Here is a 40,987-nt window from a genome sequence, read left to right on the forward strand (position 1 = left end):
GGGCGATCCCGAGGTCTTCGCCGAGGGCCCGGGAGGAGGGCAGTCTGGTGCCGGGTCCGAGTCTCCCGTCCTGGACGGCCTCGCGCAGGGCGTCCTCGAGGGCGGCCCGCAGCCCGGCTCCGGCGGCGCGCCGCTCGGTGAGGTCCAGGTGCAGGTCGCCGCCGAAGGAGGTCCAGGAGCCGGTCACGCTCCCATTCTCGCGCGGGGGAGCTGCCAGCCGGGTTCACCAGGTGGTGCCGGCGGGCTCTTCGATGGTGGTGTTGATGCGGTTGAAGAAGTTGGTCAGCGCGATCATCAGGATGATCGCGGAGAGCTGCTCCTCGGTGAAGTGGTCGGCGGCGGCGTCCCAGATCGCGTCCGGGACGGCCTTGCCGGAGCGGTCGGCGATGCGGGTGGCGGCTTCGGTGAGTTCGAGGGCGGCGCGTTCCTCGTCGGTGAAGAACGGTGCCTCGCGCCAGGCCGCGACGGCGTGCAGCCGCTCGTCGGTCTCGCCGTGCTTCTTCGCGCCGTTGACGCCCGAGAACACGCAGGCGCTGCAGCCGTTGATCTGGCTGGCGCGCAGGTGGACCAGTTCCAGGAGCTGCGGGGCGACGCCGCCCTGGTACGCGGCCTTGTAGATGGCCTGGATGCCCTTGGTCGCGTCCGGCAGGACCATGGCGGGGTTCTTCATGCGGGCGGTGGTCACGGTGATCTCCTCTTCGGTTAGCGTCCGTCACTGGACCGACGGATCCCGACGCGAGGATGTGACAGCGTGAGCGAGGAAATTTCTCCGGCCGAACTGGCCGTGCTGGCAGGGCGTTTCGAGGCGGAGCGCGCGCAACTGCGGGCGGTGGCCTACCGTATGCTCGGGTCGATCGCCGAAGCCGAGGACGCCGTCCAGGAGGCCTGGCTGAAGCTGAGCCGCAGCGACGTGGGCGAGGTGCGCAACCTCGGGGCCTGGCTCACCACGGTGGTCGGCCGGGTCTGCCTGGACCAGTTGCGCTCCCGCACGTCCCGCCGGGAGGACCCGCTGCCGGAGCAGGACGGGCAGGTGCGGTTGCCGGACCCGGTGGTGAGCGGGTTGGCGGCGTTGGACCCGGTGCACGAGATCCTGGTCGCCGACTCGGTCGGGATCGCGCTCATGGTGGTCCTGGAGACGCTGTCCCCGGCGGAGCGGGTGGCCTTCGTGCTGCACGACATGTTCGAGGTGCCCTTCGACGGGATCGCCGAGGTGCTCGGCCGTACCGCGGCCTCCACCCGGCAGCTGGCCAGTCGCGCCCGCCGTCGGGTGCAGGGCGCCACCCCGGCCGCGGACGCCGACAACGCCCGTAAGCGGGAGGTGGTGGAGGCCTTCCTGACGGCCTCCCGGGGCGGTGACTTCGATGCCCTGCTGACCGTGCTGGACCCGGACGTGGTGGCCCGTTCCGACGGCGGCACGCTGGTGCCGAGCGTGCTGCGCCGGGGTGCGGCGGACGTCGCGTCGCAGGCGATCGCCTTCGCCCGCTTCGCCGCCGACGGCGCTCTGGTCCTGGTCAACGGTTCGCCCGGGGTGGTGTCCTTCGCCGAGGGCCGTCCGCTGTCGGTGATGTCGTTCACCATCCACGACGGGCGCATCACCGAGATGAACATCCTCACCGACCCGACCCGCCTGGCCGCCCTGGGCCTCGTGGTCTGAGGCCCGGCCGGTGCTCGGGGCCCGTCCGGCACCCCGCCGGCCGGGCCCGGAGGGCCGCCCACCGCGGCGCGTCCCGCCCGGTCCGGCCGTTCCCCGTGGGTCGTCAGACGGACAGGTAGACCGCGCTGCCGACGCCGGCCAGGAAGCAGTAGACCGCGAACGGCGTCAGGCTGCGGGTCTCGAAGTACTTGGTGAGGAACCGCACCGAGACGTACCCGGCGACGAAGGCCGCGACGCTGCCCGCGGCGACCGGGCCGAGCACGGCGGAGTTCTCCGGCTTGAACAGCTCGGGGACCTTCAGCACCGAGGCGGCCAGGATGACCGGGGTGGCGAGCAGGAAGGAGAAACGGGCGGCGTCCTCGTGGTGCAGTCCGCGCAGGATGCCGGCGCTCATGGTGACGCCGGAGCGGCTGATGCCGGGGAACAGCGCGAGGATCTGCGCGGCGCCGATCCAGGCGCCCTGCCCGTAGCCCAGCCTGGTCAGCCGCTGGTCGGAGGCGACCGCCGGGTCCAGGCCCGGCTCGTCGACGGGGGCGGCGTGCCCGGTGGCCCGGCGGCGGCCGGTGCCGCCGCGCTTGAGCCGTTCGGCGCCGAGCAGCACGAGCCCGTTGAGGGCGAGGAAGACGGCGGCCGGGACGGGCTTGCCGAGCGCGTTGCGCAGGGCCTTCTCCAGCACGAGGCCGGCCACGCCGACCGGGATGGTGGAGAGGATGAGCAGCCAGGCGAGCTTCTCGTTGCGGCTCTCCACCCGGCGGTGGCGGATCGAGCTGAGGAGCCCGCCGACGATGCGGACCCAGTCGTTCCAGAAGTACACGACCAGCGCGAGCGCGGTGGCCAGGTGCAGGGCGACCAGGGCGGCGAGGTAGGACGAGCCCTCGGCGGTCATGTCGAGGTCGTGCTGGATCTTCCCGCCGATCAGGGCGGGCAGCAGGATGCTGTGGCCGAGGCTGGAGACCGGGAACAGTTCCGTCACACCCTGCAGCAGGCCGACGCCTATCGCTTCCGGGTAGGTCAGGGTGGACATCGCGCACCTTCGCTCGGGGGGTCGGCGGCCGGCCTGATCCGGTGGCCCTCGCGAAGCTACTACGGGCATGTAGACGCCCGGCAGTCCCGCCGCCAGAAGTTCACCGACCGTACGTCCGGGCGACATCGGCGCCGAGATGGTGGATCAACGCCCCTGCTACGACGGCCAGTACGGTGGGGGACGGGACGGCCCGGTGCGCCGCGTCGCCGAGCAGGACGACGGCGCTCACCGCGAGCGGCGTGCCCACCAGCGGCAGGGCGACGGTCAGGACGGCGGGCAGGCGGTGCATCGTGGCTCCTCGGGGTGCGGCTTCGGGCTCGGCGCACGCCACGATGCCGCCTCCCGCAACGTCAGGTTCAAGTCCCTGACGCCGTAGCCGCCGACGGCGGGCCTCAGGAGACCGCCACCCGCTGCCAGCCCGACCCGTCCGCCGCCACCGGGGCGGCCGCGAAGTCGTACCGCAGTCGGTCCGGCCCGAGCGCGAGCAGCGAGATCGACGAGGAGCCCCAGATCCGCCCGTCGCCGAAGTCCCGCCGCTGGATCAGCGCCGCGTCCTCGTCCCGCGCCAGCCCGTCGCCGGAGACGATCGGCAGCCACCCGCCCCAGGCCCGCGCGGCGGGCCCGTCGCCGGTCGGTTCGGGCCGGGGCGCGGCGGTGAAGCGGGCCCGGAAATGGGCGGCGCGGGCGGCCATCAGCGCGCTGATCCGCTCGGAGGCGGAGCGCTTGGCGGCCAGGCCCTCCAGCCCGTCGTTGAGCACCACGCTGAGGCCGGCGGGCAGTTCGCGCTCCGCCAGGCGGTTGCCGTCCCAGCCGGCGACGGTGGCGCCGTCCGGGCGGACCAGGACGAGGTGGAAGGGGTCGTACGGGGTGAGGTCGAGGTGGCCGATGCCGCCCTCCGTGACGGCGGTGAGCGGCAGTCGGCCCCGGGTCCGCCGGGAGTCGGCGGGGGCGAGCGGGCCGAAGCCGTTCAGCAGGCAGGCGGCGGTGCGCCGGGTGGGGTCGACGGCCAGCCAGGTGCCGCCGGCCGCGAGGTCCAGTCCGCCGAGCAGTTCGGGCCGGTCCGGCCAGTGGTGGTCCGGCGGCAGCCAGGCGCGCCCCAGGTACTCGTCCCGGACGGACAGCAGTAGCACCGGCGCCGCCGCACCCGGCTCGATGCTGACGAACGCCGTGCACACGACCCTGTCCCCTGACCTCGTCCTCCCAGCGATCCTCGCACGCCTGTTCGTGCACCGGAAGTGGCCCAAGGAACCCGGCACCCAATGCACCAGTGCAACGGGCCACCGACTGCCTAGGCTGGCAGCCATGACGACGACGAATGAGACCGTGACGGCGGACGGGACCCACGCCCACGTGCCCGGCCCGGACCAGCGCCTCTCGATGCCGGAGCACGCCCCCGCCTACTACCAGGCGATGGTGGCCGTGGACCGGGCCTCCCGGACGGGCCTCGACCCGGTGATCGTCGAGCTGGTCAAGCTGCTCGCCTCGATGATCAACGGCTGCGCCTTCTGCATCGACATGCACTCCACCGACGCCGTCAAGCAGGGCGAGCGGGAGCACCGTCTGCTCTCCCTCCCGGCCTGGCGCGAGACCCCCTGGTTCACCGCCCGCGAGCGCGCCGCCCTGGCCCTCACCGAGTCGGTCACCCTGCTGACCCAGGGCCACGTGCCGGACGCCGTGTGGGCGGAGGCCGCCGGGCAGTTCGAGGAGGCGGAGCTGGCCCAGCTGGTCGCGCTGATCGCCACCATCAACGCCTGGAACCGGATCGCCGTCAGCACCCGCATGAGCCCGGCCGCGAAGTGAGGAGCGGGGACATGACGACGCTGACCGCCCAGCAGGAGAAGGCCCGGCTGCTCCGGGAGCTGCACCGCCCGGGCGAGCCCCTGGTGCTGGCGAACGTGTGGGACGCGGCGAGCGCCCGCCTGGTGGCCGTCGCCGGGGCCCGCGCGGTGGCGACGGCCAGCGCGAGCGTCTGCTGGTCGCTCGGCAGTCCGGACGGCGGCGGCGCCGACCGCGAGCAGGTGCTGGCCAGGACCGCCCAGGTGGTCCGGTCGGTCGACCTGCCGGTCACCGCGGACCTGGAGAGCGGCTACGCGGACACCGCCGCCGGGGTCGGCGAGAGCGTCACCGCGCTGCTCGACACCGGCGCGGTCGGGGTGAACCTGGAGGACGGGGGTCGCCCCCTGGAGGAGGCCGCCGAGCGGATCGCGGCGGCCCGGGCGGCGGCCGACGCGGCCGGCGTCCCGCTCTTCGTCAACGGGCGCACCGACGTGTTCCTGCTGGGGATCGGCGCCCCGGAGAGCCGGCTGGACGAGGCGGTCCGCCGGCTGCGGGCGTACGTCGAGGCGGGCGCGGACGGCGTGTTCGTCCCCGGCGTGGCCGACCCGGAGACCATCGCCGCCCTGGTCGCGGCCGTCCCGGCGCCGCTGAACGTGCTGGCCGGCCCGGGCTCGCCGTCGGTCGCCGAGCTGGCGAAGCTCGGCGTGGCCCGGATCAGCCTCGGCCCGGGTCTGGCCAGGGCGGCGTACGCGGCGGTCCGCCGGGCCGCCGAGGAGGTGTACGCGAGTGGCACGTACACCGCCCTCGACGGCGGGCTGACCTACCCGGAGCTCAACGGGCTCTTCGCCGGCTGAGCACCTCGAACCGGGCGGCCGGCCGTTCGGGGGTCGGCCGGCCGCCCTCGGCTGACCGGGTGGTCAGCCGATCTGCCCGCTGAGCCCGGGGTGGCTCATCTGGTTGGTGCCGACGGCCTCCACCTCGTCGGCGGTGTGCCCGACCACCGGGAGCTTGCTCGCGGTCTTCAGGGCGAGGTCGGCGGGGGAGAGGCTCAGGCCGTCGGTCAGGCCGCCGGTGGCGTCCGGCGAGGAGGCGGTCTGGGTGGCGGCGGAGGCCGCCGGGGCGGCGATGGCGAGGCCCGCCATGGTGAGGGCGGCCAGAGTGGCGAGTTTCTTCATGCCCTGCCGAACGACCCGGCCGCCCTCAGGTCACCGGGCGGCGCCGACCGTCACCCACAGGGTGCGCACGCTGTTGCTGACGAACGACGCGATCGGCTCGTTCGTCCGGCCCTCCGCCAGGGCCAGCCCGGGGAAGCGCGTGAACAGGTGCCGCAGCGCCGTCTCGGCCTCCAGCCGGGCCAGCCCGGAGCCGAGGCAGAAGTGCGGGCCGTGGCCGAGCGACAGGTGCCGGGCGGGCCGGCGGGTGAGGTCGAAGCGGTCGGCGTCGGGGTGGTGCCCGGCGTCGCGCCCGGCCGCCGCGTACGAGGCCAGCAGTGCCTCGCCGCGCCGGATCACCACGTCGCCGACCTCGATGTCCTCGACCGCGTAGCGCAGCGGGAACTGCCCGACCGGCGAGTCGTAGCGCAGCGTCTCCTCGACCACCGCCGACCACGGCTGCGCGCCGTCCAGGACGAGCCGCAGCTGGTCCGGGTGGGCGAGCAGGGCGCGGACGGCGTTGGTGATCAGGTTGAGCGTGGTCTCGTGCCCGGCGACCAGCATCAGCAGCAGGGTGCCGACCAGTTCGGCCTCGCTGAGCCGCTGCTGGTCGAGGCTGTGGCCGGCTTCGCGGGCGGCGATCAGGTCGGTGGTCAGGTCGTCACCGGGCGCGGCCCGCTTGGCCGCCACCACCGAGGCCAGCAGCGCGTTCAGGTCCCGCTGCGCGGCGATGGCCGCGGCCGGGGTGGCCGAGCTGGAGACCAGGGTGTCGGACAGCGCGTGCAGCTCGTCCTGCTGCTCCAGCGCGAGGCCGAGCAGTTCGCCGATCACCTGCATCGGCAGCGGGTAGGCGAAGTGCGTGCGGAGGTCGAACTCGCCCTCCAGCTTCGCGACCTCGTCGAGCAGCGTGATGGCCCTGGCCTCGATGGCGGGCGCCAGGGCGGCTATCCGGCGCGGCGTGAAGGCCTGCGAGACCAGTCCGCGCAGCCGCCGGTGGTCGTCCCCGTCGGCGGTGACCATGCCGGGCACGACGATGAAGTTGGTCAGCGGCCAGCCCTCCGGGAGCCGCCCTTCCCGGAAGGTCGTCCACAGTCCGGCGTTCTTGCCGACGCGGGGGTCGGCCAGCAGCGACTGGAGGGTGTCGTGGTGGGTTATCGCCCAGACCACCACCCCGCCAGGGAGCTCCACCAGGACCGCGGGGCCGGCCGCGCGGAGTCGGGCGTTCTCCCCGTGCTGGTCGCTTCCGAAGGGGTCGAGTCTGATGGGCTCGGGGCGGGTTCCTGCGGAGTCGACGGCGGTGTCCATGCGGGCCTCTCGGGGGCTGGCGGGCGGGGCGGGGTGAAGGCGCTGTACAGCACCGGAAGGGCGGTCAGGGCCCGTGACCACGGGGACGGGCGCCAGGCCAGTTCGCCCGACGGGACAGCGAGTTGGAGGTCCGGCAGGCGGTGCAGCAGGGTCTCGACGGCGGTCTCGGTGATGATCCGGGCCGGGTGCTGGGCCGGGCAGACGTGCCGGCCCGCGCCCCACGCGAGGTGCGCCCGGTTGCCGCCGAGGGAGCCCTGGGTGGCGGCGGAGACGCCCTGGGCGGCCGGGTCGGCGTTGGCCGCGGCCAGGCCGAGGACCAGCATGTCGCCGGCGCTGATGTACTGGCCGCCGAGCACGGTGTCGCCGGTGGCCCAGCGGCCGGGGAAGTTCTGCGTCGGCGGGTCCCGCCAGAGCACCTCTTCCAGGGCGTCGGAGACGGTGAGCCGGCCGCCGGTGAGGGTGGCCCGGAAACGCCGGTCGGTGAGCAGCAGCCGCAGCGTGTTCCCGGTCCAGTTGATCGAGGTCTCGTTGCCCGCGACCATCAGCACCACCAGGTGGTGCACCGCCTCCTCGTCGGTCAGCCCGGCCGGGTGGGCGAGCAGCCAGGAGGTGAGGTCGGCGCTGGGCGAGGCCCGGCGGCGCCGGACCAGGTCGACCAGGATCGCCTGGAACTCGGCGCCGGCGCGCTGCGATTCGGCACTGCTGTCCACGAAGTGGCTGATCAGTTCGACCAGTCGGGGGCCGGCCTCGGCCGGCAGGCCGATCAGCTGGGTGAAGACCAGCAGTGGCAGCCGCCGGGCGTACTGGGTGATCAGGTCGGCGGTGCCGTCCGGCCCCCAGCTGTCGATCAGGCTGTTGGCGGCGGCCTCGGTGGTCCCGCGCAGCTGGTGGTGGTCGATCTGGGCGAGGGTGTCCGAGACGGCGGAGCGCAGCCGCTGGTGCTCGGCGCCGTCCAGGTTGAGCAGGGTGGGCCGCCAGGAGGTCATCGTCAGCAGCCGGGAGTTCGCGGGCAGCCGACCCTCGGCGGGCACCCGCCAGCGGCGCGAGTCCTTGGAGAACAGCGCCTCGTTGCGGGTGAGTTCGAGCAGTTCGGCGTAGCCGAGGACGAGCCAGGCCTCGACCCCGGGCTCCAGCTCGATCGGCGCGACCGGGCCGTGGCGTTCGCGCAGCCGGGCGTACAGGCCGTGCGGGTCCTCGGCGACGGCCGGTCCGTACAGCGGGGTCAGCGGCACGCCGACGGGCAGTCCGCTGCCGGGCGGGCGGCCGCCGCCGTGCGCGACGGGGCACCCGGAGGGCATGGGGGGTTCGGGGGCGCTCATCCCTGCAGCTCCAGGATCGAGCTGCGGTGCAGGTGGTCGACGAAGTCGATCAGCAGGTCGTAGGACTGCCGGCGGTCGCGCGCGTCGCAGAACAGGATCGGCACGTCCGGCAGCAGGTCCAGCGCCGTGCGCAGCTCCTCCTCCGGGTAGCTCGGCGTGTCCGGGAAGGTGTTGACCGCCACCGCGAACGGGATGCGCTGCTCCTCCAGCCGGCCGAGGACGTCGAAGCTCTCGTCCGGTCGGCGCAGGTCGACCATGGCGATGGCGCCGAGCGCGCCGCGCGACAGGTCGTCCCAGAGCGGCCAGAACCGCTGCTGTCCGGGCGTGCCGAACAGGTACAGCGCGAGCCGCGGGTTGAGCGTGATCCGGCCGAAGTCCAGCGCGACCGTGGTGGTCGTCTTGGTGTCGTGCCCGGTGAGGTCGTCGACGCCGCTGCTGGCGGCGGTCATGGTCTCCTCGGTGCGCAGTGGGGTGATCTCGCTCAGCGAGCCGACCAGGGTGGTCTTGCCGACCCCGAACGGGCCGGTGACCAGGATCTTGACCGCGCCCTGCACCGAGGACGGCAGGTACTGCGGCCCGTCGGCCGCACCGGCGGCCTCGGGGACGGCTTCAGCGGAGTTGGCGGAGGCCAACGAGCACCTCTTCCAGGAGGGTTGTGGGCAGGCGTTCGGCCTGCGGGACGGGCGGGAGCACCTGCACGGCGCCGAGGTCCCACAGGTCCCCGACCAGCACCTTGACGACGCCGAAGGGCAGCCCCAGGTGGGCCGCCACCTCGGCGATGGACAGCAGGCTGTGGCAGAGTCCGAGGATGCGCCTGTGCTCCCGGTTCAGGAGTGCGTGCTCGGGCAGTTGCGGCGGTTCGGGCCGCCCTAATGGTCCGGGCAAGGCGCTGACCAGGCTCTCCACGGCCAGCTCGGCCCGGGTGGAGCGGCTGCGCCCGCCGGTGATGACGTACGGCCGGACCGGCCCGCTCACCGGTGGCCCCCCGCCGCGTGGTCGACCCGCGGCGGGCTGGTGAGGTGGGTTCCGATCCGCTCGACCAGGACCTGCATCTGGTACGCGACGAGGCCGGCGTCCACCGCCTCGCTGGTCACCACGGCCAGGTGCGCCCCGGCCCCGGCGGCGACGATGAAGAGGTAGCCGCCGCCGTACTCGATGATGATCTGGCGGGTGGCGCTGCCCGGCCCGCCGAAGCCCGTCGCGACGCCGCGGGCCAGCGACTGCAGTCCGGAGCAGGCCGCGGCGAGCCGTTCGGCGTCCTCGCGCGCGATGCCCGTGCTGCGGCCGATCTCCAGGCCGTCGTTGGAGACGACGACGGCGTGCTGGACCTGCGGGACGGCGATGATGTCGGCGAGCAGCCAGCCGAGATCAGGGGTGGTGGTCATGGAACTCTCCGGAGCGCTGGGGAAGTCGGGGGGAAGCAGGACGGGAAGGGTCGGAGGGGGCCTGGGCCCGGGCGGCCGATCGGCCGCTGGCGGTCCCGGCCTGGAACATCGCCATGAACGCCTGCGCGTCCCGGGCGGAGCGGTACGGCGGGGCGGGCGGCGGCGGGGGAGCGGCGTGCTGGGCGGGGCGGTCGGCGCGGTCGCGCCGGTGGCTCCGGCGGGGCAGCGGCGGCGGGGTGTCGCCGAGCTGGGGGGCCCGACCGGGCGGCGGGGTCTCCACCAGGGGGTGACCGACGGGAGAGGCCGGTCGGGGGTCGGGGTCGAACGTCCGGTCGTCCGGCCCGAGGCCGGGGACGGTGGGCGGCAGCGGCTCGGTGAGCAGCGCGTTCGGCAGCAGGACGACCACGCGCACACCGCCGTACGGTGAGGGCGCCGAGCTGAGGGTGACCCGGAAGCCGTACTGCTCGGCGAGCCGGCCGACCGCGGCCAGGCCCAACTGCGGCACCTCGCCCAGTCGGGAGACTTCCAGGGTGCTGCCGCCGGCGAGCGCGGCGGCGGCCTTGGCGACGGCCTGCTCGGGCATGCCGACGCCGCCGTCGTCGATCTCGATGACGGCGCCGTTGTGCACCGGCATCAGCGTGACGAACACCTGGGTGCTGGGCGGGGAGTAGCGGGTGGCGTTGTCCAGCAGTTCGGCGATCGCGTGGATCAGCGCCTCGGCCGCGGCGCCGACCACCGCGGTCTCGATCCGGCTGCGGACCACCACCCGCTGGAACGGCAGGATGCGGGACTGGGCGCCGCGGACGACGTCCTCCAGGGTGACCGGTTCCGGCCAGTGCCGCCCGGCCCGGGCGCCGCACAGCACGGCCAGGGTCTGGGCCAGCCGGGCCTGTTGGGCGGCCGCGTGGTCGGCCTTGAGCAGGCCCTCCAGCAGCGCCGGGTCGTCGTGGGTGCGCTCCATCTCGTCCAGCAGTGCCTGCTGGTCGTGGGCCATCACCAGGATCCGGCGGGCGACGCTGAGGAAGGCCCGCTGGGTGGAGGCGGTGTGCTCCTGCTCCTGCTGCACGGCGGCCAGTTCGGTGTTCCGGCGGCTGTGTTCGAGGAGGAACTCCTTGCCGGCGATGTGCAGCGAGAGCTGGAGGCTGTCGGCACGGCGGCGCTGGGTGACGGACACGGCGCGGTACCGCGCGGCGGCCACGAGGGCGAGGACGGCGAGTACGCCGGTTGCCGTTACGGACCACTGAGTCATCGTCACGCGGCGAATTCTAGGGTGATGATCCTACGAAGGTGTGAACGGATCTCGCCAAGTGACCGGATCTCGTCAAAATCGCGCCAATCCGCCCTCAACCCGGACTCGTTCGCCCTCGATCGCCGCACCTCACGAGACCTCGGGACGGCGCCGCCAGGCCGACCGCGGTGCGGCGGCGTCACGCCGGATGGCCGATTCACGTCCCGTGATGTGTGGGACCTGTGTGCAGGGCGTTACGGAAGGGGCGTCGTCCGATGCAGGAGCAGCAGCGCCACGTCGTCCGGCCGGGACCGCCGCTCGGTCACGTTCAGGGTGAGCAGGTCGGCCAGCCGCTCCAGCGAGGCCGCCGGACCGATCCGCCCCGGCCCGGTCTGCCGGGCCCACAGCTCCAGCCCGCCGAGCATCCGCTGCACCGACTCGTCGTAGTCCTCCTCGCGGTCCTCGACCAGCCCGTCGGTGTACGCCAGCAGCGTCTCGCCGACCGCCAGCCGCTCCACCGCCAGCGGGTACGGCCGCTCCGGGGCCACGCCCAGCGGCGGCCCGCCCGGCAGGTCCAGCTCGACGGCCCGGGCGCCGGCGGTGATCCGCACCGGCGCCGGGTGGCCGGCCCGGGCCGCCGTCAGCTCGCCGTCGGCCGGGTCCAGGGTCAGGTAGAGGCAGGTCGCGAACAGTTCGGTGTCCAGCTCGGCCAGCAGCCGGCTGGTGCGGGTCAGGGTGGCGGCCGGGTCGTGCCCGTCCGTCGCGTATGCCCGCAGGCCGCTGCGCAGCTGGCCCATCACGGCGGTCGCCTCGGCGTTGTGCCCCTGGACGTCGCCGATCACCAGCCCGACCCGGCCGTCCGGCAGCCGCAGCAGGTCGTACCAGTCGCCGCCGATCTGCATGCCCTCGGTGCTCGGCAGGTAGCGGGCGGCGCTGGCGATCCCGGGCAGCCGGGGCAGGGTGCGCGGCAGCATCGCCCGCTGCAGCTCGGTGGCCCGGTGGTGGTGGGTGTCGTACAGCCGGGCCCGCTCCAGGGACTGCGCGAGGATGCCGGCGAAGGCCGAGTGCAGGGTGCGGTCCTCGCGGCTGAACACCCGCTCGGCGGCGAAGGTGATCAGGCAGGAGCCGACCTGCTGCCCGGAGGCGACCAGCGGCAGCACCGCCCAGGCCGCCGGGGTGAGCGGGTCGTGCCGGGCGCGGGCGGCGGAGGGCTCGCTGAACAGCGGGGCGGAGCGGGCCGGCGAACGCTGCATCACGGCCTCGGACAGGTCCGCCAGCCGGGTGAGCTCGGTGCGCCGCGGGCCCCCGTACACGGTGTGCGAGACGGGCAGCAGCCGGCCCTCGTCCACCAGGTCGAGGACGATGCCGGCGGCGCCGAGGGCCGGCCGGGCGATGTCGGTGACCGCCGCGGTGACGTCCCGGACGGTCACCGCCCGCGACAGCGCCCGGGTGAGCGCCAGCAGCAGCGCCGTCCGGGCGGTGGCGGGCGAGCTCCCCTCGTCGGTCGGCGGCCGCTCCCGGTGACCGACGTCCGCGAGCAGCCCGGCGATCCGCACCGGCCGCCCGTGCACGTCCGGCATCACCTCGCCGGACTCCTCCACCCGCGCCACCTTGCCGCCCTGGCGCTGCACCCGGTAGCCGATCCGGTAGTGCCCGCCGGCGGCCAGCGCCTCGGCCAGCGCGGCCTGCACGTCCGGCAGGTCCTCGGGGTGGACCAGGCGGTCCAGCTCGGGGGCGGCGCCGTCCGGGGAGACCGGCCGCCCGGCCACCCGGAACGCCGCGGCGTCCCAGTAGCTCTCCCCGGTGACCAGATCGCGCTCGAACGCGCCGTGCCCGGCGGCCCGGACGGCGAGCGACAACAGCGGATGGGCCGGCCCGGCGGGGCGGCCGTCCGCCCCCTCCGGCACCGGGCCGTCGGATAACCGGACGCCCTGCGGTGAGCGGGCGCCGAGCGGCGAACGGGCGCCCTGCGGGAGCCGGGCGTCCGCGGCGTGGTCGAGCAGGTGGTCGATCCGGTGCGCGCAGGCCTCCGCGATCGTCTCCAGGACGTCCAGGTCACGGCGCGGGACGGTGCCCCGGTGGGCCAGCGCGAGCGCCAGGACACCGACCGGCCGCTCGTCCACCACCATCGGCAGGGTGATCACGGTGACCATCCCTGTGCCCATGCCGGCGTTCCGGTTCGGGTAGTCGATGCCGGTGTGCTCCGGGCTGAGCAGGTAGGGGCGGCGCAGCCGCAGGGCCATCGCCGCGGGTAGCTCACCGGCCGGATCGACCACGCCGTAGCGCTCGTGCGCCCGCTCCGGCAGCCCGTGCGAGACGGTCAGCCGGAGCATCCCGGCGGCATCCAGCAGGTAGAGCGCGGAACCCTCGCCGGTGATCCAACTCGGGCCCTCGGCCAGGACGGTGCCGAGCAGTTCGGCGGCGCTGGTGCAGCCGAGCAGCAGGCGCACACAGCGCATCGCACTGCGCGTGGTCGAACCGCTGAGCGGGGTCCGGCGCTGGTCGGGAGTCCGGCTGTCGTCCTCGGAGGGGGGCACTGATTCTTAATACCCCATTTCCCCGGACGGTGGAGGGTGACCGAGCCGCCGCACCGGCCCCCGCCCACCACGGCCTGCGCACCTGGTCGGGCCGCTACGCCGGCCAGGTGCGCAGGCCGGTGGTGAGGGCGGTGATGAGGCGGTCCTGGGTGGTGGTGAGGTCCTCGGCGAGTTGGAAGGCGCCGGCGGTGGTGAGGGAGGCGAAGCCGTGGGCGAGGGAGCGGACGGTGCGGGCGGCGTGGATCGCCTCGGAGCCGTCGAGGCCGTACTCCCGCAGGACGGCGATGATCACGCCGACGAGCCGGGCGGCCGCCCGGGCCAGGTCGTCGTCGGGCTGCGGGGCCTGGGGGAGGGCGTTGTAGCGGTGGGGGCGTTCGGTGGCGTACGCGTGGTAGGCGCGCAGGACGGTGGCGACGGCGTCGTCCCCGCTGCGGCCGACGGCGGCGTCCGCGAGGCGGTCGGCCAACTCCTCGGTGACCCGGACGGCGATCAGCTGCCGCAGTTCGGCGAGGCCGCCGCTGACGTGCTTGTACAGCGAGGGGGTGGCGACCCCGGCCCGGGCGGCGACGGCGGCCAGGGTGAGGGCGTCGGCGCCCTGTTCGTCGATGAGGGCGAGGGCGTGGTCGACGACCTGGTCGGGGGTCAGTCCTACGCGGGGCATGGTTTCGGCTTCTCCGTACGGAAGTCGGGCGACGGGTCGGGCCGGACGGCCGCTCGGTCGGGCGGCCGGGCCGGCGGTCAGGCGAGTTCGGCGAGGAAGGGCAGCAGGGCGTCCGCGGTGGCCTGCGGGTTGTCGGCCATCGGATAGTGCCCGGACCCCTCGATCATCGCCTTCCGCGCGCCCAGTGCCGCGACCTGCCGGTCGGCGACGAGTTCCGGCTTCGGGAAGTCGGGGTCCTTGCTGCCCATGACCACCAGCGCCGGGCACCGCACGGCGGCCGTCCAGCCGGCCGGCGACGAGTCCCCGGTGACGTATCCGCGGGTGGCGGTCTTGCGGCCCGGGGTGCGCAGGGCGGCGACCAGTCCGTCCACGTAGCCGTCGAAGTCGGCGGGCTTGGCGCCGGGGAAGGCCATCCGGCGCAGGTAGAAGCCCCAGAAGGCGGGCCAGTGGACGAGGGCCGCGCTCATCAGGCGGAGGGCGCCGCGCATCAGGGCGCCGGGCTGCGGGTTCTCGACGAAGGCGTCGATCAGGACGATCCCGGCGATCCGCTCCGGGGCGTCCCCGGCGGCCTTGACGACCGTCGCGCCGGTGTAGGAGTTCCCGGCGAGGACGGCGCGTTCGATGCCGAGGTGGTCGAGCAGGGCGAGGACGTCGCCGGCGATGGCGGCGGGGCCGTAGTCGTCCCAGGCGATGGAGGATTCGCCGAAGCCGCGCAGGTCCATGGTGACGACGCGGTGGCCGGCGGCGACGAGCAGCGGGCGCAGGTGCCGGTACGCGGCCCGGCTGTCGAGCATTCCGGGGAGCAGGACGACGGGGGCGCCGTCGCCCTGTCGGGTGTCGTCGAAGGCGATCCGCCCGCCGGGGACGGTCAGGTACTGGGTGTCCGGGCTGATGGGGGCGTTCATGGTGGGCCTCCTCGGTCCTTCGCTGCGACATCGGCGCTGCTGCCGATAGCCATAAAGCTAAGGCTAATAGCCTTAGCCGTCAAGCCCCCGGCCGAAGAGAGTCTCGAAGGAACTGTCGAAGAGGGCGTTGAAGAGGGCGTCGACGGGAGAGGGGAAGGCCGGCTCGCCTCAGATCCCCTCGGGCTTGAACGGGTCGTGCTCGCTGAGCAGCTTCTCCAGTCGGGCCTGGTCGACCCGGCTGACGATCTCGTTCGACTCGTGCCGGTCCCGGATCACCTTCGCCAGGGTGAAGGAGGAGGTGACCGTGTAGAGGAGGCCGATCCCGAGGAATGCCCGAGTCCACCCGCCGACCGGCAGGTAGGCGATCCCGACGGCGAGGGCGGTGCCCGACAGGGCGAAGGAGAGGATGGCCTGGATGTAGTACGCGGCCGTCGTGCGGTTCTGCATCGGTGCGCTCATGGCGCCAGGATGCGGCCGCCCGGCCGGGCCGCACATGAGTAGGAGTACTCAGATGGGGTGCTCGTATGAGGGGTCGTTCGTTGACGTCCGATCACTCGCTCCACTGCCGTCCCGGACGGATGGCTTGGAATCAGAGCGTCCTAGGATTAACGTTTGATAACGCAGCGCGGTCGTCAACGCCGTTCCCAGACGGCACCGTGCGCCGTCGCCTAATCCCGCCGACCGGCCTCCGGGCAGGTCAGGGAGCCGGGGAACCATGTTCCTTGGGGTGAATCGGCGGGGCCCCGGCCCGGCCGTAGGAGACCTTCCTGCTCCGAACCCGTCAGCTAACCCGGTAGGCGCGAAGGAAGGAAAGGAGCGCGCCTCCGTGGCGTCGACGCACACCCCGGCACACCCGGCCGGCCCCGCAGCCGGTACCCAGCTCCTCGACCACCCCGGCGCGGACGGGCCCGAGGCCCTCGGCCCGGAGGCCGAGGCCAACCGGCACCGGATGCCGCGTCAGACCCGCGGCGCCTCCCCGCTGCTCGGCGTCACCGCCGTCGCCGCCACCCTCGGTGCCACCGGCTTCGCCTCGGCCACCCCGGCCGTCGCGCCCGCCATCGAGGCCCCCGACGAGACCCCGGTCGCGCTCGCCGCCGACCCCGGCCTCGCGCTCGCCGCCCGCATCCAGCAGCAGGCCGACAGCCAGCGCACCGCCGCCGAGGAGGGTGCCCGCGTGCAGGCCGCGCAGGAGGCCGAGGCCAAGGCCGCCGCCAAGGAGGCGGAGGCCAAGGCCGCCGCGACGGAGGCGGAGGCCAAGCGCGCCGCCGCCCTCACCCTCCCGGTGAAGGACTACCGGCTCTCCGCCCACTACGGCCAGAGCGCCCGCTACTGGGCCAACCTGCACACCGGCCTGGACTTCGCCGCCGACACCGGCACCCCGGTGTACGCGCTCGGCCAGGGCACCATCACCTCGGCCGGCTGGTCCGGCTCGTACGGCTACCGGATCGTCGAGACCCTGCCCGACGGCACCGAGATCTGGTACTGCCACCTCTCCTCGATCATCAAGGGCTCCGGCGGCGTCGCCTCCGGCCAGCAGATCGGCAAGGTCGGCGCGACCGGCAACGTCACCGGCCCGCACCTGCACCTGGAGGTGCGCCCCGGCGGCGGCGCCCCGGTCGACCCGGAGCCCTGGCTCCAGCAGCACGGCCTCAACCCGTAACGGACACCCGAAAGCCCCCGGTCGCACGCTCGGTTCGAGCGGCCGGGGGCTTTTCGCGGCGTCTCACTCCTCCGCGGGCAACTGCGCCACGTACGCGTCGATCTCCTCCTGGCCGGGCTCCGGCGCCAGCTCGGGGAACTCCGCCACCAGCAGCCGCGGCAGCCCCGGCACCGTCCACTCCCCGAACAGGTCGAGCGCCGCGTCGACCGCCGCCTCCTCGAACTGCCCGAAGTCACCGGCCAGCTCGTCCGGCATCGGCCGCCCGAGCGCGGTCAGCTCGGCCAGGTTGCGGTAGCTGCGCCGCATCAGGCCCTGCTCCAGCAGCCGCCGCGCGCCGTCCGTGGCCATGCCGACCGACAGCACCCGGCCCGGTCCCCAGCCCCGCTCGTCCGGCTCGTCCAGCCAGCCGGCCGGCACCAGCGACTCGTACGCGGCCAGCCGCTCCTCCTCCGGGAGCTCGCCGAAGCCGGTCAGCCAGTCCCGCACCGCCGCCTCGTCCGCGACGTCCACCCCGTACGCGTGCAGCAGCAGCGCGTACAGCCGGGGCCAGGTCACCAGGTCGGCGCGGCGCAGCAGCCCGGCCGCGACCTCGCCCTGCCACTCGGCCTCCGCGTGCAGCCGCTCCTGGCGCTTGGCGTTGAGCCGCCGGACCGCCCGCTGGTGGTCGATCAGCAACCGGACCGCGTCGCCGTACGCGAGCGGGTCCTCCTCGGGGGTGGGTTGGACGTACAGGTGGAGCCGCTCGTACAGCAGGTGCTCCACCGCGTCGGAGGTCAGTTCGGGCCAGCCGTCGTGCATCCTGCCCTCGCCCAGCTCCAGCAGCGCCAGCACCGCGCGCAGCGGCGCCTCGGCCACCGGCGTGCGGCCCTGCTCGGCCGCCCAGGCGAGCAGGTCGGCGGCCCTGGTGCGCGGGGCGAGTCGCAGGTCTTCGTCGTTCATAGTCCGAACGGTAGCCTCCGGGGGCCGGTAGGGTCGGCCGCCATGGTCCCCGTACGACTCACCGGCCCCCGGCTGGCCATCCGCGAGTACCACCACACCGACGGCGACGTGGACGCGCTGCACGCCCTGTTCGGCGACCCGGAGGTCACCCGCCACCTGCCGTTCGAGCCGTACGACCGCGAGACCTGCGCCGACCAGATCGAGCTCTACCTGGAGGAGGCGATGGCCGGCGAGCGGGACACCTACCGGCTCGCCGTCACCAGGCTCGCCGACGCCGAGGACCCGCAGGACGCGACCCCGATCGGACACGCCGCGCTCACCCTCGGGAAGCACCGCGCCGCCGACCTAGGCTGCGTCCTCGGCCGCGATTTCCGGGGCCGAGGCCACGCGGGCGAGATCACCGGCCTGCTCTGCGACTTCGCCTTCCACACCCTGGACCTGCACCGGCTGACGGCCTCGGCCGACGTGGGCAACACGGCCTCCGCCAAGGTGCTCACCCGACTCGGGTTCCGGCTGGAGGTGCGGGCCCGGCACGACCGGCTCGAGAACGGCGTCCGCTCCGACTCGCACCTCTTCGCGCTGCTCGTCGACGAGTGGCCGGGCCCGACCGGCTGAACCCCCACGGCGCACCCGTGTGGCCAGGGAGACCGGCGGGCCGGCGGACCGGGGGCCGGGGGCGGGGCCGGGGGCCGGGGGCCGGGGGGTTAACCCCACCCCCGATCCGCCAGGCCTCCGGATGCCGCCGCGACCTGCGGTTCGGCCAGACTGGACGACGTCAGCGAGCACGAACGACCGTCAGTACGAGGGGCCGGGGGCCGGAACATGAGCAGCAGCCGAAGCACACGGGACCACGAGTGGGACGTCCTGGACGGTCACGGCGACGACCCGCGCCCCGCCCGGGCCCACCGGACCGGACAGCCGCCCGCCTTCTGGACGGCGCCGTTCTCCGCGCACTACTACCGCGAGGTCGGCTACGTGCTCAGCGGCCTGCCGGTGGCGATCGCCGGCTTCGCCGTCGCGATCACCCTGTTCTGCCTCGGCCTCGGCACCTTCGTCACCGCCCTCGGCCTGCCCGTGCTGGCCGGCCTGACCATCGCCGCCCGGGGCTTCGGCCGACTGGAGCGGGCCCGGGCGCGGGGCATGCTGGCCCTGGACGTTCCCGGCCCGAAGCCGGTGCGCCCGGTCCGCCCGGGCAACTGGGGCGCGATCACCGCGCGGCTGGCGGACGGGGCGGGCTGGAAGGCCGCGCTGTACCAGGTGGTGATGTTCCCCTGGGCGATCTTCAGCTTCACCATGACCCTGGTGTTCCTGCTGCTCGGCTGGGCGATGGCGCTCTACCCGGTCTACCACTGGGTCTTCCCGACCTACACCGGCTGGCGCGGGTACCAGCTGTTCGACTACACCGACGGCCACCACGTCCGGCACGTCTACTACGTCGAGGGGATGTGGCAGATCGCCGGGTTCTCGCTGGTCGGGGTGGTGCTGGTCTTCCTCACCGCGCAGCTCGTCCGCGGCCTGACCAACGTCAACCGGGCCGCCGCCCAGGGCCTGCTCGGCCGCTGACCAGGCGCTGACCGTCCGGCCCCGACTCGGTCCCGGCCCCGTTCGCACTCCGGATGCGGACGGGGCCGCCGCGTGTTCGGATGACCGCGTGGCCGCCCCAGGCATTCCCCCCGAACCCCCGGACGTCCTGGTCACCTCCCGCCCGCTGGACGAGTACTGCGCCCTGTTCGACCTCACCCGGGCCCAGCTCGCCGCCCTCCCCGGGCCGCTGCTGGACTGCCCCGGCGGCGCGGCCGGCCTGGCCGCCGAGGCGCGCGCGCTGGGCTGCCGGGTGATCGCCGCCGACCCGGCGTACGCCCTGCCGCTGCCGGTGGTCGCGGACCGCGCCCGGGCCGCCCGGGCGGCGATGGCCGTCGCGATGGCCGCCCGCCCGCACCTCTACCCCGCGCCCCGCCCGCACCGGCCCGAGCGCTACCTGCGCAGCTGGGACCGCGCCCGCCGGCTGTTCGCCGCCGACTCCGCCGCGCACCCGCAGCGGTACGTGGCCGCCGCGCTGCCCCGGCTGCCCTTCGCGGACGGCACCTTCGCCCTCACCCTGAGCGGCTACCTGCTCTTCGCCTACCCCGAACTCTTCGGCCCCGAGCACCAGTTGGCCGCCCTGACCGAGCTGGTCCGGGTCACCTCCTTGGGCGGCGAGGTCCGCGTCCAGCCCCTGCACGACGGCCGGGGCCGCCGCTGCGGGCACCTCGACCCCCTGCGGTACGCGCTCGGCGAGCGCCGGATAGCCAGCGAGGTCCGCCGCTTCCCCCGGGCCGAGGACGGACGCACCCGCCGCGTCCTGGTCCTGCGGGCCGCCGACCGCCGCCCCCGGGCGGAGGCCGGGCAGCCCGTGGCCGCCGGGCTGTAGGGGCCGCTAAGAGGCGGGCGAGGCGGGCGAGGCGGGCGACGTCGGCGCATCCGGTGCGGTCGGTGCATCCGGTGCGGCCGGTGCATCGGGTGCAGCCGAGCCGGACGGCTGGGATGGCTGGGTCGGCTGGGTCGGCTGGGGTGCCTGGGCCTGCTGGGCCGGCACGAAGGCCGTCACCTGCAGCCGGGAGAGGATCTTCTCCGCCAGCCAGCTGCGGTCCGACCCGTACGGGATGCCCCGCGGATCGACCAGCTGCGCCGCCACCGCGTCCCGCAGCCGCTGCGCCTCGGCGGCCGGCAGCCGGGAGAGCAGTCCCCGGGCGGCCAGCAGCGCGTGGTACTGCTCGAAGCCCGAGCGCGGGTGCTCGATCGCGTCCAGCACGCTCGCCAGGTCCGCGAGCGACGGGTCGCCCTGCATCAGGGCGAGGGCCTGGATCCGCCGCCCCTCGGAGCCGTCCGTGAAGAGGTCCCGCACCTGGTCCGCGGTCAGCGCCGACCGCCGCGCGGTCGAGCGGACCTCGGCCACCACGCCCGCCGGCCCGGCCGGCGAACCCGAGGCGGGCGGCAGCTGCCCGGCCAGCGCGGCGGGGTGCTCCGCGCTGCCGCCCAGCAGCCCGAGCTGCTGCATCGCGCGGACCCGCAGGTCGTCCGCACCCACCTTGTCGCCGTGCCGGTCGCGGTCCTGCCCGGCGAGGAAGAGGTCCAGCGCCCGGTCGGCGTCGTTCAGCGCCCGCGGCAGCGCGAGCCTGGTCACCAGCCAGCCCGCGAGGAAGCCGAAGACCAGGAAGTAGAGCACCAGGGCCGCCGCGAACGGCACCGCGGCGTCGCCCCCGCCGAGCGTGGGCGCCAGCGCCGACCCGAGTTCGTGCAGCCGCTCGCCGAGCGACCCGAGCTGGGTCAGTCCGACGCCCAGCAGCACCTTGGTCAGCCAGTCCGAGACCTGCTCCAGATTGGTGTTCGGCGCGTACGAGCCGTGCGGCTCGCCCGAGTCGCCGCGCACCCGGGGCACACCGAACAGGAAGCCCAGGCCGCCGCCGAGCACCGTCGAGGCTCCGGCCACCACCAGGCCGCCGCCGAGCGCCTGCCAGGTCTGGTCCCGGCCGAGGGCGAACAGCAGCAGCCCGATCAGCCCCGTCCCGGCCAGTACTCCGGCGGCACCCCACTGCGCCGTCCGCAGCGCCGATCCGCCGCCAAGTCGTCGCGCCTTCGTCATCGCCTACCCCCTGTGTCCGTGCCGCTCCGCTCCGGAACCCCGCGCCGACTCTAGCGCCGCGGCCCACCCCGGAAACGTCCCGGGCACGCCCCGGCTACGACACGGGGGAGCACCGACTGCGACACGGGTGCCCCGGCTACACACGGGTGCCCCGGCTACGACACGGGAGCACCGACTGCGGCGCCAGGACTCCGCGGGCGGCCCGGGCGCCCCCGGAAACGCAGACGACCCGCGGGCTACTCCTCCGCGCCGGCCCGTGCACTGGCCAGGCGCCGAGGCACCGGGGATGTTCCGGTGAGCCCGCGGGCCGGGTGACTGCTATGGATTTCGCCTGCCGGAGGCCAGGGGCCTCACCCTGCGCAGGCAGGGGCGGCTCTAGCGAGCAGCCACCTCACACATCCTGACGGTACTCAATTCAGGATCACCTCCTTTCAGTGTGCTGCCACGATAGGCAGCCCACCGATCGGAGGGCAACGGATTTATTCGCGGCCTTGCGGCGGTGCGGTGGTGCCGGGAACGCGAAAGGCCCGGAGGACGAATCCTCCGGGCCTTCCGGCTACTGAGTAGCGGGGACAGGATTTGAACCTGCGACCTCTGGGTTATGAGCCCAGCGAGCTACCGAGCTGCTCCACCCCGCGTCGGTGAACACAACAATACGTGGAAGTCACCGAGATGGGAAATCGGTTCTTCAAGCGCCCCTCGGCGAGGGTTTCGACCGCCCGCGCCGGGGGCCCCGCGCCGGGTGCCGGGCCGAGCGGGCCCTCGCCCAGGCCGCGAAGCAGACCAGCGCGACGAAGCAGGGCACCATCAGCACCGCGTACACCACCAGGAAGCCGTCCGTACCGAGGTCGGCGGCGGCGTTCCAGGTGCCGTGCAGCAGTATCGCCAGCAGCAGCCCGGTCGGCGCGGCCAGCCGGGCGAGCCGGCGCCGCCCGGTGGTCAGCGCGACGGCCAGGCCGATCCCGGTCAGCGCGGTGAACAGCGGGTGGGCGAAGGGGGAGAGCAGGGCACGCAGGACGAAGGTCTGCACGGTGCTGTCGAAGTCGCGCAGGCTGGGCCGATCGCCGAGGCCGATGCTGTCCAGCCGCTGCCGCTGGTCGCTGGTGAAGGCCCGGCCTAGGTAGAGGGCGTTCTCGGTGAAGGCGAAGCCGCACGCGGTCATCCCGCCGAGCACCACTCCGGCGGCCAGGGTGCGCGGCCGGGAGCGGCGGTGCGGCCCGGCGCCGCCGGACGGCGGGGCCGGGCGGAGGTAGGGCAGCGGCCGCAGGTACGGGCGCAGCCGGCCGCGGGCGTGCGGGCCGACCTGGCGGCGCTGGTACGGGCGGGGGCGCCGGGGCGCGGGCAGCCGGCGCAGCAGCGGCGCGCAGGGGCGCCCGGTGCGGCGGCCCTGGCAGCGTTGCCGTCGGCCGAGCGGCAGCAGCAGCACCAGCAGGGCGGTGGCCTTGGCGGTCTCCTCGATCACCGGGGTGGCGATTCCGGCGCCGAGCAGTTCGCCGAGCGAACCCTGGTGCCGGGTCAGGTAGTCGGCCGTCCAGTTGTTGGCGAGGATGGCGACGGTGGTGGCGGCGCAGGCGCCCCAGCCGAGGCAGAACACGGTGTGCCGCAGCGGCACCCGGGCGGTGAGGTTGAGCCAGGCCAGGCCGCCCAGCACGAACGGCAGCGGCACCATCGCCAGGCCCAGGCCGACCAGCAGCCCGACGGTGCCGGTCTGCCGTTGGACCAGGTGCAGGATCAGCGCCCCGCAGCCGACCATGGTCAGGACGGCGGTCGCGGTGACCGAGGAGAGCGCCACCGAGCGGCTGCGGCCCGGCGGCCCCCCGGGCGTGCCGGGCGCGGCGGCTTGGGCGTTCGCGGCCCGCGGTAACGGGCCGCCCGGCCGGGGCAGCAGGCGGTGGACCCGGCGCCTCCGGGGCCCCGGGATGGTCCGGGTGTCGCCGGTGCGCGGGACCGTCTCCGGTGCGTCGGCGGCGACCTGAACCTCTGTCCGAACAGTCGTCCGAACGATCGGCCGGGACCCGCCGCCGGACGGGCCGCCCATGCGGCACAGGGTAGGCCACGGCAGCCGCCCGCCGGGAGGACTCGGGACGAACCGTCCGCCGGTGGCCCGCCCGTACGGTCGGCGGGTGGCCGCCGTTCGAACGGCGGCCGGTGCGTCAGCGGCGGCGGAACAGCAGGTCGTGGACCACGTGGCCCTTGGCGATCCCGGCCCGTTCGAACTTGGTGACGGGCCGCCAGTCCGGTCGCGGTGCGTAACCGGGGACGCTGCCGTCCGGGTGGTCCGCGGGCTCCAGCCAGCCGGTCCCGTCACCCTCGGGGTGCAGGTTCTCCAGCTCCGGCGAGGCGGACAGCACCGCCAGCATCTGCTCCGCGTACGGCTCCCAGTCGGTGGCGCAGTGCACCAGGGCGCCGGGGGCGAGCCGGGGCAGCACCAGGTCGAGGAAGGAGGGCTGGACCAGCCGGCGCTTGTGGTGCTTGGGCTTGGGCCACGGGTCGGCGAAGAAGACCCGCAGACCGGCCAGCGAGGCGTCCGGGAGCATGTCGCGCAGCAGGATCACCGCGTCCCCGGCGGCCGACCGGACGTTCTCCGAGCCGTCCCGCTCCAGCAGGCCGAACAGGTTGCCGTGGCCCGGGGTGTGCACGTCGGCGGCGAGGATGCCCATGCCCGGGTCGGCGGCGGCCATCGCGGCGGTGGTCTCGCCCATGCCGAAGCCGATCTCCAGCGTCACCGGCAGTTCGCCGAACAGCTCCCGCAGGTCGAGCGGGGCGCCGTCGATCGGGATGCCGAAGGTCTCCCAGCTCCGGTCCAGCGCGCTCGCCTGGGCGTTGGTCATCCGGCCCCGGCGCGGCTGGAAGCTGCGGATCCGGTGCTCCCGGTGCTGGGCCTCGGTGGCCTTGTGCGGGTACATCGGCGCGGGGTACGCGGCCGGCGCCGCGGACATCCGGGCGGACGGCGAGGGCTGGGGGATCGGGGCGGTGGCAGTCACAATCCCCCGAGTCTACGGGGCCGCCGGGGCTCCCCCGAAGGGCCTGTGACCGGGCTCATTCCGGGGCTTCTCCGCCGCTCGTCCGCCCGCTCGTCCGCCCGCTCGTCCGCCCGCGGACCCGCCCGCGGACCCGCCCGCGGACCCGCCCGCTCAGCCGCCCGCTTCCAGGGCGGCCAGGGCGCGGCGGGCCACCTCCCGGCCGATCGGCAGCGAGGCCGTCGCGGCGGGGGAGGGGGCGTTCAGCACGTGCACCGCGCGGCGCGGGGAGCGCGGGTCCTGCGGGTCGAAGCCGGCGAAGGCGAAGTCGTCCAGCAGCGAGCCGTCCCGGGCCACCGCCTGGGCCCGCACCCCGGCGGCGGCCGGCACCAGGTCCTCGGCGGAGACGGCGGGCAGCAGCCGCCGGACGGCCTCGGTGAACGCCCGCTTGGACAGCGAGCGGTGCAGCTCGCCCAGCTCGTACCGCCAGTGCCGGCGGGCGATCCGCCAGGTGCCGGGGAAGGCCAGCGTCCCGGCCAGGTCGCGCGGGCGGACGGTGCGCCAGTCGTACCCCTCGCGGGCCAGCGCGGGCACCGCGTTCGGGCCGACGTGGACGTCCCCGTGGATGCCCCGGGTGAGGTGCACGCCGAGGAAGGGGAAGGCCGGGTCGGGCACCGGGTAGACCAGGCCGCGCACCAAGTTCCGGCGCCGTTCGGTCAGTTCGTAGTACTCGCCGCGGAACGGCACGATCCGCACCCCGGTCTCGTCCCCGGCCAGCCGGGCGATCCGGTCGCTGTGCAGTCCGGCGCAGTTCACCAGCACCCGGCAGCGCAGCTCGCCGGTGGCGGTGCCCACCGTCACCAGGTCCCTGCGCCGCGCCACCGTCCGGACCTCGCTGGCGGGCCGCAGCTCGGCGCCGGCCTCCCGGGCCAGCCGGCCGTAGGCGGTGGCGACGGCCGGGAAGTCGCAGATGCCGGTGGTGCCGACGTGCAGCCCGGCGAGCCCGGCCACCTCCGGCTCGTACCGGGCGATCCCGGCCCGGTCCAGCTCGGTGACCGGGATGCCGTTCGCCCGCCCGCGCTCCGCCAGGGCCGCCAGCCGGGGCAGCTCGGCGGCGCCGGTGGCCACGATCAGCTTGCCGGTCACCTCGTACGGGATGCCGTGGTCGCGGCAGAACGCCACCAGCTCGGCGGCACCCGCCACGGCGTACCGGGCCTTGAACGAACCGGGTCGGTAGTAGACGCCGCTGTGGATCACCCCGCTGTTGCGCCCGGTCTGGTGCGCGGCGAAGCCGGCCTCCTTCTCCAGCACCGCGACCCGCAGCCCGGGCCGCGCCCGGGTCAGCGCGTACGCCGTGGCCAGCCCGACGATCCCGCCGCCCACCACCAGCACGTCGACCTCGTCCGCCACCACCGACTCCTCGCCTCGCCCGGCCGCCCCCGCCGCCGATGCTGCCACGGCGGCCCGGACCGGTCGAGGGCGCGACGGGCCCGCGCCGGAACGGCGAGCGGCCGGGAAGGAACCACCCCCGTGGGTCCCTTCCCGGCCGCTCGCCGCCACGCCGACCGTCTCCCCTCGGTCGGTGCGGCCCCCGGGGCCGGCCGCCGACCGTGCCGGCCGCCGCCCCCTGCTCCTCTTACTCCTCCCAGGGCCAGTGGGCGTTCGCCCCGGCTTCCAGGAGGGGGATGAGGCGGAAGGCCGCGTCGCTCAGGCCGCCGAAGGTGTGGCGGTGGGCGCCGCCGCTGGGGCCGTGGGCCGGGGCGTAGCCGGCCAGGTTCCAGGTGTAGACGGGGACGTGGGCGGGGACGGCGGCGAGCGGGTCGCCGCCCCAGTGGTGGGGGCCGGTCTGCTCGTCGGTGACGATCACCACCCGGTCGTGGCCGCGGTAGTGGGCGCGGACGGCGTCGGCGGTGTTGGTGCCGCCGAGACTGGAGAAACGATCCAGCACTCGCAGCACCGCCTCCCCCCGGCCGACCTCGATCACCCGGCTGGTGGTCCCGAACTCGACCAGGTCCGCCTCGGCGGCGCGGACCTTCAGCGCGGTGCCGAAGATCGCGGCCGAGTCGGCCCGGTTGAGCTCGGTCGGGCCGCCGGACCGGTCGAACATCGAACCGGAGCGGTCCACCAGGATCAGCGTCCGGCCGGGCAGCTCCGGCACGTTGGCCAGCGAGTGCCCGAGCGCCGTCTCCAGCGCGTGCCCCCAGCGCAGCGAGGGCGCGTGCCGGTACGCGGACAGGTAGCGGAACGGGAACTGGCGCGAGCGCCGTACCTCGCCCTTGTCGGAGATCCGCCGGGCCACCTCGGCCGCGACAGTGTCCGACACCCCGGCCCGGTCGAAGTTGCGCAGGTTCCGCACCAGCGCCATCGGGCCCATCGACGGGATGACCGCCTCCCAGACCGGCGCGTCCAGCGGCCCCCGCAGCCAGCCGGCCAGTGCCTCCCAGGTCAGCCCGGCGGCGGCCAGCCGCTCGGCGCCGTCCTCGGCGGTCACCGCGGCCCGGCGCTCCTCGACGGGCAGCGAGAGCAGCGCGCGGTTGGCGGTCAGCATCCGGTCGGACGCGGGCGGGACGGCCTCCTCCGGCCGGTGCCGGCGGTCCAGCGCGTACGCGAACAGCGCGCCCTGCCACGGCTTGTCCGGGTCCGGCGAAGGGTGCGTCAGCTCGATCACGTCGCCGAAGCGGTAGCCCTTGCCCGCGGTGTCGTACTTGAGCAGCGAGCGGGTGTCGTAGAGGTGCCGGACGGCGTCCGCGACGCCGCGCTTGAGCGGCTTGGGCAGCGCCCGGCCGTAGCGCGAGGTCCAGTACGCGAGCAGCTCGCCGGGCTCGTCGGCGCGCCGCAGCACCGCCGCGACGGCCTGTCGGGAGTGTCCGTGGGCGCCCGCGTCGAGCCGGGCGCGGGTGAACTCGGCGGCGCCGACCAGGGCGGCGGTGCGCATGTGGGCGCCGTAGCGCAGCCAGCGCAGCAGCCCGAGGGTCCACTCGGGCTCGGCGACGGCGAGTTCGCGCACCAGTGCGGTGTAGCGGTCGTCGCGGTCGCCGCCGCGCTCGTAGAAGGTGTCCTTGCCGACCATGTTGGCCACCGCGAGCAGGAACAGCTCGGACTTGCGGTTCCGGACGTGGCCGACGCCGCCGTTGTGGTTGCGGGTGAGCTGCCCGGTCGTGGCCACCGGTGAACTCGGACTCGCCTTGGTCTTGCGGATGTTGAACCTGGACATGCGACAGCCCCCCTCGGCCTGTTGGTGTCAGTGGGACGGAGGCATGCCGCATGAGGGGTGCCCGAGATCGTGCCGACCGTGGGACGGCCGACGTCGGCGGAGGTGTATGCCTTGTGCTCTACCACTTGAGCTAGCGGCCGCGCTCGCGCACGGCACACCCGGGACTCGAACCCGGAACCGCAAGATCCGAAGTAACCCCCGCCTGCGCACCGGGCACTCCGAAGCGCACTGCCTCCCGAGATCGGAGTGGCGGCGGTGTTTCGCGGGTTCGAACCGCTACGCCGGAAATCCGGCGCCTACCAGAAGTAACCGCTGCCGTCGCACCGGGAGGTGCGGAAAAACCTATTCACGTGTAGGTGTCCAGAGATCGAAGGCGGCTGAGGTGACGAAGCTGCTCTGGCCACTGAGCTACACCGGTCCGAAACCGGTGACGGGATTCGAACCCGCGACCTGCCCAATAAGGAGTTGGAAGTAACCTCTGCCTGCGCACCTGGACGAGAGAGACCATAGCCAGGCCCCTCTCGCCGGCGCACCTCAATTACCGTCAGGCCGTAACGGGCCCCGCCGGCTCTTCGCCCCTTCGCCCCGCCGCCCGCCGGCCCGACCGCTCACGCCGGAGCGACGATCACCGCCCGTGCCCGCTCCGCGAGCTCCCGCACCCGGCGCTCGCCGTGGAACGGCTCCAGGCGCCGCAGCATATCCACCACGTACTCCCGGCTGCGCTGCGAGGAGATCCGGCCGGCCACCTCGACGGCGCGTTCGCCGGCGGCGACCGCGGCGTCCAGGTTGCCCGCCTCCGCCTCGGCCATCGCCGAGACCACCAGCCGCAGGCCGTGCGAGCGGACGAAGCCCTCGGTGGGCGTGGCCAGCGCCTCGCGGGTGAACTGCCGGACCTTCGAGGGCACTCCGAGGTCGCGGAAGCACTCGGCGGCGTCGGCGGCGAGCCGGTCGTAGGCGTAGAAGTCGATCCACGCCGGATCCGGATCCCCGGCGCGTGCCCGTTCGAGTGCGCTCTCCGCCGCGCCGAGCGCCGTCGCGCACGCCGCCGCGTTGCGCGCCTTGGCCTGGGCCCGGGCCTCCACCAGGTGGAAGAAGCTCATGGTGCGGGCGGTGGCCAGGCCCCGGTTGCGCTCCAGGGCGGCCTGCGCCAGATCGACCGCCTCCTCGGCGAAGCCCCGGTAGCCCGCCTGCAGGCTCATCGAGGCCAGCACGTAGCCGCCGAGCGGCACGTCGGCGGCGGCCCGGGCGAGCCGCAGGGCCTGGATGTAGTACCGCTGGGCGGCCTCGTGCTGCCCCGTGTCGAAGGCCATCCACCCGGCCAGCCGGGTCAGTTCGGCCGTCGCGCCGAACAGCGCCCGGCCGACCGCGTCGCTGTACGAGGCCAGCAGCAGCGGCGCCGCCTCCACTCGCAGGCACTCCGGCACCATCGACGAACGCCAGTCCCCGCCACCGTACTTGGAGTCCCAGCGGCGTGCCTCCTGGGCGGCCTCGCGGAGCTTGGCGGCGTCCGAGTGGCCGACCCGGTAGGAGGACGTGTCACTGGGGGAGCGCGGCACCTCGCGGGCCACCGAGCCGTCGGCCGGGGTGATCAGCCAGCGGGAGACCGGCGTCGCGTAGGCCGCGACCGAGAAGGTGCCGGCCAGGCTGTCGCTCCACCGGCCGCCGCCGGGGCCCCGGCGCAGATCGAGGTCGACCCGCCACAGGTCGGTGGCGGAGCGGACGGCCTCGGCGACGTCGCGCGGGAAGGCCAGGCCGAGTTCGGGTGCCGGGTCGGTGTCGCCCAGGCCGATCTCCTCCAGCGGGACGGGCCGGCCGAGCTTGCCGCCGATCGCGGTGGCGATCAGGTGCGGGACGGGCCCCTGCGGGACCATGCCCTTGCTGACCCAGCGGGCCACCGAGGTCTTGTCGTACCGCAGGGTCAGCCCGCGCTGGGCACCGAGGTCGTTGACCCGACGGGCCAGTCCGGCGTTGCTGATCTGGGCGAGGGTCAGGAGCGTGCCGAGCCGTTCGTTCGGTCCACGTGGGCTGACGGTCATGGTGGCGGCGGCACCTCCTGCGGCCTTGTGCGCGGGGCCCGGGCGGCACCGGGCCGTGGCTGCTGTACCTAGAGTAGTCGGACGCGTTCCGACGGTTAAGAGGTCGCATTCCGGATGGCGGGATCGCGCACTCGGCGGTGTCGCACGGGAGTTGGTCCGGACCGCTCGGATCCGGCCGATCCCGCCGCGCGCCGGAGCGTCGTGCTCCGGTCCCGTGTTCACGTGCGCCCGGCCGTGCCCCCTGGCCCGACCGGCTGGTCGGCGATTCGCTGGTGGTCGTGGGTCGGCCCGCCGTCGAGGACCCGGCGGGCCGGGGATGCCGCCGCCTCAATCCCCGCGGGTGGCGGTGAAGTCCGGGAGGGCATGCGGATGCCCTCCCGGGCCGGGTGACGCCTTTCGGCCATCTCGCGATGCCCATGCCAAAGGCGGCCCGCGGGCGGTCCGGGCCACGGAGGGGGAGGCCCGGCCCGCCCGGCCCCACCTCGGCTCCACCCGGCGCCGACAGGCCGCTCCGCGCGGTTTTGCCGCGGTGCCGACAGCCGCTCCGCCCGTTCCCACCCGCCGTCGGCCGGTCGCCACCGAAGCGGAACCGGCAACACCGGCCCCGGCGACGCCGAGCGGTGGCACGATGTCCCCTGACGGCGCGTCGAGCTGCGGAGGCACGTCGGGACGCGCGCGGGCCGCCACGGCACACCCACCCGGCCGCCCGACGGCACCGCCCGCCCGGTGGCGAACGCGCCGCGCGGATGCAGGTCCTCGTCCGGTGGAGGCACGATGCGGTGGCTGACGGGCTGGTGCACGGGCACGCCCAGAGCGGGCACACCCCGGGCGGGCACACCCGCGCGCGAGACGCCCGGCACGGTCGCGCCGATCGCCGCACGCCCGCTGTGGACCGGAGCCGACCCGCTCTGGGCCGTCGGCGACTGGCGCCCCGAGGAGATCCGCCTGGTCACGCTCCGCCCCGGCGCCCCCGCCGTGGTCAGCACCGGCCCCACCGCCCCCGACCCGGTCGAGGACACCCCCGCCACCACCCGGCTCGCCGTCCTCGGCCACTGCGGCGCCACCGACGCCGAACTCGCCGCCGGCCTCGCGGGCGCCCGCGGCGGAGCCGTCCGCCACCTGACCGCCTGGCCCGGCAGCTACACCGTCGTCCTGCGCTCCGGCACCCGCTCCACCCTGCTGCTCACCGACCTCGCCGGCGCCCAGCCCGTCTTCCACACCCCCTGGGGCGGCGGCACCGCGTACGCCACCGCCGCCCTCCCGCTGGCCGACCTGGTCGGCGCCGCCGTGGACACCGGTCACCTCGCCGCCCGCCTCGCCTGCCCCGAGTCTCCCGAGGCGCTCGGCACCGGCACCCCGTACCTGGGCGTCCAGCAGGTGCCGCCCGGCCACGTGCTGGGGATCCGCGGCGGCCGGCCGTACCTGTCGGCCTACGACGAGCCGCCCTTCGCCGAGCAGCCCCGCGACGAGGCGCCCGCCGTCCGCGAACTCACCCGCGCCCTGCTGGAATCCGTCCGCTCCCGGGTCCGTACCACCGCGCCGGTCCTCGATCCGGTCGGACGGGCCCGGCTCGGCGTCGACCTCTCGTACGGCACGGCCTCCGCGACCGTCGCCCTGCTCGCCGCCGCCGTCCCGCTGCCGCCGGTGCCGCCGGTGCCCGCGCCGACCGTCCCGGCCCAGCAGACCGCCGAGACCGTCGGCGCCAGGAACGGCGCGGTCAAGGGCTCCTGGGCCCGGCCCGCCGCCCGGGAACCCGCCGCCCCCGAGCAGTTGGCCGCCGTCACGCTCGGCGAGACCGAACCCCCCGCCACCCTCGCGCTCGCCCCCGACACCCCGCGCCTGCGGCACACCGTGCTCGACCCCGGCCCCGACACCCTCCCGTACGCCGGACTCCGCACCGACCCGCAGGCCGGCCGGCTCACCGACGAGCCCGGGCCCGAACTCGTGGCCGCCGACCGCGCCGAGGCCCGCTTCGACGCCGGCGGCACCGACCACCTCACCGGCTACGGCGCCCGCCAGGTCCTCGACGGCCACCCGGCCCGCCTCGCCGACCTCATCCGGGCCGGCCGCCCGCGCGAACTCCTGCCCCCGGTCGCCGCGCTGGCCGGGGCCGACCGGGCCGTCGCGGGCGTCCTGACCGGCGCGCTGCGCACCCCGCTCACCGTGGTCCGGGCCGCCCACCGGCTCTCCCGGATCCGCTACGCCGAGGCGCTGGACGAGGCCGCCGCCAAACTGACCGCCCGCCACGTCCCGGACGGCCGCGGGACGGCGGGCAGCCGCTCGGCCGTCGACCTCGCCTGGTGCGTGCCCGGCCCGGCCGCCCGCTGGCTCTCCGACGAGGCGCTCTCCTCGGTGGCCCTGCGGCTCCGCCTGGCGGCGCGCAAACCGGCACCCGGGGAACACCCCGGCGCACACCGCGCCCGGCACGCGCTCTACCGCCAGGCGCGCTCCTTCCGCACGCTCGTGCACGCCGCCGAACAACCCGGCCAGCGGCTGCACGCGCCCTTCCTCGACAACCAGGTCGTGCGCGCCGCCCGGCTGCTCCCCGACGACGTCCGCCTCCAACCCGGCGCCCGGCACGCCCTCCTGCACGCCGTCCTCACCGGTGCCGGCCGCACCGACCTGCCCCCCGACTGGGGCCGCGGCCCCCGCCCCGACCGCACCGCCCCCGCCCGCGCCGGCCTCCGCCTCGCTGCCGACGGCCTCGCCGAACTCTTCGACGCCCCCCTCCTCGCCGAAGCCGGCCTCATCGACCTCCCCGCCGTCCGCGCCGAACTCGCCCACTCCGCCGACCCCGCCACCCCCCTGTCCCCCGCCGCCCTCGCCGGCCTCGCCGACCTCGTCTCCACCGAACTCTGGCTCCGCCGCCTCCGCGCCCGCCGCCACGGCGCCTGCTGGACCGGCCTCCCCCACCCCCAACCCCCCGCCCTGGCCCCCTGACCCTCCGGCCCCGCCCCGCGCTCCCACCGGCCCCGAGCTCAGCCCCGGCGCCCACCCGAACCCCGCCCGCCGTCCGCCGGTCTCCTCCTCTCGCTCTCGGCGCGGTGGCGGGGGTGCGGTCGGCGGGGCGGGCCATGATGGCGGGGGTGTGGATCCGGGTGAGGAGGGTGTGCGGTGGCCGGTGGGAGCGCGGGGCGGGACGTGCCCGTGGTGCTGTCGGTGCTCGGGCGGCCGCCGACCGGCCGGCCGGCCGGGGTGCTGGCGGCGTGTGACGGGTCGGACGGGTCGCTGTGGGCGCTGGACCGGGCGATGTCGGAGGCGGAGCTGTTCGGCCTGCCGCTCTACGTGCTGGCCGTGGTGAACCCGGCGCCGGCCGGCTATCCGCCGGGGATGGCGGAGCTGGTGCAGGAGAGCGTGGAGACGCTGGTGGAGAGTACGGCGGACGGGCTGCGCCGCTCGGTGGCCGCCGTGCAGCGGCAGCGCCCCGCCCCGTACGTGGGGGAGATGTCGCTGCACGTGGTGCTGGGCAATGTCATCGAGGTGTTGCTGGAGGCGGCGACCCGGCAGCACACGCTGGTGGTCGGCACCCGGGGCAACGGTGGCTTCGCCCGGCTGCTGCTGGGTTCGGTGAGTTCGGCGTTGGTCCACCACTCGGCGTGTCCGGTTCTGGTGGTTCCGGCGCCGCCCGCGGGCTGAATCGGCAGGTCAGGGGGTTGTCGGGAATGTACCGAGATGGTTCATCGTTCACCCATCTCGTACACATCTGACAAGACGCCCCCTGGAGCCCCCCGCATGAAGGTCGAGATCTGGTCCGACATCGCCTGCCCCTGGTGCTGGATCGGCAAGCGCCGTTTCGAGCAGGCCCTGGAGGGTTTCCCGGGCAAGGAGCAGGTCGAGGTCGTCTACCGCCCGTACCAGCTGGTCCCGGACGCCCCCGCGACGGCGAGCCCGCACCGTGCCTGGCTGGCCGAGCGCTACGGCCCGCAGTCGGTGGCGATGGACGCCCGGGTGGCCGAGCTGGGCCTCGCCGAGGGCATCACGTACGACTTCGACGCCGCGCTGCACGCCAACACCTTCCTCGGTCACCGCCTGCTGCACCTTGCCGAGGCCGAGTACGGCCCGGCCGTCCAGGGGCGGCTGAAGGAGGCGCTGCTCACGGCGCACTTCACCGACGGCGTCGACGTCGGCGACCGCGCCGCGCTGACCGATGTCGCCGTGGCGGTCGGCCTGGACCGGGAGCGGGTGACCGCCTACCTGGCGGGCGACGAGGGCACCGCCGAGGTCAACGCCCAGCTGGCCGAGGGCCGGGAACTGGGCATCACCGCCGTGCCGACCTTCGTGTTCGAGGGCAAGTGGGCGGTCCAGGGCGGCCAGGAGGCCGAGACCTTCCGCAAGGTGCTGGACCAGGTCGCGGCCGAGATCGGCGAGCGCCGGCCGGCCCCGGTGCAGGTCGCCCCGGCCGGGGAGGCCTGCGCGGACGGCTCCTGCGCCATCTGACCCGTACCGCAGCCGACCCCTGCCGCCCGGAGCCTTACCGCCCGGAGCCCGAGGCCCGTTTCAGGAGCACCTGAAGCGGGCCTCGGCCCAGTCCGCGACGTTCAGCGCCGACCAGATCCCGTGCGCCGGCGTGACCACCAGCCGGATCGACGTCTGCCCGGCCAGCGGCACGTGCACGGGCACCGCGTCGTCGCCGGCGGCGAGCGTCCGGGAGTGCCACAGGGTGCGGCCATCGCCGGCCTGGACGGAGAAGACCACCCCGCCCGGTGAGAGCGTGGCGTCGTCCACCCCGGCCACCGCGTCGAAGGACGTGCAGCTGCGGTTGAGGTCGATCAGGGTGGTCGCCGGGGCGTGCACGGTGAGGGCGTGCGGGTGGTAGTCGCCGCCGATCCAGCCGCCCTCGCGCTGCCAGAAGTTGTCACTGCCCTTCTGCCGGATGCTCGGCCGGTCCGGCGGCACCCGGTTGTGGCCGGGCTTGACCACGGGCAGCGAGTCGGCCCAGAAGTCGGTGGGCGCGGGCGGTTTGGGCGGTGCGGGTGGGGTGACGGTCGGGGTCGGGATCGGCGGCAGGGTGGGCGTCGGGACGACGGGCACCTCGGGCATGGGCACCGGCGGCAGGGTCGGCTCGGGCCCGACCGGGGGAGCGATGGTCGGCTTCGGGGCGGCCGGGCGGCTGGGCGCGGGCGTGGCGGGCTTCGGCGCCCGGATGGCGGGCGGAGCCTGCGCGGGCCTGGCGGACGGCTTCGCGCTGGGGCTCGGCGCGGGCTGCTGCGGGGCCGGAGGGGCGGGAGCGGGGGGCGGGGCCGACGCGGGGGCGGGTGCCCGGGGAGCGGGCGGTGCCGGGGCGGGGGCGGCCGGGGCACTGGTGGCCGGGGGAGCGGCCACCGGCGGCTTCGGTTCGGGCGAGCCGGTCAGCGCGTACGCGGCGACGGCGGCCGCGGCCACCGCGACGGCGGCGGCGATCCCGGCCTTGGCGGCGGTCCCCAGGCCTTCGCCGACCACGGCCGCAGCCGTGTTCCCGCCGGAAGCCGCACCGGCACCGGCCGCACCACTGCCCGCGGCACCCGCCGCACCGGCCGAACCCGCCGCAGTACCCGCCGTACCGGCCGCAGCCCCCGAGGACCCGGCGGTCGCCGCCGCCGTCCCCGCCGCCGCGCCGCCGACCGCGGCGACCCCACCGACGGCGGCCGCGGCGGCGCTGAACCCGCCGACCCCGACCCAGATGAGCACGCCGCCGGGCAGCAGCGCGCGCAGGCCGGTGTTGATCTCGGTCAGTTCCAGGCAGGCCGCCGTGCAGCGGTCGCACTCCCTGAGGTGCCGCCCGACCTCCGCCGAGGCGCGCTTGCGCAGCGAGCCGCGCGCGTACGCCCCCAGCCGGTTGACGTACGCCTCGCACCCGCTGTCCTGGCTGCCGGAGACGTGCGCCTGGAGGAACGCGGCGGCGAGCCGGTCGCGGGCGCGGTGGGCCTGGACGGCGGTGGCGTTGGCGGTCTTGCCCAGCATCACCGCGACGGTCTTGGGGGATTCGCGTTCGACCTCGGTGTGCCAGAGCACCACCCGGTCGTCCTCGGGCAGTTCGGCGTAGGCCTGCATGACCATCCGCTGGTCGGCCATGGCCATCGCCCAGGCGTCGGCGCCCGGGTCGGCCAGGTCGAGGTCGACCACGGCGGCCGAGGTCTGCGCGAAGACGGCGAAGTCGTCGACGAGTTGTTCGCGGCGCTCGCTGCGGTGCCAGGCGGCGGCGACGTTGCGCACGGCGGTCAGCAGGTACGCGCGGACGGCGAACTCCGGTCCCCTGCCTGCCCGTAGGGCCTGGAGGGTGCGGGCGAAGACCTCGCCCGCGAGGTCCTCGGCGGTGAAGCTGTCCCGGCAGCAGGTGCGTGCGTAGCGGCGGACCGAGTCGGCGTGCCGGCGGTAGATCTCCTCGTACGCGGTGTCGTCGCCGGCCCGGACCCGGGCGGTCAACTCGGCGTCGGAGGGCGGGCGCTCGCCGTCCACCGGGTCGGCGGGCGCGGGCACGGTCGGGCGCGCGGGCCGGCTGTCGCCGAACGGCTCACCGACGAACGCCTCGGGGGCGACGCCGCCCCGGCCCGCCGGGGCCTGGCCGGGCACCCGGCCGGAGGGCAGCGCGGCGGCGGAGGCGGAGAGTGACTCGCGGCTGGGCATCCCGGCCTGGTCGGGGACGTGTCCGGCGGCCGAACCCGGTGCGGCGCCCGGCACTTGGGCCGACCCGCCGGCACCGCCGGCCCCTCCGACACTGCCGATGCCACCTGCGCCACCTGCGCCGCCGACCCCGCCCGGGCCCGCGGCGGACCCTTCGGCGGTACTACCGGACAGGCCCCCGAAGTCGAGGCCGTACCCGTAGTCGTTCTGTTCCTCGGCGCTCACAACGGACCCCAGATTCCACGACAGCCCCCGTAGTGTGGCAGGGCGCGCGGGAGTACGTAGGCGCACGGTTCTCCAGCGTACGGCGCCGACGGCGCGCGAAGGGCGCGCATCGGGACATTGGCTCCAACCACGGGCAAAGGATGGCATAGCGCAGGGACGGGCGGTAGCCGGACCGGCCGTTCCCCACTCTTCCGTGGGGCCGTCGCGGATGTGTTCGCCCAGCGTGCGACGCCGGGTCGCACGACGCCCGCACCCGGCGCGCGCTCCAGTCCCGCGCGCCGGCGATCCGTCCGACTGTCCTGCCCGCCAAGCGCGCCGCCCGCGCTCGCCGTCGGATGTCAGCGTGCCCGCAGACCGTCCAGCAGGATCTGCAGCAGCCGGTCCGATGGCCCGGCGAGTGCCTGACCGTCCGTCTGCGGGGAAACCGGCGAGAAACCGCCCGCCGGCGGAGTCGAGACCGACGGACGGGTCGCGTGCACCGGCACCGACGCGGTCAGCACCAGCACCACGTCCGACACCGTGACGCCCGGCCGCAGTTCGCCCGCCGCACCGGCCCGCGCCACCAGCGCGGCCAGCAGCTGGAGCAGCAGCCGGGGATCGGCGTCGGCGGCCGACGGATCGGCCGCGCCGCCGGAGCGGGCCTCCTCACCGCGCAGGTCGAAGCGGACCGCCGCGGGCGGTTCCGGCACCCGCTGTTCGGGAACCCGGCCCAGCTCCTCCGCGTACCGGAACGCCTCCGGCGGCAGCAGCCGCCCGGCGCCGCTGCTCACCGCCCGGGCCAGGTAGCCGGCCAGCGCCGCCCAGGCGCCGTCGCCGCCGTACAGCGACTCGCGCGCCTGCGCGGTCAGCCACGCCACCTCCTCGGCGGCGATCCGCTGGACCAGCACCTCCTTGCTCGGGAAGCGCCGGTAGACGGTGCCGACCCCGACCCCGGCCCGGCGCGCGACCTCCTCCATCGGCGCGCCGTAGCCGAACTCGCCGAACACCTCGCGGGCCGCCCGCAGCACGCTCTCCAGGTTCCGCCGGGCGTCCACCCGCAGCCGGGCCCCGGGCACCGGCGCGGTGGCCTGTGCGGGCTCGGCCCGGTACGGGCCTCCGGCCTGAACCATGCCGGCCTGAACCAAGCCGACCTGCGCCATCCCGGTCTGCGCCGGCAGGTCCACCGGGCCGCGCTGCTCGGGCACCATGCCCGGCCCGGCCTGCGGTGCACCCGCCCGACCCAACACCTGCTCCTGTTCCATCATCCCAACTCTCCCCCGCAGGCGTCCGAATCCGGACCCTGTCGTCGCCCGCCCCCGCACCCCCCGGTGCAGCTCAGCTCGTCAGAAATGACCCGATGACCCATCGCTCGTGCCGCCCGTCCCGTTCCGGTGACCACGGTTCGTGCCGCCGGGCCGGGTCCACGTCCGGCTCGGCGCGTCGGCACCGTCCGGGGCCCTGTCCGGGAACTAACCTTCCCCGGATGACTGTGGCCCAGTCGGGTTCTCACGCCAACGCTGGAACTGGCCGTAGTGGCCGCTCCACGGTGCGTCGCCGCCGATTGTCATGGCGACAGCCGCCCCGGTACACAATCCGACCATAGTTCACGGCACTTCGCGGCCGAAAGTGCGTCAGAAAGTCGCCCAGGAAGCACAACTGGCCACGACAGTCACTCGCGTCCCAACCCGCCCCGTACGGACTGTGGACAAGACCACCTCCGCCGGTCCTTCATAGGGGGCGTGATGGGGGGACACCCCCGGCCGCGAGGCCGGGACGAAACGTCACTCGGCAGGAGGTGCACCATCAGGATCCTGATCGCCGGCGGCGGATGCGCCGGTACCGCCACCGCACTCCACCTCCAGCGCGGCCTGCGGGAGCGGCTGCGGCGCGGCGAGGTGGAGATCACCGTCGTCGAGCCCCAGGCCTACTTCACCTACCACCCGCTGCTGGCCGAGGTCGCGGCCGGTTCGATCGACCCGAGACACGTGGTCGTCCCACTGCGCGGGGTCCTGCCGGACTGCCGGGTGCTCACCGCCCGGATCACCCGGATCGAACACGCCGCCCGCCGCGCCCTGGCCGACGCCGGGGGCCCCGGCGAACCCCCCGCCCCGATCGAACTCCCCTACGACATCCTGGTGGTGGCCCCCGGATCGGTCTCCCGGACGGCCCCGGTGCCGGGCCTCGCCGAGCACGGCCTCGGCTTCTCCACGGTCGGCGAGGCGGTGGGCCTGCGCAACCACGTCCTGGAACAGCTCGACCTCGCCTCCGCCACCCGCGACCCCGCGCTGCGCCAGTCCGCGCTCACCTTCGTCTTCGTCGGTGCCGGCTACGCGGGCGTCGGCGCGCTCGCGGAGCTGGAGGACATGGCCCGCGCCGCCGTGCGCGGCTACCACAACGTCCGCGCGGAGGACCTGCGCTGGGTCCTGGTCGAGGCGACCGACCGGATCCTCGCCGAGGAGTCGCCCGAGCTCGCCGAGCACACCCTCGGCGAACTGCGCGAACGCGGAGTCGACATCCGGCTGCGCACCACCCTGGAGTCCGCCGTCGACCGGGTCGTCGCGCTCTCGGACGGCAGCCGCTTCGGTGCCCGCACGCTGGTCTGGACGGCGGGCGTCCGGCCGTCCCCGCTGCTGCGCGACGCCGACCTGCCGCTGGACACCCTCGGCCGGGTCCGCTGTCTCTCCACCCTGCAGGCCGTCGGACCGGACGGGCGCGCCCTGCCCGGCGTCTGGGCGGCCGGCGACTGTGCGGCCGTACCGAACCCGAACGCGGACGGCGCCCCCTGCGCGCCCAACGCCCAGCACGCCTTCGCCGAGGCCGAGCTGCTCGCCCGCAACATCGCGGTGGCCCTGGACCGTGGGCCGCACGCGCCGGGCCTGGCCGAGTACCGGCCCGGCCCCGCGGTCTGCTCGACCTCGCTCGGCCTGCGCCGGGCCGTCGCGCACACCCGGCGGGGCGGCACGCTCACCGGTCGGCGGGCCTGGTGGCTGCACCGGGCGCGGCACCTGCGGCGGCTGCCGAGCACGGAGCGCCGGGTGCGGGTGCTGATGGACTGGGTGCTGGGCGGGGTGTTCTCCCGCGAGGTGGTTTCGCTGGGTGCGATGGAGCACCCGCGTTCGGCCTTCGAGGACGGGTTCGACCAGAAGTTCGGGCGACCGTCCGACGCCGGACCGGATGCGCCCCGCTGACCGCGCCCGCCGACCCGGGCCGGAGGTCGATCGGACGGCCACGCCGGGCGCGCGACTTCCGAAATCGGGCCTCTGCCTGACAGGATCAGCCCGACCTGGTCATTACCCCGTGTGCTGCTGCGTACACAAAAAGTGATGATATGCCTGGAAAACGAGGAAGCGGCCGTCGTTTGAACCTCATGCGTTGGAGCGCCCGGCTCACCGGAGCCCCCTGGCGTGCCACCCCGTCCAACGGGGCCGGCACCGACGAGGGCACGCCCTCCAGCGACGGTGTCGTCGTGCCCAGCCCCCGCGACCCGACCAGCCCCACCACCGCCGCCGAACTCCTCGACCCGCACAAACCCCAGAACCTGCGCGAGGTCCTCAACCGCATCCCCGCCCCGGTCGCCGTCACCTACGGCCCGCTCCACCAGCTCGGCTACGCCAACCGCGCCTACCGCGAACTCTTCGGCGAACGCCCCACCGGCCGGCCCGCCGGCGAAGCCCTCCCCGAACTCGGCACCATGGGCGTCCTGGCCCTGATGGACCAGGTCATCCGCGGCGGCCGCCCGCGCAGCGTCAAGGCCCGCTGCATCCTCGGGCTCACCGGCAACCGCTACTACAACGTCTCCTGTGTCCCGCTCGGCCCCGGCGACACCACCGACACCCCCGCCGAGGGCCCGCCCGCCGGCGTCCTGATCTTCGCCGCCGAGGTCACCGACCAGGTCCTCGCCGCCGCCCGCCTGCGCGAAGCCGAACGCCGCCAGCGCGAGGCCGCCGTCACCCTCCAGCGCAGCCTGCTCCCGCAGAAGCTCGACCAGCCGGCGGACCTGCGGGTCGCCGCCACCTACCAACCCGGCGGCGCCGAGGCGGCCGTCGGCGGCGACTGGTACGACGTCATCGCCATCGACGGCGGGCGCACGGCACTCGTCATCGGCGACGTCATGGGCCGCGGCCTGCGGGCAGCCGCCGTCATGGGCCAGCTGCGCACCGCGGTCCGCGCCTACGCCCGCCTCGACCTGCCGCCGCACGAGGTGATGCGCCTCCTCGACGGCATCGCCATGGAGATCGACGCCAACCAGATCGCCACCTGCACCTACGCCGTGTGGGACCCACAGCGCCGCACCCTCTCCTACGCCTCGGCCGGCCACCTCCCGATGCTGCTGCGCTGCCCCGACGGAACCATCCTGCGCAGCGAGGAACAGAACGGTCCCCCGCTCGGCACCGGCGGCGGCCTGCACCTCTCCCACACCCTGCGCCTCCTCCCCGGCACGACCGGTGTCCTCTACACGGACGGCCTGGTCGAGCGCCGAGACGAGGACATCGACCAGGGCCTCGACCTCCTGGCCCGCACGCTGACCGGCGCGATCGGCACCCCCGAGGTGATCTGCGCCCGGCTGCTGCGGGCGATGGGAGTGACCTCGGAACACGACGACGACGTCGCCATCCTGGCCTTCCACCTGCCGGCGGAAGCGGTCGCCGAAAATCCGCTTGCGGAGCTTGACTCGATCATCCCCGAGGTCTAGTGTTCTTCGAGTTGCCTGACAGGGAGCACCGGACACGCATCGGCGCGGACGGTCCCGGGGCGGCCAATCCTCTGAAACACCACTTCCCAGGTTCGGGCTGGGTTGCGTCTGCAT

Annotated in this window: 36 protein-coding genes, 1 tRNA gene, 1 pseudogene and 1 riboswitch (1 of these 39 running past the window's edge); of the genes and pseudogenes, 12 read left to right on the forward strand and 26 right to left on the reverse strand. The window is 75.1% G+C overall.

From position 1 onward, the window contains the following. A protein-coding gene (gene pdxR / locus ACZ51D_RS09250) for a MocR-like pyridoxine biosynthesis transcription factor PdxR (protein ID WP_465615811.1) crosses the window boundary here: on the reverse strand, nucleotides 1-187 show its beginning. Its footprint begins 1,247 nt before the window's first position; 187 of the gene's 1,434 nt are visible here — the first part of the coding sequence; its start codon is at nucleotides 185-187; the stop codon falls past the left edge of the window. 36 nt (nucleotides 188-223) lie between these two features. Further along, entirely contained in the window at nucleotides 224-670 is a 447-nt protein-coding gene (locus ACZ51D_RS09255) for a carboxymuconolactone decarboxylase family protein (protein WP_465615876.1), read from the reverse strand. Nucleotides 671-751: 81 nt separating this feature from the next. On the opposite strand from ACZ51D_RS09255, the gene ACZ51D_RS09260 reads away from it, so the two are divergent. Continuing rightward, complete coding sequence (locus ACZ51D_RS09260; RefSeq protein WP_465615813.1) at nucleotides 752-1,654, forward strand: sigma-70 family RNA polymerase sigma factor; 903 nt, start codon at nucleotides 752-754, stop codon at nucleotides 1,652-1,654. A 103-nt stretch (nucleotides 1,655-1,757) separates the two neighbouring features. Here ACZ51D_RS09260 and ACZ51D_RS09265 read toward each other — a convergent pair whose 3' ends face one another. The 3 genes from ACZ51D_RS09265 to ACZ51D_RS09275 form a co-directional block, all read right to left on the reverse strand. Further along, nucleotides 1,758-2,678, reverse strand: a complete 921-nt coding sequence (locus ACZ51D_RS09265; RefSeq protein ID WP_465615815.1) for an undecaprenyl-diphosphate phosphatase — start codon at nucleotides 2,676-2,678, stop codon at nucleotides 1,758-1,760. 100 nt (nucleotides 2,679-2,778) lie between these two features. Next, a complete protein-coding gene (locus ACZ51D_RS09270; RefSeq protein WP_360505863.1) occupies nucleotides 2,779-2,967 on the reverse strand; it encodes a hypothetical protein in 189 nt (62 codons plus the stop codon). A gap of 103 nt (nucleotides 2,968-3,070) precedes the next feature. Next, nucleotides 3,071-3,853, reverse strand: coding sequence for an NRDE family protein (locus ACZ51D_RS09275; protein ID WP_465661742.1), 783 nt, complete (start codon nucleotides 3,851-3,853; stop codon nucleotides 3,071-3,073). 127 nt (nucleotides 3,854-3,980) lie between these two features. Between ACZ51D_RS09275 and ACZ51D_RS09280 the strand changes: the two genes are divergently transcribed. Both ACZ51D_RS09280 and ACZ51D_RS09285 read left to right on the forward strand, forming a co-directional pair. Then, nucleotides 3,981-4,478 (forward strand): carboxymuconolactone decarboxylase family protein, encoded by a 498-nt coding sequence (locus ACZ51D_RS09280; protein WP_360505858.1) that lies wholly within the window; start codon nucleotides 3,981-3,983, stop codon nucleotides 4,476-4,478. An 11-nt stretch (nucleotides 4,479-4,489) separates the two neighbouring features. Further along, nucleotides 4,490-5,308: an isocitrate lyase/PEP mutase family protein gene (locus tag ACZ51D_RS09285; protein ID WP_360505856.1), complete on the forward strand. Its 819-nt coding sequence runs from the start codon at nucleotides 4,490-4,492 to the stop codon at nucleotides 5,306-5,308. Between the two features lie 63 nt (nucleotides 5,309-5,371). Here ACZ51D_RS09285 and ACZ51D_RS09290 read toward each other — a convergent pair whose 3' ends face one another. From ACZ51D_RS09290 to ACZ51D_RS09340, 11 genes are all read right to left on the reverse strand, one after another. Further along, complete coding sequence (locus tag ACZ51D_RS09290; protein WP_360505853.1) at nucleotides 5,372-5,629, reverse strand: hypothetical protein; 258 nt, start codon at nucleotides 5,627-5,629, stop codon at nucleotides 5,372-5,374. Nucleotides 5,630-5,659: 30 nt separating this feature from the next. Then, nucleotides 5,660-6,793 (reverse strand): cytochrome P450 family protein, encoded by a 1,134-nt coding sequence (locus ACZ51D_RS09295; protein WP_465615820.1) that lies wholly within the window; start codon nucleotides 6,791-6,793, stop codon nucleotides 5,660-5,662. Further along, nucleotides 6,757-8,229, reverse strand: a complete 1,473-nt coding sequence (locus tag ACZ51D_RS09300; protein WP_465661744.1) for a cytochrome P450 — start codon at nucleotides 8,227-8,229, stop codon at nucleotides 6,757-6,759. The genes ACZ51D_RS09295 and ACZ51D_RS09300 overlap by 37 nt, the downstream gene beginning before the upstream one ends. Further along, nucleotides 8,226-8,861 (reverse strand): GTP-binding protein, encoded by a 636-nt coding sequence (locus ACZ51D_RS09305; RefSeq protein WP_360505846.1) that lies wholly within the window; start codon nucleotides 8,859-8,861, stop codon nucleotides 8,226-8,228. The genes ACZ51D_RS09300 and ACZ51D_RS09305 overlap by 4 nt, the downstream gene beginning before the upstream one ends. Continuing rightward, on the reverse strand, nucleotides 8,839-9,204 hold the full coding sequence (locus tag ACZ51D_RS09310; protein WP_465615824.1) for a DUF742 domain-containing protein: 366 nt from the start codon (nucleotides 9,202-9,204) through the stop codon (nucleotides 8,839-8,841). The genes ACZ51D_RS09305 and ACZ51D_RS09310 overlap by 23 nt, the downstream gene beginning before the upstream one ends. Continuing rightward, nucleotides 9,201-9,614, reverse strand: a complete 414-nt coding sequence (locus ACZ51D_RS09315; RefSeq protein ID WP_360505840.1) for a roadblock/LC7 domain-containing protein — start codon at nucleotides 9,612-9,614, stop codon at nucleotides 9,201-9,203. The genes ACZ51D_RS09310 and ACZ51D_RS09315 overlap by 4 nt, the downstream gene beginning before the upstream one ends. Next, the gene (locus ACZ51D_RS09320) at nucleotides 9,598-10,863 is read right to left on the reverse strand and encodes an ATP-binding protein (protein WP_465615878.1); all 1,266 of its coding nucleotides are present in this window, start codon (nucleotides 10,861-10,863) and stop codon (nucleotides 9,598-9,600) included. The genes ACZ51D_RS09315 and ACZ51D_RS09320 overlap by 17 nt, the downstream gene beginning before the upstream one ends. Before the next feature lie 233 nt (nucleotides 10,864-11,096). Then, nucleotides 11,097-13,379, reverse strand: a complete 2,283-nt coding sequence (locus ACZ51D_RS09325) for a SpoIIE family protein phosphatase (RefSeq protein WP_465661747.1) — start codon at nucleotides 13,377-13,379, stop codon at nucleotides 11,097-11,099. Between the two features lie 94 nt (nucleotides 13,380-13,473). Beyond that, entirely contained in the window at nucleotides 13,474-14,040 is a 567-nt protein-coding gene (locus ACZ51D_RS09330; protein ID WP_465615829.1) for a TetR/AcrR family transcriptional regulator, read from the reverse strand. 77 nt (nucleotides 14,041-14,117) lie between these two features. Then, entirely contained in the window at nucleotides 14,118-14,945 is an 828-nt protein-coding gene (locus tag ACZ51D_RS09335) for an alpha/beta fold hydrolase (RefSeq protein WP_465661749.1), read from the reverse strand. 168 nt (nucleotides 14,946-15,113) lie between these two features. Further along, the gene (locus tag ACZ51D_RS09340) at nucleotides 15,114-15,404 is read right to left on the reverse strand and encodes a YiaA/YiaB family inner membrane protein (protein ID WP_360505828.1); all 291 of its coding nucleotides are present in this window, start codon (nucleotides 15,402-15,404) and stop codon (nucleotides 15,114-15,116) included. A gap of 196 nt (nucleotides 15,405-15,600) precedes the next feature. Next, a riboswitch (cyclic di-AMP (ydaO/yuaA leader) is annotated at nucleotides 15,601-15,759 on the forward strand. 12 nt (nucleotides 15,760-15,771) lie between these two features. Here ACZ51D_RS09340 and ACZ51D_RS09345 point away from each other — a divergent pair. Beyond that, complete coding sequence (locus ACZ51D_RS09345) at nucleotides 15,772-16,605, forward strand: M23 family metallopeptidase (protein WP_465661751.1); 834 nt, start codon at nucleotides 15,772-15,774, stop codon at nucleotides 16,603-16,605. A gap of 63 nt (nucleotides 16,606-16,668) precedes the next feature. Here the strand turns inward: ACZ51D_RS09345 and ACZ51D_RS09350 are convergent, their stop codons facing one another. Further along, entirely contained in the window at nucleotides 16,669-17,544 is an 876-nt protein-coding gene (locus ACZ51D_RS09350; protein WP_465615835.1) for a hypothetical protein, read from the reverse strand. A 42-nt stretch (nucleotides 17,545-17,586) separates the two neighbouring features. On the opposite strand from ACZ51D_RS09350, the gene ACZ51D_RS09355 reads away from it, so the two are divergent. The 3 genes from ACZ51D_RS09355 (at nucleotide 17,587) to ACZ51D_RS09365 (ending at nucleotide 19,954) form a co-directional block, all read left to right on the forward strand. Next, entirely contained in the window at nucleotides 17,587-18,159 is a 573-nt protein-coding gene (locus tag ACZ51D_RS09355) for a GNAT family N-acetyltransferase (protein ID WP_465661753.1), read from the forward strand. 207 nt (nucleotides 18,160-18,366) lie between these two features. Then, nucleotides 18,367-19,107, forward strand: a complete 741-nt coding sequence (locus ACZ51D_RS09360) for a sensor domain-containing protein (protein ID WP_465615839.1) — start codon at nucleotides 18,367-18,369, stop codon at nucleotides 19,105-19,107. Nucleotides 19,108-19,195: 88 nt separating this feature from the next. Then, nucleotides 19,196-19,954, forward strand: coding sequence for a hypothetical protein (locus ACZ51D_RS09365; RefSeq protein ID WP_465615840.1), 759 nt, complete (start codon nucleotides 19,196-19,198; stop codon nucleotides 19,952-19,954). Between the two features lie 6 nt (nucleotides 19,955-19,960). On the opposite strand, the gene ACZ51D_RS09370 is transcribed toward ACZ51D_RS09365, so the two are convergent. From ACZ51D_RS09370 to ACZ51D_RS09400, 7 genes are all read right to left on the reverse strand, one after another. Then, the gene (locus ACZ51D_RS09370; protein WP_465615841.1) at nucleotides 19,961-21,166 is read right to left on the reverse strand and encodes a hypothetical protein; all 1,206 of its coding nucleotides are present in this window, start codon (nucleotides 21,164-21,166) and stop codon (nucleotides 19,961-19,963) included. Nucleotides 21,167-21,730: 564 nt separating this feature from the next. Next, a tRNA-Met gene (locus ACZ51D_RS09375) sits at nucleotides 21,731-21,804 on the reverse strand. 50 nt (nucleotides 21,805-21,854) lie between these two features. Continuing rightward, nucleotides 21,855-23,204: a PrsW family intramembrane metalloprotease gene (locus ACZ51D_RS09380; RefSeq protein WP_465615842.1), complete on the reverse strand. Its 1,350-nt coding sequence runs from the start codon at nucleotides 23,202-23,204 to the stop codon at nucleotides 21,855-21,857. Between the two features lie 115 nt (nucleotides 23,205-23,319). Then, the gene (trmB, locus tag ACZ51D_RS09385) at nucleotides 23,320-24,105 is read right to left on the reverse strand and encodes a tRNA (guanosine(46)-N7)-methyltransferase TrmB (protein WP_396290290.1); all 786 of its coding nucleotides are present in this window, start codon (nucleotides 24,103-24,105) and stop codon (nucleotides 23,320-23,322) included. A gap of 195 nt (nucleotides 24,106-24,300) precedes the next feature. Further along, nucleotides 24,301-25,539 (reverse strand): L-2-hydroxyglutarate oxidase, encoded by a 1,239-nt coding sequence (gene lhgO / locus ACZ51D_RS09390; protein ID WP_465615880.1) that lies wholly within the window; start codon nucleotides 25,537-25,539, stop codon nucleotides 24,301-24,303. A 223-nt stretch (nucleotides 25,540-25,762) separates the two neighbouring features. Further along, the gene (locus tag ACZ51D_RS09395; protein ID WP_465615843.1) at nucleotides 25,763-27,340 is read right to left on the reverse strand and encodes a TROVE domain-containing protein; all 1,578 of its coding nucleotides are present in this window, start codon (nucleotides 27,338-27,340) and stop codon (nucleotides 25,763-25,765) included. Between the two features lie 608 nt (nucleotides 27,341-27,948). Further along, nucleotides 27,949-29,376 carry an MFS transporter gene (locus ACZ51D_RS09400; protein ID WP_465615844.1) on the reverse strand — a complete coding sequence of 476 codons (1,428 nt, stop codon included), beginning with the start codon at nucleotides 29,374-29,376 and terminating at the stop codon, nucleotides 27,949-27,951. 774 nt (nucleotides 29,377-30,150) lie between these two features. On the opposite strand from ACZ51D_RS09400, the gene ACZ51D_RS09405 reads away from it, so the two are divergent. From ACZ51D_RS09405 to ACZ51D_RS09415, 3 genes are all read left to right on the forward strand, one after another. Next, complete coding sequence (locus tag ACZ51D_RS09405) at nucleotides 30,151-32,316, forward strand: asparagine synthase-related protein (RefSeq protein ID WP_465615846.1); 2,166 nt, start codon at nucleotides 30,151-30,153, stop codon at nucleotides 32,314-32,316. Nucleotides 32,317-32,490: 174 nt separating this feature from the next. Then, nucleotides 32,491-33,012 (forward strand): universal stress protein, encoded by a 522-nt coding sequence (locus tag ACZ51D_RS09410; RefSeq protein ID WP_360505792.1) that lies wholly within the window; start codon nucleotides 32,491-32,493, stop codon nucleotides 33,010-33,012. A gap of 96 nt (nucleotides 33,013-33,108) precedes the next feature. After that, entirely contained in the window at nucleotides 33,109-33,813 is a 705-nt protein-coding gene (locus tag ACZ51D_RS09415; protein ID WP_465615849.1) for a DsbA family oxidoreductase, read from the forward strand. 60 nt (nucleotides 33,814-33,873) lie between these two features. Here the strand turns inward: ACZ51D_RS09415 and ACZ51D_RS09420 are convergent, their stop codons facing one another. Continuing rightward, nucleotides 33,874-35,979: a sigma-70 family RNA polymerase sigma factor gene (locus ACZ51D_RS09420; RefSeq protein ID WP_465615851.1), complete on the reverse strand. Its 2,106-nt coding sequence runs from the start codon at nucleotides 35,977-35,979 to the stop codon at nucleotides 33,874-33,876. A 560-nt stretch (nucleotides 35,980-36,539) separates the two neighbouring features. Then, on the reverse strand, nucleotides 36,540-37,310 hold the full coding sequence (locus tag ACZ51D_RS09425; RefSeq protein WP_465615882.1) for a TetR/AcrR family transcriptional regulator: 771 nt from the start codon (nucleotides 37,308-37,310) through the stop codon (nucleotides 36,540-36,542). Between the two features lie 612 nt (nucleotides 37,311-37,922). Here ACZ51D_RS09425 and ACZ51D_RS09430 point away from each other — a divergent pair. Together ACZ51D_RS09430 and ACZ51D_RS09435 are read left to right on the forward strand one after the other, a co-directional pair. Next, the gene (locus ACZ51D_RS09430; protein ID WP_465615853.1) at nucleotides 37,923-39,368 is read left to right on the forward strand and encodes an NAD(P)/FAD-dependent oxidoreductase; all 1,446 of its coding nucleotides are present in this window, start codon (nucleotides 37,923-37,925) and stop codon (nucleotides 39,366-39,368) included. Between the two features lie 170 nt (nucleotides 39,369-39,538). Further along, nucleotides 39,539-40,822, forward strand: a pseudogene (locus ACZ51D_RS09435) (SpoIIE family protein phosphatase); the annotation flags it as partial. Nucleotides 40,823-40,987 lie beyond the last annotated feature (165 nt).

The organism is Kitasatospora sp. NPDC033851, from assembly GCF_055576085.1.

What these genes read in the sequence shown, in the direction of transcription:
- ACZ51D_RS09255 (WP_465615876.1), bottom strand. Translation starts at nt 670, where the DNA reads ATGAAGAACCCCGCCATGGTCCTGCCGGACGCGACCAAGGGCATCCAG.
- ACZ51D_RS09265 (WP_465615815.1), bottom strand. Translation starts at nt 2,678, where the DNA reads ATGTCCACCCTGACCTACCCGGAAGCGATAGGCGTCGGCCTGCTGCAG.
- ACZ51D_RS09270 (WP_360505863.1), bottom strand. Translation starts at nt 2,967, where the DNA reads ATGCACCGCCTGCCCGCCGTCCTGACCGTCGCCCTGCCGCTGGTGGGC.
- ACZ51D_RS09280 (WP_360505858.1), top strand. Translation starts at nt 3,981, where the DNA reads ATGACGACGACGAATGAGACCGTGACGGCGGACGGGACCCACGCCCAC.
- ACZ51D_RS09285 (WP_360505856.1), top strand. Translation starts at nt 4,490, where the DNA reads ATGACGACGCTGACCGCCCAGCAGGAGAAGGCCCGGCTGCTCCGGGAG.
- ACZ51D_RS09290 (WP_360505853.1), bottom strand. Translation starts at nt 5,629, where the DNA reads ATGAAGAAACTCGCCACTCTGGCCGCCCTCACCATGGCGGGCCTCGCC.
- ACZ51D_RS09300 (WP_465661744.1), bottom strand. Translation starts at nt 8,229, where the DNA reads ATGAGCGCCCCCGAACCCCCCATGCCCTCCGGGTGCCCCGTCGCGCAC.
- ACZ51D_RS09315 (WP_360505840.1), bottom strand. Translation starts at nt 9,614, where the DNA reads ATGACCACCACCCCTGATCTCGGCTGGCTGCTCGCCGACATCATCGCC.
- ACZ51D_RS09320 (WP_465615878.1), bottom strand. Translation starts at nt 10,863, where the DNA reads ATGACTCAGTGGTCCGTAACGGCAACCGGCGTACTCGCCGTCCTCGCC.
- ACZ51D_RS09330 (WP_465615829.1), bottom strand. Translation starts at nt 14,040, where the DNA reads ATGCCCCGCGTAGGACTGACCCCCGACCAGGTCGTCGACCACGCCCTC.
- ACZ51D_RS09335 (WP_465661749.1), bottom strand. Translation starts at nt 14,945, where the DNA reads ATGAACGCCCCCATCAGCCCGGACACCCAGTACCTGACCGTCCCCGGC.
- ACZ51D_RS09340 (WP_360505828.1), bottom strand. Translation starts at nt 15,404, where the DNA reads ATGAGCGCACCGATGCAGAACCGCACGACGGCCGCGTACTACATCCAG.
- ACZ51D_RS09350 (WP_465615835.1), bottom strand. Translation starts at nt 17,544, where the DNA reads ATGAACGACGAAGACCTGCGACTCGCCCCGCGCACCAGGGCCGCCGAC.
- ACZ51D_RS09355 (WP_465661753.1), top strand. Translation starts at nt 17,587, where the DNA reads ATGGTCCCCGTACGACTCACCGGCCCCCGGCTGGCCATCCGCGAGTAC.
- ACZ51D_RS09360 (WP_465615839.1), top strand. Translation starts at nt 18,367, where the DNA reads ATGAGCAGCAGCCGAAGCACACGGGACCACGAGTGGGACGTCCTGGAC.
- ACZ51D_RS09370 (WP_465615841.1), bottom strand. Translation starts at nt 21,166, where the DNA reads ATGACGAAGGCGCGACGACTTGGCGGCGGATCGGCGCTGCGGACGGCG.
- ACZ51D_RS09380 (WP_465615842.1), bottom strand. Translation starts at nt 23,204, where the DNA reads ATGGGCGGCCCGTCCGGCGGCGGGTCCCGGCCGATCGTTCGGACGACT.
- trmB (WP_396290290.1), bottom strand. Translation starts at nt 24,105, where the DNA reads ATGTCCGCGGCGCCGGCCGCGTACCCCGCGCCGATGTACCCGCACAAG.
- ACZ51D_RS09395 (WP_465615843.1), bottom strand. Translation starts at nt 27,340, where the DNA reads ATGTCCAGGTTCAACATCCGCAAGACCAAGGCGAGTCCGAGTTCACCG.
- ACZ51D_RS09400 (WP_465615844.1), bottom strand. Translation starts at nt 29,376, where the DNA reads ATGACCGTCAGCCCACGTGGACCGAACGAACGGCTCGGCACGCTCCTG.
- ACZ51D_RS09405 (WP_465615846.1), top strand. Translation starts at nt 30,151, where the DNA reads ATGCGGTGGCTGACGGGCTGGTGCACGGGCACGCCCAGAGCGGGCACA.
- ACZ51D_RS09415 (WP_465615849.1), top strand. Translation starts at nt 33,109, where the DNA reads ATGAAGGTCGAGATCTGGTCCGACATCGCCTGCCCCTGGTGCTGGATC.
- ACZ51D_RS09420 (WP_465615851.1), bottom strand. Translation starts at nt 35,979, where the DNA reads ATGCCCAGCCGCGAGTCACTCTCCGCCTCCGCCGCCGCGCTGCCCTCC.
- ACZ51D_RS09425 (WP_465615882.1), bottom strand. Translation starts at nt 37,310, where the DNA reads ATGGTTCAGGCCGGAGGCCCGTACCGGGCCGAGCCCGCACAGGCCACC.
- ACZ51D_RS09430 (WP_465615853.1), top strand. Translation starts at nt 37,923, where the DNA reads ATGGGGGGACACCCCCGGCCGCGAGGCCGGGACGAAACGTCACTCGGC.